A 56,692-nucleotide genomic window follows, 5' to 3' on the forward strand; every position below is an offset into this window, starting at 1 on the left:
CTCGCGCGCTCTACCGTCTCTCAGACGACCGCCACGGGAAGGCGGGTGATCCCGAGGATGCCAGTGCCTCCTCGCGCTCGGCGGGCGCGGGCTCGGCGGCGGCCGGGGCGTTCGTGGCCGGGACCTTCCTGAGCATCGTCAGCGACAGGACGATCGCCACGGCCACCAAAGCGGCCGCGATGCCGCCCGCCACGTTGAGCCCGTCGGTGTAGGCGGCCCGCGCCGCCGCCACCAAGGCCTCGCCGGTCTGGCCCGGCAGGCTCTCGGCCGCCGTCAGCGCCCCTGAGAGCGTGTCTGGGGCGCCTGCGGGCATCGCCGCACGGTAGACGGCCGTGCCCACGCTGCCGAGGACCGCGACGCCCAGAGAGGTGCCCAGGTCGCTGGCGGTGGTGTTCACCGCGGAGGCGGCCCCGGCCTTCTCCGGCGGCGCCGAGCCGATCACCAGAGCGGTGTTCAGCGCCATCGCCGGGGCGATGCCCGGGTAGAGCACGAAGAAGCCGGTGAGCAGCATCGGCAGACCGGCGACGCTGCCGACCTGGGTCATCAGCAGGTAGCCGATCACCGAGAGGAACGCGCCGCCGCTGATCACGTACGCCGGCCGTACCCGGCGGGCGATGACCGGCGACAACGTCGAGACGGCCACCAGCGCGAGCGCCGCGGGAAGGATCCACAGACCCGCCTCCAGCGGCGAGAGCCCCGCCACGAGCTGCAGGTACTGCGTGAACAGCAGGTACACGCCGCCCAGCGCGACCGCGCTCAGCATGAACACGCTCAGGGCGCCGCTGAACACCTTGTCGGCGAACAGCCGCACGTCCAGGAGCGGGTTCTCCAGCCGCAGCTGCCTGCGGACGAAGATCACGCCGAACAGCAGGCCGACCGCGAGCGTGCCCAGCGAGATCACGCCGGGACCCGCCTTGGCCAGCTCCTTCACCCCGTACACGATCGGCAGCAGCGTCGCCATCGACAGCAGCACGCTCAGCGGGTCCAGCCCGCCGCTCTTCGGCGCGCGGTACTCGGGGATCAGGAACGGCGCGCCCACCAGCACGAGCACCATCACCGGCACGCCCGCCAGCAGGGCCGCGCCCCACCAGAACGCCTCCAGCAGCAACCCGCCCACCAGCGGGCCGATCGCCACGCCGACGGAGATCGAGGCCGCCCACAGCCCGATGGCGGTGCCGCGCTGCCTGTCGTCCTTGAACATGTTGCTGATCAGCGACAACGTCGACGGCATCACCGCCGCCGCGCCCACGCCCATCACCGCGCGGGCCGCGATCAGCAGCTCCGCATTAGGCGCCAGCGCCGCCAGCAACGAGGCCACGCCGAAGGCCGCGGCGCCGAACAACAGCACCTTCCTGCGTCCTATCCGGTCGCCCACGGTGCCCATCGCCACGAGCAGGCCCGCCATCATGAAGCCATAGATGTCATTGATCCACAACAGCTGCGCGCCGCTCGGGTCCAGGTCCGCCGCGATCTGCGGCGTGGCCAGGAAGAGCACCGTCATCGCCAGGAAGAGCAGCACGGTGGGCAGCAGAAGTATCGAGAGCCCGAACCACTGCCGGGGTCCAGCCTTGTTCATGAGAATTCCTGTCTGAGAAGTCTGAGGAGCATGCGATCGACGGCCGACGGGATCAGCAGCGCCGGGTCGCTCACGAGCGCGACCGGCTTGCCCCGCCACGCCTCGGCGCACCAGAACACCGCCTTGCGCAACGACCAGGTCCGTACCGCGACCACCACGAATCCCTCCGCCGCGGCGAGCCAAGGCATCAGATCGTGTACGGCCGGCGGCACCAACGCCCGGCCGGGCGCCGGATCCGGCAGGCACGCGGCCTCGAGATCGATCACGTCGACCTCCAGGCCGTGGCGCGCACAGGCTCGCTCAGCGATCAACATGGCCGCCGAGTGGTCAGAGCCTGTGACCACCGCCAGCCGCGGGTGTCCGTCGTTCATGTCCTGGACTGTGCCTGCGGGCGCTCCAGGTTTTCTCCAGCTCCACTACCGTGAGGCTCATGCGTTTCGGGGTACTTGGTCCGCTCGCGGTGTGGGGACCGGAAGGTGCGCAGGTCAGAGTGCCTGAGGTGAAGGTCCGCGCCCTGCTGGCCCACCTGCTCATCGACCCGGGGAAGGTGGTGCCCGCCGACCGCCTCATCGACTCGCTCTGGAGCGGCGCGCTGCCCGCCAACCCCGCCGGCGCCCTGCAGACCCGCGTCTCCCAGCTCCGCAGGATCGTCGGCAAGGAGAGCGTGGTGTCCGGCGCCTCCGGGTACCGGCTCCAGGTGGAGCCCGGCGACGTCGACACCGGACGTTTCCAGACGCTGCTGTCCGAAGCCCGCACCGGCGCGCCCGAGGCCAGGGCGGCGTTGCTGGCCGACGCGCTGGCACTGTGGCGCGGGCCCGCGCTGATCGACTTCGCCGACGAGGAGTTCGCCAGGCCCGAGATCGCCCGCCTGGAGGAACTGCGGCTGACCGCGCTGGAAGACCACGCCGAGACGCGGCTCGAACTGGGCGAGCACGCCCTGCTCGCCGACGAACTCGGTGACCTGGTCGGCCGGCACCCTCTCCGGGAACGGCTGCGCGCTTCCCACATGCGGGCCCTCTACCGGTCCGGGCGGCAGAAGGAGGCGCTGGACAGTTACGGCGCGCTTCGGGCTCGGCTTGACGAGGATCTCGGGCTGGAGCCCGGGCCTGAGCTGGCCGGGCTGCACCAGGCCATCCTGCGGCAGGATCCCTCGCTGGACGCGCCGGTGCGGGAGGCCCGCCGTACGAACCTGCCCGTCGCCCTGACCGACCTCGTCGGCCGCGACGACGCGGTGTCCGCCGTCGTCGGGCTGCTGGGCGAGGCCAGGCTGGTGACGCTGACTGGACCGGGCGGTGTGGGGAAGACGCGGCTGGCGATGGAGACGGCGGGCCGGTTGACCTCCTCCGAGCCGGACGGGGTCTGGCTCGTCGAACTGACCGCAGCCACCTCGGCCGTCTCCGGGGCCTCTTCGGCCACCTCGGCCGGCTCCGGCGTCTCTTCGGCCACCTCGGCCGGCTCCGGCGTCTCTTCGGCCACCTCGGCCGGCTCCGGGGTCTCTTCGGCCGCCTCGGTGGCCGGGGCGACTGAGGTGGCCGAGGTTGTCGCGGCGTCCCTCGGCGTCCGTGACGAGGGGCCGGACCTGGCCGGGCGGCTGGCCGAGGCGCTGCGCGGCAAGAGGATGCTGCTCGTGCTGGACAACTGCGAGCACGTGACCGAGCCTGTCGCCCGGCTCGCCGCGCTCCTGCTGCGGACCGCGCCCGAGCTACGCATCCTCGCCACCAGCCAGGAGCCGCTCGGTGTCGCGGGCGAGCAGGTGTGGAGCGTGCCCACGCTGGCCCAGAAGGACGCGGAGCGCCTGTTCGCCGCCCGGGTCGCGGACGCCGCGCCCGGTGTGGAGCTCGATCCCGACGCCGTGGCGGCCATCTGCCGGCGACTCGACGGGATTCCGCTGGCGCTGGAGCTGGCGGCCACCCGCGTCCGGGCACTCGGTGTCCGGGAGCTGGCCGCGCGGCTCGACGACCGGTTCCGGGTGCTGGGGGGCTCCCGGAACGACGTGCCCGCCCGGCAGCGGACGCTCCGGGCAATGATCGACTGGAGCTGGGAGCTGCTCGGGCCTGCCGAGCGGCTGGTGTTGCGGCGGCTGGCCGTACACGCTGACGGGTGCACTTTGGAGGCGGCCGAGGCTGTCTGCGGCGACGACGCGCTGGACGTCCTGCCCCGGCTGGTGGACCGGTCGCTGGTCGTGGTCGGCGACGGGCCCCGATACCGGCTGCTGGAGTCGGTCGCCGCCTACTGCCAGGAGCGGCTGCTGGAGGCCGGGGAGAGCGAGGAGATGCGGCTGCGGCACCGGGACCACTACCTCGCGCTGGCCGAGCGCGCCGAGCCGTACCTGCGTGGGCCCGAGCAGCGCAAATGGTTGCTGCGACTGGACGCCGAAGCCGCCAACTTCCGCGCCGCGCTGACCGCGGACGACAGCGGGAGCTCCGAACGGCTGGTCAACGCGCTCGCCTGGTACTGGGTCCTGCGCGGACGGCTCGGCGAGGGCCGCAGATGGCTGGCCCAGATCACTGCCCCGGGCGACATCACGCGTACATGGCTGGCCGCCTTCACCCTGCGTACCGGCGAGGCGATCACCTCGGTCCCCGTCGCGGCCCCCACCGCCGACGTCGCCGCGCTCACCGGCCTGGCGCGAGCTCAGGCCTTCCTGGCCTCCGCCCAGCTGGGCATCGGCGACTCGGAGCCCGCAGAAGAACTCGCCGACCGCGCCTTGACCTCCTTCGCCGCGATTGGCGACGAATGGGGTACGGCTTTCGCCCGCTCAGTCCAGGCCCGCCAGGCGTTGCTACGCAGCGACCTGGACCGTGCCCGAGCCTACGGCAGGGAAAGCCTGGACCTGTTCGCCCAGCTGGGTGACCGCTGGGGCCAGTCCCACGCCGGGTTCGCCGTCGCCTGGCACGCCGAAATCGTGGGCGACTACGCCGAGTCGGCCCGCGTACACCGCGATGGCCTCCGCATGTCCGAAGAACTCGGCCTATGGACCGAGGTAGCCGACAAAATGTCCCAGCTGGGACGTCTAGCCCTCCTGGCCGGAGCCTTCGACCAGGCCGACTCGCTCCACACGCGAGCCATGGCACTGTCCGCCGAACAGGGCTACACGGTGGGGGAGGAGTTCGCCGCCCTGGGCCTGGCCCTGAGCGCCCGCCGCCAGGGCCGCCTGGATGAGGCGGAGGCGCACCTGCTGGCCTGGATCGACTGGGACCACGCCCTGGACTCCGACGCCGCATTGGCCCTGATCTTCGCCGAACTGGGTTTCATCGAAGAGATGCGCGGCTCGTACTCGGCCGCCGAAGCCCGCCACCAGCAAAGCCTGACCCGAGCCCGAGCCGTAGGCGACCCCCGAGCCATAGCCCTCGCCCTGGAGGGCCTGGCCGGTACCGCCACCTCAGAGACGGACGGCGCCTACCTCCTCGGCCAGGCAGCCGCCCTGCGCCTGTCCGTCGACGCACCCTTGCCGGAGGGCGAGCGTTTCGACGTCGACCGCATCACGGCACGCCTACGCGCAACGCTGGGCCCCAAGTTCACCGTCGCCTACACCGAAGGCCTCACCAACTCACCGAAGTAGCGCCCGGCCGCAACCCCCACGACGACGCCCAGCGTCAACCCGCCACGACGACGCCCGGAGCGTCAACCCGCCGCGACAACCTCGATCTCCACCAGCCATTCGTCGACCAGCGTCTGCGCGACGATCGCCGTCGTCGGCACAGCCCGCCCATGGAGCGCCGCCACCCGAGCCGCCGCATTCGCCGCCGCATAGGCCGGATCGCGCAGATAACTGGTGAGCCGAACGATGTTGTCCACCGTCATACCGGCGCTGGCGAGAATAGCCCGAATATTCGCCCATATAAGCCCCAGCTGCTCCTCCAATGTGGCCCCGGGCTGCCCATCGGCATCCAACCCCATCGTCCCCGCCACAAATAACAACCGCTCAGCCCCACGAACCTCGACCGCATGTACATAGTCCCCAGTGGCCGAGTAAACCCCACGTTCCGGATTAACCGTCTTTATCTCCATAGCCAGCACGCTACCTGCACAACCCCCTCTCCAACCCCCGCCGATTGGCCGCTTAATTGGCCATGGCCAGGTGGAGATTTCCATAACCGGTTGCGACGAAATTTATACAGAGAGTAGTCTCTGTCATGCGAGGCAGCGCCCAAGTCGGGGGACAGGCGCAACCATCCGCGGTTGCCGCAACCAGAAGTAGCCCTCGCCAGGCGCTCTACCGAGCACCTGGCGAGGCGCTCCCAGAGACGCCCGCCACACGCCGCAGTCCCGGACCCCGAAAGACTGCCCCGGAAAGTCGCATGCGGTGTCTGAGTCGATCGTCGGCCCCTGCGCCTTCGTCTGGCTGGACGCGCTCACGCAGAAGGTGCGCAAGGGCTGCCGCACGATCAAGGTGCACGCCCTGGTCGCCACTGCCGTGAACGCCAACGACCAGCGGGAGACCCTCGGCCTGGACACCGTCCTCGGAAGAGGACGATGCTGGCTGGCCAGCCTTCCTGCGTGATCTGGTCGGTCGTGGCCTACCTGGGATGCGGCTGATGATCTTCGACACCCACCGCGGGCTGGCCGGGGCTTCCGGCGCGGCGCTGCTGGGCACGCCCTGGCAGACGGTGCCGCACCCACTACGTGCGCAACTGCTCACCACTGTCCTGAGGGCCGGCACAGCCGCGGGTGGCCACGCTGTTGCGCACTATCTTCGATCAGTCCACCAGCGACCAGGTGCGGGCCCAGCACGCCTGGGTGGCGCAGTGCTGGCCCAGCAGACCGGCGAATAGACCGAAGCTCGTCGCTACATGGGCCTGGGCCTGGTGGCCAAAGCTCACATGCGAGTGATCCCAGGCGACACGCCTGGACAGAATCTCCTTCCGCAGACAATCACCACTTTCCGTACAGAACAGGACCACGCGAAGATCGATTCATAAACCGCGTTCGTGGACATGACCCCCCGAGCTTTCCTCGAACCCTTCTTCATAGTCCGGCAAATCACGCGATAGCCATCTTCGCCACCCACGGATTATGAGTCCGATTCTCTGAGGGAGAACTGTTACCCGCGGAAACTTGGCGCTCCACCCCATGAGCTGGCATGTTCCCCTCCCACAACGCCCTCCGGCAGCGGAGAATGATGGATGTGACCCAGAGCGTGATCCCCCAGCCGGGCATGTGGTTCGAGCATGCCTTGAACTCCCAGAACGACCGCCCGGCACTGTACGTGATCACTAAGATCGCCGACCCCGGCCCCACGGCCCTCCCTCAGATCCACTATCAACGTCTCGGCGCCACACCCGACGACAGAGCCGAAAGCATCGACGCCGACCTGTTCGACGACATAGTCCTGCGCTGGCTGACCCCCGAGGAAGCCGTACGGGCAGAGATCCATGCCCGCTACCACCCTGGCACCTATTGAGCCCTGCGCCGAGTGAGCGACGGCGAGCGAGGACAGGCCCCCTCTGTCCTCGCTCGCCCTCGAAGATGATCGCCTTCCGCGGCCTCGTTGTCGTCACACCACAATGACCGCAGCGGGCGTTGATACAGCCTGGGACAAGGGATGCCACCGCCTGGCAACTGGGGCGACCTTCTCGTCGAAAGGTTGGTCGAGAATTTGTCATGCTCGAGAAAGAGGCTGATGCGGTCTGGGGGGGGGTCACCACTTGAGGCGCGATCCCCTCCTTCGTGCCCGCGAAGCAGTACACCTTGGAGACGAACCAGAACGCCTGGCTGACCATGTCCGCGTGACCGTTTCGAACTCGCTGCCCACCTCCTCGGACTCGGCTTCCAGGATGTTAATTCTTTGGTCGCGGTGTGGGCCAGTACATAAGGGCGGCCAAGTTCGCGGCCGTCCGGTCTCGATCCGCGCAAATCCTCAGCACGATCGCCTTTCCTAGTCGGCCTGAGCGCCTTGGTGAGGGAGCGCGCCAATCGAGCTTGCGCGTCGATCCGGCGACCTTGGCGTCAATTGATCTCGGTGCGGAGGCCGATGAATCGCGGCCGAGGCCCGTTGCCTCTTGGCACGTTGCTCAGCTGAAGAACCCAAGCTTCGGCTCCTTCAGGGAGCCGACGACCAGTCCCCGATCCAGGAACCGGTTGAACTCCTCGCAGGCTGTTTCCGGGAGCAGAGCGCACGCATGACAAGCTGCGAGATTGCAGGAATCCGGTCCCTGGCCCCCTTCGCCGGCTTCCATGCAGATCGGGTCGGTCGAGCACCATTCGGCGTTCGCTAGCGCCGTTGCCCAGGTGCGCTCCAGGTAACGCGGCTTGCCCATCCGGACCAAGCCGCCCATGGTGCCTTCGGCGTCTCCGGCAGCTGTGTAGATCAGCATGCCCGCCATCGGCGCGTCGTGCTCATTGGAGACGTATAGGCGTTCCCGGAGCGAGGCGGTGCTGTAACCACACTCGAAAACCAGTTGGTTGATGAGGAGGTGAGCGACGGTGTGGATCAGGAAAAAGCGTGGGGTGATCTCTTTGGGTGCGAGCAGGCGATCGGGGGGCAGATCGGAGTAACGCAGCGCGATGCGGTTCGCCCTGTCCTGGACCTCATCCCGCCCTTCCCAGTCGCGTAGGCGTTCTTCGTCGAGTTCAAGGTAAATGCCCTCACCGGAGACGGTGTAGGCCGGGAGCCAGTCCCGCTCGGGAGCGGGCTGGTTCTTCCAGAGCTTGCTCTTGCCTTCCTTGAGTTTGAGACCGGAAGAGGCCAAGCGAGTGAAGCCCCAGAGGGCGCGGGTCTCTCGCAGGGACTCCACCAGCCGTACTCGGGAGAAGGCCTCCGTGATGACGTGTTCGTACGGCGTTCCCGCGGAGCTCACTACGAGGTTCGGGTGATCGATCTCATTGCGGAGCATGGCGTACTCGGGACGCCGCCAGCCGGTCAGGGTGAGCTCGTCAAGGTCATAGACCTCTTCTGCCTTTTCGCCGCCATATGCCTCATCAAGGGCATGTTGGATCTGGGCATCTGTGTACGGCTTGAGCACATCGTGCTCGTCGATCGTGCGGACGGTCTCCACGGTTACCTCCCCAGTCTTTCGCGCGAATTGCATCGCAGTCACAAAGGTCGGCCGGTTGAGGATCTCCAGGAGTTTGGGCGGGACTGTGCTCGCGCTCTGCGGAAGATAGATGGAGCTTTCTACCAGCGGAAAGTAGACATTGGACGCGCCACGTAGGCTGCCACGCAGGGGATGGCCACATGGCTGGGACGCTCCGCCGAGCCACGGGCGCCACCCACCGCAGGAGTAGTCGGCGTCTTTGTCGAGCTTGCTGCTGAGGATGGTTGATGCCTCACCGTCCACCTTGGTCGCTGTCGTGACACCTTCCAAGGTGCGGACCTTGCCGCATCCCTCGCACACCACGAGTTGCCCGGAGAGGGAACCGGTACCCACGGCCTTGAGCCGGAGGACCCCGCGGCATGTTGGCTGGATGCTGCGATGCACCCACTCGCGCCAGGGGAAGTCACCGACGTGTCCCTTCTCGCAGATCACGACGAAGGGCACCTGGGACATCGCAGGTCCCTTACCCGCAGGCTTGCCGACCGCCTGGTGCTGCTTGTCAGGGCAGCGAGCCTTTCCGTGATAGGCGAGTGGCTGCTGCTCCAGCCGCTTGCAGTACGGGCAGAAGCTCCAGCTTGGGAATCGGAGGAAGGGGATGGTGAGCAGGAGATTGGGGGTGTTGGGCATCCCCTTGACGCGGGGCCGGTAGTCCGGTGGCAGACGGAAGTGGCTGACCCGCAATCGCTTCTGTAGCCGCCACTCGTCGATTCGGAATTCACTTGCCTCAACGTCCTCGCCTTCGAACCAGTGGTCGAGCCCGGCGGTGATGACGGAGCTGCCATCGACCATCACCGTCATCGCGCCCACGCCGAATGGGGAGATGAGCTGAGCTCTGCGAATGTTGCCGCTGGTCACGAAATCCCCCCAGAGGTGTTGAAGGCGTCTGTGATCGCGGCACGGCACTCTGCATCCACGTTGCGCATGGAAGCGGGCACAGGCCAGGTGGGCTTACCATTACTCTCAGCCGTCCCGGCATACCGCATCAGTCCGTTTAGAGGGTCGCCTGTCACGGGGTTTGCCTCCCATTCCGCCCGGTCCCAGTCGTCCCACTCCTGGAGTGCCTGAGAAACCTCGCGTTCGACGGCGTCGATTTCCTCCGGATCGACGAGCTCAGCCCGGGCAAGCAAAATGTCCGCCGCGGCATCAGCCTCGTCGTGAGGGAGCGGCCACGGTGGCAGATCCAGGGATCCTGTCATCCGGACGTGTGCGACCAGGGCTCCGCGAAGCGCTCGCCGGAGAACCGGGCGTGCAAAGGGCGTGACACTGGTCGGCTCTACTTGGGCGTAGAGACGCTCGTGGTAGCTACGGAAACGTTCGTAGTGGGAGCGGTCGCGTGGTTTGGCGGCGCCGTACAGGGTGACCACCAGACCGGGACGTTCCTGCCATCGGCGACCGACACGGCCGGTGACTTGGATGTACTGAGAGGTGGTCTTGGGCTGTCCGACGACGGCCATGAGGGAGAGCCGGTCGATGTCGACGCCAACTTCGATGATGTTGGATGCCAGGCAGATGTCGATGGCCTTCCCGGTGGCGAAGTCAGCGGCCAGGTCGTCGATCGCACGTGGGATTTCGTCGTTCCGGCGGCGGCTGGTGAGCTCCATGGTGGTCCGCGGGAACCGCGTCTGCTCGACGCCCTCGCGGCGCCGGATGCCGACAAGGTAGTCAGGGATGTCCGCCTGGATGAGGGACAAGGTGTTTCCCAGCTCGCGGAGACTGTTGAAGAACCATAGAGACGTCCACCACGGATCCTTCTGCTCGTCGGGCAGGGATCCGGCGGACTGGAGGAGCGCGGCGGCTGTCCGGACCTGAACACTCTGGATCGAGCCCAAACCCGGTGAGTGGACACCGACATAGAGCCGGCCCGGAAATAGTTGCTTGGTCTCCTCGTCCCGCGCCCATACGGCGAAGAAGGAGTCCTCCGCGGTTAGGCCGGATGGCGGGAAGAGAGCCACCCGATCTCGGCCGTACACCGCCTTCGCCTGTTCCCCATAGCGGCGGATGGTGGCAGTGGAAGCGATGATCTTAGGCTTGGCAGGCGATGCTCCGCGCCGATCGGTGCAGAGTTCTTCGATAACCCCCTCGTACATGCCCACCATTGAGCCGAGCGGGCCGGAGATCAGGTGGAACTCGTCCTGGATGATCAAGCCCGGCGGCGAGGTGACCTGCTGTCCCGACTGGTCTCGCCCGAAGAGCGCCCGGGATAGAGGCCTCCATGGAATCATGGCGAACTTGTCAACCGTGCCGATCACCATCGAGGGCGGCTTTTCGTAGATATCGTCGTCGACGACGAGAAGCGGCAATCCCTGGTGGAAGGGGCATCGGTAATCGGGGCATTCCAGTAGGATTCGATCTGGGTTTCGGTAGTAGCGGTATCCAGGGATTATCGAATGCCTGATCCGTCTGCCTCGCGCTTTCATCTGCTCGGCAGTTGGGCCGAGCTTCGCTGAGCACCATGGACAGCGCAGCAACAAGAACTTGTTGGCGGCGTGGGCCGGCTCCTTGGCCATGTCCTTCCACGCCTCTACGGCCTTCTCACGCTTGTTCGGCGTCGTCGCACCGCCCAGCCAGATGCCGATGGTGTAAGGCTCGTTCCCCAGATCGCTCCGGCCGGCGCGGAGTTGTTCCATAGCGCAGATCAAAGCTGCTGCCCGGAGGAACTGCTGAGCGGTCAGAAGCCGGAGCGTGTAGCGCATGATGACTTCGGTGCCGACGTCACCAGGATCTCTCAGCCTTCTCAAGAACATCGCGAAGGCCGCTACGGCCAGGTAGGCCTCAGTCTTGCCGCCTCCTGTAGGGAAGAAGATCAGCTCAACATTGTCCCGGTCGTCGCTGTGGGGGTTAGCGATCGACTCGACAACGGCAAGGAAGAAGGCGATCTGGAAGGGCCGCCAATCTCCGCGTCCCGGTGGTAGGTCACCCGCAGGGGGAGCACCATCAACGCTGACGAACCCTTGCTCATCGAGCATGGTCTCTCTGGGCGGGACGCCTGACCTCGCCTGCTGGTCGACCATCGCCTGGTTAGCTAGGTGGAAGGCGGTGGCGATCTGCGGGTCCGTGCAGATGAGCTCCCAACCGCGGCGCATACGGCGGAGCGCAGCCTCGCATTGGCGAAGATGGGCCTCGGCCGCCGAGCGGTGCCGCTCTGGAATCTCTTCCCAACGGGCTGCGATCCACTGCTCGTAGCGCCGGATGATCTCTTCCACTTGGGACGCTGCCTTGTCTCGCCGCCCTGGCTCGGCGAGCACCTTCATACCGACAGCGAGTGCGGTGCGGTCCTCGCGGCGGATCACCGGGGTGACACTCGGCGTTTCGAAGGTCGGCAGGCAAACGGCATCGATCCGGGTTGTCGACTCGCCTGGCTCGCGGGCCCAGTCCGCCGCGCAGCCATGGCCAAGCGCGAAGGTCTGGTGGTGCCGGTAGAGCAGTGCAATCGATTGCTCTTCGGCGTCCAGGGGGCGGCTGCCACGCTCCTCAGGGTAGGGAAGGAACATGCCTCCGGCTTTAGCTTCGGCGGCGAACTCCGCCTGAAAGAGTGAGAATTGGTCCCCTCGGCCTGAAGAGCGGTTGGTAACTGTGATGGTGATCAGGTGATTGCCGTCAATGTGGCGGCTGTAGGCGCGCACCGCGATTTCCAGGCTGTCGGCGCCCTTGACGGTTACCTCGTCGGGATACACCTTGCGGCGGACACCCGTTGGCGCCAGGCTCTTAGCGCTGAACACCGCACACACAGTGACGGGGCTACGGACCCACCATGGATCCACTGCCGCACCGGCGATGGCAACCTGGAAGGACTTGTAGCGGCCGAATGACGCAGTTACGACGATTTTGGCGTCATCGGGGAGGTGGCAGCGCACCGAGATGCCGATGGTGCTCTGCTTTCGGGCGTTAGCCAAGGAAAGATCCAGATCGTCGTCCAGCTCATCCTTGATCTTGGATATGTCCGACTGGCGCTTCTCAACGAGCTGATCGCTGATTAGTGGTTCGAGTACTTCGTCGGAGAGGGTGCCGATCTCCGGTAGCGAGTCCTCTGGCGCTTCCTCCTCGCCTGCTGGAGCGAGTACGGCCGTGCCGTACCGGCGAAGTGGTCTGAAGTCATGAAGGATTTCTTCGCTCGTGGCGGCATCTCGCCAGGGGCCGCGAGCTTCTTCCTTCGAGGCGAACGCTATGGTCTTCGAGATGTCCAGAGGTTTTCCGAGCGGTTTGGGGCCAACAAGCTCGGCCTTGAGGTCTTCGAGGACGTTCTTTCGTGAGCTGAGGAATTCTGCCATCACACGTACCCCCTGCCAAGATTGCGCGCCATCTGACGCATCGCCTGATCCTTGGCGAGCACGATCAGCCGATCGGAAGCCCTGCTAAGGGCCACGTACAGCAGAGCCTCCGCTTCTGGCCCCTCCGCAGACTCCACATCGGTCACGATGACGGCCGGCGCGTCGAGTCCCTTGAACGCGTGGGTGGTCGAGTATCCGATCTTGCCAGTCTTGGCCGAGGCGTAAGGACTCAGCCGCTGGCGAAGGGCCAACGAGGTGCTTATGTAGGCGGCACCTCGAGAGCGGGCTGAGAGCACAACAATCTGCTCGGGCGGGTAATGATCCTTGCGTAGTGAATCAAGCGCCTGGGCGAGCTTGGTCTCTTGTTCAGGAGGCGAGCCATACTTGTAATACTCGACGTCAATACCGTCGTCAGGACGCCGGAACTTACGGTAGACGTTCCCTAGGCCGGTTAGCTGAGCTGCAGCCTGGCCGATGCGGGGGGTGTTGCGGCAGTTGTGATGCAGGACCGGCTGGAAGAATGACGGAGCACGCGAGGCCAGCTCCGCGCGACCGTCACCTTGGCCATAGATCGCCTGCCGCTGGAAATCCCCGAACATGAGCCATCGCCCGGCTGCCAGACCACCGTTGACCATCAGGTCGAGTGCGTCCAGATATCCGGGGACGCAGAGGTCTTGGGCCTCGTCGACGATCAGGACATCAACAGGATCGGATCGCTCGAACAGCGCTTCAAGCGCGAGGTCGGGCAGTTCCTTCTGCCACCAGTCAGCATCCGGATTCTCCCCCGGCACCTCGGCTTGGGCCAGGTCCAGCATCGCACGATGAAGGGTGCTCGCAGTGACGCCCGGGAAATCTTCAAGCTGGTCGGCCATCCATTTACCCAGCAGCTGATTGAAGCAGAGGACCCTGGCCGACTGCCCCTGGAGGCTGGCTCGCCTAGCAGCTTCCAGCGCTAGGAAAGTCTTGCCTGTCCCAGCTGCACCGGCGAACAGCACTCGTGGCTCGGACTCGATGAGGTCAAGGGCCTCGTACTGTTCCTGCAGAAACGTCAGCCGATCGTCATCACGCAGGCGCCGTACGTCAGTCGGCGAAATCGCCAGCTCGAAGCGCGGGCGCAGCATTGCCGCAAGTTCCTCGCACTGCGCTTCTGCAGGTTCGCTCCGTGCGGCGTCGAAGCTGGGTCGGGTGGCCGACAGGTGGCGACGTGCCTGGACCAGGACAGCGGTTAGCGATCGGGAGACAGGATGGCGAACAAAACCGCCCCGATCAAGAAGTTGCCAAGGGTGCCATTCGGGCGAGGGTGGCACGGCTGTCGCGTTCGCGTTTGTGAACCAGACCGCTGACCAGAACGGAATGTGGGTAAGATCGCGCCTGCTCCTTCCAAGGAATGCCCGCAGGCTATGCATGGCCTCGGCAGCTTGCGTGAACGGGCTGCGGCTGGTCGGTTGCTGAACTCCCAGGTGCCATGTCCCCGAGCTGTCCCGGCTGACGGTGCGATGAGACTTGACCTCCACGCACAAGACTCCCAGACGGGGAACGATTATGACGAAATCGGCCTCGCCCTCCACCTGCCTACGGTGCTGGGCGATGTGCAGTGAATGCAGCACGATCCAGCCGGCCGTCCCAGGATCACTCCGGAGTCGCTCGAAGAGGCGCCGTTCACCGGGCGGCGCGCCTCGGTCAATTACCGGGGGGATCATTCGAGCCATTCCACTCCTCGTGTCGCGAAAGGCCGACGGCAATCGTGGAGGGCGACAGCGGTTGTTTCTTCCCGAAGTGCCAGCACCTGGCAGGCCGTCATAGGGGCGGCGCCGGGAACGTCGTCCAAGTGGAGTTCGATCACACCGCCGATTTCTAACTGATGGAGATCACAGCTGTTCGCTTTGCTCTCCAGCGCGTCCATGAGGCGGTGCCCGGCCGAGACAACGGCTCGGCGCAGCATCTGGCCTGCCTCGATGTACGGCGTGGCGTCCCCGATCCCGAGCATGCGCAGAAGGATCTTGAAGTCCTCAACCTTTCGCGGCTGGATGAGATCCTCCTGGGCCCAGTGCGCGATGTTGTGAACCTTGACTCCGAACCCTGCGAGCCGCCGCGCTACCGCCGTAGGTCCTTGATCGTCCAGTAACAGCCGAAGCCGGCTCTTCCAGTCTTCCTGCAGGCGCCTAACCTCAGCGCTCTTGGTCTTGCCGAATAGCTCGTAGGCGACTCCGCGAGTGGTTGCGGCTTCGCTAACCCCCGCGCGGAGGATGAGAATCGTGCCTTGAGTCACGGAGGACATTGGCAGGGAGATCACTCGTTCGCCCAAGGGTGCGGTGGGATCCAAGCCTCGGATGCGTTCCCCGTCACTCGGAAGCCAGATCGCGTGATTTCCGCTGAGTACGGCCAGGCGGGCGGGCACCTTCTCAGTATCCGTGACCGCAGTCCGAGGGGCGGAGGCCAGAACGGCTTCCCAGTCGGGCGTGACCTGAAGATCGGCGGCAGGCGTTCCGCTCCACGGTTGCCAGCTCACGGCCGGGCGTACAGGCTCTTGAACCCGCGTTGTTAGTGATATCGCGGCGAACTGGCCGAAAAGTCCTGGGATCTTCTCTTCGTCGCGAACCCAGTGATGGTGAACAACTCGGACCGCCATGGCTCGCGGTGTGGTGAGTAGTTGCGCAGGGAAGGCGAAACTCGGTCCGCAGACTATGGCGAGATGGAATGGTTCGTGGCGGGCATACTCACCAGGCATCAGGACCGGCGGTACCCAGTCGCCCCAGTCTCGGAGCCAGGATGCGATCGCGAGGGCAGTGCGCCGGTTCCGGGCGATCAGGTAGGCACTGTGGGTATTCATCTCTTCCAGCGTGCTCATCACTGTAGACGCAAACGGCTCATTGCCTCCGGATTCGTATGCTTCCGCTGCCGCACCCAAGGCGTTGATCAGCGGTAGCAGGTGGGCAGGTGAGCCACCGCGCAAGGCCTCGGCAGTGCCCATGAGCTCCCTGAGCAGGGGAGCGGTGGTCGATGTTGAACTGGTGAAAGGTACGGGGTCGTACAGCCCGCGCCATCTGGTCGCGTTGGCGAGACGTGACAGGGAGTCCCAAGCTGGCGAGTCGGGTTCGTCCTGGAGTGCCTTGAGCAGAGATCGGACTTCACGGGAGAAGCGGTGAGCGCCAGCGTCATCGACATGCACACGCTGGGGGGCTGACTCACTGCTGCGATAGTAGCGATCAGCGACGGCGATGCGACTCACACCGCCCTCCTGAATGCCAGGACCTCGCAGCCTGAGGGCGGGTTCCAGCCGAGTTCATGGTTGCCGATAGGCGAGGCGTACGCACGCTCCTGCATCAGTGTCGACAATGCTGCGTCCACACCTGGCTCCGTACGCTCCAAAATCGAGATGACTAGGGGGGCGGTGCACTCAGGGAGCCAGCGGCTCGTAGCCGAGGCTCCGTCGAGGATTACCAGATGCGGCGGAGCGGGGAACATTTCCCAGGTGGGAACATCCGCCCGGGCGGACATGACCGAACTGCGCCAGCCCACGGGAGCTGTGAGCTCGATAGGCCTGACGATCGTGCTTAGTGGCCCGAACTGGAGACCACTTGGCGCGGAGACGTCCTCAGCCAGGTCGCTATAGATTCTCTCAGGCGAGCCAACAAGGATGAGGCCCCAATCCCAGGACGAGAGAAACTCCTCTGGATCTCCTCCGGGCAACAAGGATTTCACGAAGGTGGTCTCCGCATCGGAATAGGTCGCCGTGCCGATTGCCGATATGCCAGGGGGAGGTGTTCTGACCTCCCGTACCAGCCGTGTTTGGAACGCTCCCGTCCTGGGGGTGTTCAAGTAGAGACGGTCCGGAAGGCCTGTGAGGTAGTCACCAACGACAACGCGCTTCGGAGTCCTTACCCAGAGCCTCGTGCCAGGGGTGACATCTCCAAGTGGCAGGGACCAGGCGGTACGGGGTTCGCGACTGCGCTGGGTGTAGCGCTGGCAGACGTATCCGACCGCGATGGCCGACGCGCCTATGAGACGCGTGGGCGCTGAGACAGCAATGACAGTTTGCTGCGAGGCGGTATCGAGCGTTCCCTTGGCCGTGGCGATGCCCAGGCGGATCCATGCCGTGAACCAATCAGGGATAGCCCGGGACTGACCGTTGACCGAGTGTAGGAAGATGGGTCGCTTGCCCTCCTCAGGGGGTGTTCGAACCACCACCACATCCCCCTTCGCGTCAGGACAGAGGGTTGTGCGCCCGCAACGTCTTACCCTGCCTGCTGGTATTTAACAGCAGCGGTGGTCGCGGTTACCAGAGAGGGATGTGGCGTTATGAAATTGTTTTCAATTCTCCGGACCGCACACTTTCAGGGTTAAAGGAGACAAGCGTGGTTATTTGTCACCAGTCGTGCCATAAATAGCTGGCCGGAAAGTCAGGGTGCTGTCAGCTAGAGCATCACTGCACGCGAGTCAATCCGCTGTCACCTCTGCGCGCTTTCAGCTGATCTTGGATCTGTTCCTGCTGAACAGGTCGTTTCGCTGGTGGTCTTCCTGTCCGAGGAACGCCTTGAACTCGCCCAGACTGTATGTGAGATCACCGTTGGATCGCTCAGTCGTAAGCAGCTCGAAGTCGTGACCGAGATGGTTCAGGCGACGCTCGACTTCCGGCTGCTCCATCGGCGCACCCTCCTGGGCTAGCCGCTCAACGATCTGTTCCGCCGTCAACGGCCGGGCACTGCGAAGCAAGACCTTGTAGACCGGGTCTAGCACAATATCGGTGTTCTCAACCAGAGTCCGGCGCTTGCCGGTCTTCTGCAGGGCTTTCCTGATCGCCATGCCGATTGCCTTAGCGACGGGGGGAGGGAAGGCATTGCCGATTTGCCGGTACCTAGACGTCTTCCCACCGAGGAACTCCCACTCCTCGAATTCTTCGCCATACCAACCCTGGATGCGCGCGACCATCTCCACAGTCAACATCGGGTTCACGACGCCCTTCACACGTGGATTGTTTGGTCCGGGAGGGCCATCGGCCACGCCCTTGGCATCAACCCCCATCGCTTCCCACGCGGCCTTCGCCCGGGTTGGTCCAAGGTCGGCCCCACCGTGCTTTTTCGAGCCACCCACGATGGTCGGGGCAATCTTGTCAGCTTGCTGGACCCACTCCTCCAGCTGCTCTTCGGACCAATCGCCGCGGGCCATCAGGTCCCTGAGCAGCTGGCCGACCGTAGGTGGACGTTCTGCGCTCGACTGAGGCCACTCGAAGTACTCCGCGTACTCGGCCTGCAGTGCGATCAGCACGAATCGCGGCCGCAGCTGGGAAACGCCATACTTGTCGGCTTCCAGTAGCTGCCACTCGGCTATGTAGCCGTGTTCCTTCAGACGATCGAGGACACGTTGCCGGTAGGCGGTGAACCGGCTTCCGCTCAGGCCTTTGACGTTTTCCAGCAGGAGCGCTTTCGGTTTGATTCGGCCGCACAGCTCGACAGCCCATGCGAAAAGGTCCCGCTCATCTGTGGCACCCAACTGCTTGCCAGCGATGCTGAACGGAGGGCACGGCACACCGCCGGCCAGGAGATCAACGCCTTTGACCTCGTCCGGGTCCCAGACCTCGGGGTCGGCAACATCACCTACTCTGACGGTCTCGTGCGCTTCCTTCTCGTCGTAACCGAGCACCTTGACGAGGTTATGGCGCAACGTCTCTGCGGCTCGTTCGTCGAGTTCGACAGCAAGCCAGTGGCGGAAACCCGCCCGTTCCAGCCCAAGTGACTGCCCGCCGGCGCCTGCACAGATCTCGACGACTCTGAGCACATCTTCCTGGTCCGCCGTCGGTACCGGTGATTCGCGCCCGCTAGCCTCTGTGTCGCCATCGACAACGCGAGGGTGCTTCTCGGTCACAAGGACCCCTTTCGTAGTCCGGATGCGGCAAGAGACAGGTGAGCAGCTGTATCTTCGCGGAGGAGACCGCTAGCCGTACTCCCAATAGGACGAATGTGGGAAAGAGCAAGAAGGTTCAAGCTAGGACGCAGGCCCACGAGCGCGGGCTCTACCCGGCACCGCTGAACGAGGGCCGATCGCGCAACATGCAGGCCAATCGGCGCTCGGGCACCAAGCCGGAGGTGGCACTCCGGAGCGCGCTGCACCGGATGGGCTTCCGCTACCGGAAGGACTTCCGTCTCGACCTTGGTGAACTGAAGGTCCGTCCGGACATCGTCTTCACGGCTAAGCGCATCGCCGTCTTCGTAGACGGCTGCTTCTGGCATGTCTGTCCTGAGCACGGTCGTCTGCCGACCACCAACGAGTGGTACTGGACGCCGAAGCTTCGCAGGAACATGGAGCGCGATGAACGTGTCAACTCGGCGCTGGAGACCGCCGGCTGGCGGGTGGTCCGGCTGTGGGAACACGAAGACTTGACCGCGGCCATTGCGGCAGTGGTGACAGCGGTGAGTCCTGGTACCGAACATGCGAGCGAGACTAGCGCGGACAACTGACACTTCCGAATCCTGGAGTGCCCACTGACTGCCCGCCGAAGGCAAAGAATCCAGGTCTCGCCGCGTCTGACGTTGCGTTTAGACCGGGATGCGCTGGTAGGCGATCCTATCGGAACGTCCGCTTCCTCGAGACGTACGCATGCGCCGTACCTCCACCCAGTTCGCCAGTATGAACAGTGTGACGATGGCGGGCGCACTGGAGAAGGTGACCATAAGCACGAGAGCCAGCGTGTAGCCCAGTGCCATCATCTACAGCGGTTGAAGTCTGGGGTGTCATGTCGATCTCGGGTCCGTGATCAGGCCAGTGTGAGCCAGGAAGGCACTCAAGAGGTCGGGGCGGTATTGCATCTGCTTGAGCCGGCTGCGGATGATCGCGGCCAGGTCGTCGAGCGTGCAGGGAGCCAGATTGCCCAAGCCACGCTTGAGGTGTGACCACACGCTCTCCACCGGATTGAGTTCCGGCGCATAGGTCGGCAACTGGAACACCGTCAGCCACGGACGCGCCTGGATCAGGCCGCGCATCAGGGCATCGATGTGGGTGTTGACGTTGTCCCAGATCAGCACGATCGGGCCGCCGAGCTGCTGGTGAGCGGCGTCCAGCAGGCGGGCGAAGTCTGTCTCGTTGAACCCTTTGCGCTCGTTCTTGCGGCGCCGGTAGACCATCATCCGGAAGATCAGCCGGGTCCGCTGCCCCGGCTTGAAGCAGAGCAGCCCGGTCAGGTTGATACGGCCGGAGCCCTCGCTCGTGACGGTGACGGTGGGGGTGTGTCCGCAGCGGACCAGGTACGGGCCTTGGGCGGCCTCAAGGATTGTCCTGCTTCGTCGGCGAAGCAGATCCACGCACCCTGGTCCCGCGCTGTTGTTCCACCTGAGGCCAGGTGCCCTTCACCCAGGTGGCGATCGCGGCCTCATCGCGTTCGGCGGCGCGCCGCTGGGGAACCTGCGGGCTCCAGCCGAGGCGATGCAGCAGGTACGAGATCCCGCGCGGGGTGTAGGAGGTGTGGAAGAAGCGGCCGACCAGGATCGCGACGCGCGCCAGCGTCCACCGCTGATCTTCACTCCAGCCCCACACGGCCGGACCGGTGTCCAAGGCCGCCTCCAACCGCTGCACCTGGGCAGCGTTCAGCCGGTAGTGCTGCCCACCCGGTCCCTTCGACGCCAACCCCTCGGCCCCGAGCGTCCGCCAGATCTTCTGTCACAGATAGGCCGGCTTACGAGAGATCCGCAGCTTCCCGCCCACCTCAGGCGGAGACATACCCGCGGAGAAGAGCCCGGCCGCCTCCAAGCGCACCTGTTCACGCTTGGCTCGCGCCGCCGGGCTCAGACCACCACTATCCGGATAATGCATCTCACCGGGATGCTCCCGAACGTCGACGTGAGCACGCAACCACGCCGTGTCACCTCATACTTCAACCGCTGTAGGTTCTGGTCGAGCGTCGGCGCTTGGCCGCAAACCAATGACGAAACGGCGTGCCGAATCCCAACGTCAGAAGTGGGAAATGCACTCAGTGTCGGAGACGGTGCTCGATACCATAGGTTTCGGGCTTGCGGGCGCGACGACATCCACGAAGCGTTCATGACACGTGCCGCTGCGATCATCTGCTGGCGACGGCTCGTCCGCTGATCTTTCTGTTAGGACTTCTAAGTCGAGAGCTCTCTCAGCACTGTTCCGTCGGCACGCATCCGGTCAGCGCCGACCTCGATGACCCGCCCTGGCTTGAGCCCGGTTGTCTCGAAGTCGATGACGGTGAACTCGTTGTCTGGCGCATGGCAGGTGCCGGACGAGAGCTTGAGCGGGGCGATGAGAGCCATGGTGCGGAGCGTGTGAACTATCTCCCGCCGGGGACCGAATGACTGCATCGGATTTGGGCTTCGATTACCTAGAAAGTGGCCCGATGTCGGGGAGTAAAGGCGCAATTTCCGGTGTATCGGCAGGTTTGGCTACGACCCAGTGTGTCCCATCCAGTTCGATCGACGGAGCTCTCGTGTGATGCGGGCGTCGCCGCACGAGCCGCACGCTCATTGATTCGCCGGGACCAAGATGAGGCATGGCGAGAGCTCTCGCCGCCTCCACGTGGTTCCGATATTGGCCGAAGATGACGATCCCTTCGGGACGGAGGGCACTGCGAGCTCCGCCGTTCTTCCGGATGCGCTTCATGTAGTCCTCTTGCATGGCCACCGTGGCCACGACGCTACGGCTGATGGGGCGCTGCTGTGCTCGGCGGAAGAGCTCGTTGACCCGCTTCTGGCCGCTCGTGGAGCGGAAGATCGCGTCTATGTCCTCGTCGGGTAGACGGAGCAGGACATTGTCTTGTAGCGGGGCGTTCTTGAAAAGCCATCGGATGTTTGCTCGGCCATAGCGGCTTAGGGTTCGCTTTGCATCCCTGTTCACACCTGGATTCAGGTTCTCCTCGCTGGCCCTGACCAGGCCGGCACTCCATTCTCCGTCCTTGTCGCTCGCCCAGAGGCCGAGTAGGAGTCGGCCCACCGCCTCCGGGGGAATCATCCAGTTGGCCAGCTTCTGGGAGTACTTGCAGTCGACCTCCGCGGACTCGATGGAGTAGTCGAGAATCTCGCCGTCCGCGAAGCCGAACTCCCGCTGGAGGTTGATCTCGATCAGGGTGCCGCAGTGCGTCTTCTCGGTCTTGTAAAGCTGATCCCAGCAGAATCTGCCCGTGTGCTGGCCATCCAGCAGCATGTCGAAGCTCCTCCGGATCGCCTTGCCGATTCGGATGCCGTCGCCGTCAAGCGCAATGAGGTGAGCGAAGACCGCTTCAAGCTCGGAGTCAACGGTGGTCACTGGCTCTCCTCCCCCAGCACGGTGCCGAGCCGGGCCTTGACGGTGCCCCTGCGCGCTGCGGGGAGCTGGCGATAGTGCGACCAGATCTTCTCTGTGTCCGACACGGCCCGTCTGTCCGCTGCCATCCAGCTAAGGAGCTTCACCTTTTCCTTCCGCGGGAGTTCCTGGATCCGGTCCCAGACCTGCTCGGAGGAGAACTGGACGCCGGTCAGATGCTTGGCGGTCTCGTTACATCGCGCGCACTCGGTGACGAGGTCTTCTGGCTGCGCCGTGGAGCCGTACTTGTGCGGGGTGACATGGCCCATCGTGAGCCTCGCGTGGCTGCCAGGATCGTCCGGGTACTCCTCACCCGCGCCGATGCCACAGCGCACGCAGCGGTGGCCGTCTCGATCCATGACTTCCCTCCGGACCTTTCCACTGATCGCGCGCAGCCCAGCCGAGCGTTGGCCAGGCTCCCAGATGTGAGCGCCGATCTTCTCCAGAAGAAGTTCATCCGGACTCAGGTTGGCCAAGTCGCGGTAGGTCCTGATGATCCAGCCGGCTGGCCGAAGATCCCTCATGCGCCGGTCAACCTGCTCGATGTCGGGAATAGCGTTCCTCAACTGCTGCTTCCGGAAGCGCTCTCCCTCACCGATCTCGTGGTACAGCCACAGGGCAACACGGATGCGGGTGCCCAGCTTGGCGTTGGTCCAGACGACATCCGTCAAGTGATCCTCGCTCTCTCGGGCCTTGGGGGTCGGCGCCCGCCAAGATCGTTCGACGAGACTACGATGTCGCGGCAGGATTCGGCAAGTAGTGGCAGAAATCGGCTTAACGGGGTCTTGATCCTGAAACTGTCAGTCCTGCTCGTTAGCGTGTTGACTAGATCGTGCGACGTTTCCGCAGGCCAACACCCTCCATGGATGGCGCTTATGATCTTTCGGACCACCGCCCAGGACGTTCTCGCTCTGTTCAATGTTACGAGCCACGCGGAGATCGCGTTCCAGCGCTGGCTTGATGACGCAACAAAGCAAGCGGTCAGGCCACACGTGCTAGCTCACCAGGCCTCAGCGATCTACCGGCTGGCTCCCAAGGATGTCGAGCGGGTCTGCGCCACCACCGAGCACGCCCTTGGTGAGGTCAGGCGCGCGACAGCCGAGAACGTCAGTGAGATTGTCGACTGGCACCCCGACTTCGCCTTCACCCATACCTTCCACTACGTGGTGGAGTCCATGGGTGCGTTGCCGACATGGCAGCAGTTTCGCGACTTCATCGGCGAGGATTCCCAAGGCAGGACGATGCTGTGGCATCCAGCACAACAGATGGTTGCCCGCGTCGCCGCAAGGCCGTCTGGTCCCAGCCGGGCGGTGGCCAGGGACGCGATGCAATGGCGCGTTGGGAACGCCTACTACTCCTTCATCCGGGAGATTTATGTGGTCGCTCACCTGCGTGAAGCAGGGCTTGATGTGCGGATGCACCCGCTGGCTGACGCGCTATTCCGGGTGGATTTCTGGTGCGGCCGTACGGCATGCAGCCTCTTGGTGAAGAACGCCAAGTTCCACAAGGACGGCAGGGGAAGGAAGCGGCCGACGAGCGAGATCCTTTCCGGCGCGAAGCCCTCATTCCAGTTCCACAAGATTCAATTAGAGCGGGCGTCTCAGTTCGGTGTGGTCCACCTCCCCAGCACGGATCAGATTCGTCTCGCGGCTGACGAACTCCGCGCCGCCATTCAGACCTCCAAGATGTGAGATTCCGTACTCCAGATATCTACACAACGATGGCGGTTGCCGTAGTTGGGCCCAGGCATATGGTCCGAGCGGTTCCCTGCCTGCGGGGTCACAGGGCGGGTCGGGCTACCCGCTGGTGCGGTTTGCCGCCGATGGTGGTCTGCGACAACCGCGCCCTGCCCGCGGTGGCGTTCGGGCCGTTCAAGTCCAGTGAGACCAGCCACGCGCCCCGGCCTGTTCTGCTGCCTGCGCCCGGGCATGGCGCTGCTCGGCGACCGCAACTTCGCGGGTACGGGACTTGGCCACCGGTATCGCCGCTGCGCCCGTACCCCCACAAGGCGTCGACCAGAAGATCTACACCCCTGCTGGCCAGCTACCAGGCATTACGGCTGGCAATGACCGCCGCCACCATCACCACTCCAACCGCCGGAGCCGACCGGGCCCGCTTCACCATCGCTCTGCATATCCCCGCAACCAGCCCATTCACGCAGCCGGCATCGCAGCCGACAGCACGATCGACCTCATCGGCACGATCAGCCGAGCCGTACTGGCCGACCCCTGCCACCCAGCTGAGACCGCACCTGCCCGGATCGTCAATCGCGCGATCTCGAACACCGGACGAAAGGCCAAGCCGACCTAACCAACCACCGGGCAAATATCACGATCGAGAGCCTCATCCAACCCGAATTGACCACTCAACTGCCCTAACTACCCGGCATTGCTTGTAGCGGAGGGTTGACCAGCAGAATCCGCCCCAGGTTCACAGAGCGCTCTCGGACCGCAGCGTCCAGGACGTGCCTGGCGTCTTGCGGAGTGAGCTCTTGCACCGTATCCCGACGATCACATCAGCACGAACCCGGCGTCGGCGCGCTCCGGTTTGACGGATGAACCGCTCCGGGTCTGATGGAGGCTCTGGGATACCCCGCTTGCTGTCCATCCCCACATCGCGATGCGGACCCTGCGTCATTGCGACATCAAGGTCACGATGGAGGCGTGTACCGAGGCGACGGGACCAGAGTACTGAAGAAGCTTGGCAGCTTCCTCAGTGAGAAAGAACGACTCCCGAAAGAAGGAGCTCCAAAGAGCGGTAGCCGTATTTCGAGCTGTAGGGAGATCAAAAAGGCCGTCTCCCATATAGGAAACGGCCTTCTAGCTGGGTCGGGGTGGCGGGATTTGAACCCACGGCCTCTTCGTCCCGAACGAAGCGCGCTGCCAAGCTGCGCTACACCCCGGTCGCACGCCGGTCTTGCGCGTGCTTGGGAAAGTCTAGCGGACTTCGCGGGTGCTTGTGACCGCATAATCCGTCAGCGGCGCGGTACCAGGGTGAGCAGGGTCGCCTCCGGGAAGCAGGCGAAGCGGACCGGGGCGTACGGGGAGGTGCCCAGGCCGGCGGAGACGTGGAGCCAGGCGGAGTCGTGGGTGCTCAGGCCCTTGACGCGGGCCCGGTCGATGCCGCAGTTGGTGACCAGGGCGCCGTAGAAGGGGATGCAGAGCTGGCCGCCGTGGGTGTGGCCGGCGAGCAGGAGCTGGTAGCCGTCGGCGGCGAAGCGGGTCATGTTGCGCGGCTCGGGGGAGTGCATGACGCCCAGGCGCAGGTCGGCGTCGGCGGGGGCGGGGCCGGCTACCAGGTCGTAGCGGTCGCGGTCGATGTGGGAGTCGTGGATGCCGGCCACGGCCACGTCCAGGTCTGCGACCTTCAGGCGGGCGGTCGTGTTGTTCATGTCGAGCCAGCCTTCTGCGGCCATGCCTTCGCCCAGTTCTCGCCACGGGAGCGACGGCACGTGCTGGCGGCGCTCGTTGCGGGAGGTGCGCCACAGGTAGCGGGCGGGGTTTTTGAACACGGGCGCGTACAGGTCGTTGGAGCCGTACACGAACAGGCCGGGGCGGGACATGAGCGGCTCCAGGGCGTGGAGCAGCGAGGGGACGGCGTCCGGGTGGGCGATCGAGTCGCCGGTGTTGACCACCAGGTCGGGTTCGAGCGAGCCGAGCGAGCGTACCCAGTTGATGAGCTTTTTGCGGCCGGGCGTCAGGTGCAGGTCGGACAGGTGGAGGATGCGCACCGGGCGCTGCCCCCGGGCCAGGACCGGAACGTCGAATCGGCGCAGCCGGAACCAGTTGCGCTCGACGACCGAGGCGTACCCGAGCCCGGCGATGCCGAGACCCAGCAGGGACAGTGGTATGGCGGCGGCTTTCCTCACGTACTTATGATGCCCGACATCCGGCACGAGAGGTGCCGCTCAAGCGGCAAGATGGACCGCATGAGCGCATTGAAGGACAAGCTGAAGGCCGATCTGACGGCCTCCATGAAGGCCAAGGACGAGGTCCGCCTCCGCACGATCAGGATGGTTCTGTCGGCCGTCAACGTCGAGGAGGTTTCGGGCAAGCAGGCCAGGGAGCTCAGCGACGACGAGATCGTCAAGGTGCTGACCAAGGAGGCCAAGAAGCGCCGCGAGGCGGCCGAGGCGTTCGGCAACGCAGGGCGCGCCGCGCAGGCCCAGGCGGAGCTGGACGAGCAGGCGGTGCTGGAGGAGTACCTACCGGCGCAGCTCTCGGACGAGGAGCTGAACGCGCTGGTCGACGCCGCGATCGCGGAGAGCGGCGCGACCGACCCGAAGGCGATGGGCGCGGTCATGAAGGTGCTCAACCCGAAGGTCGCCGGCCGCGCCGAGGGCGGGCGTGTCGCCGCCGCCGTGCGCGCGCGCCTGTCCGGGTGATCGACGTCGTGTGATCGGAGCCATCCGTTACGGCGAAGCCGCCGCCACCCACCACCCGCCGCCGCCCCGCGGGTCCGCGCTTCCACGCCCGGCAGTCTGACGGGCGGGCCGCCGTGACGTCGCCTCCTTGACCAGGCGCCCCGGAAAAGGCGAGGCGAGGCCGTACCGGAAAGGCCCCTGAAACGCGTTGAGAGGCCTCCCAGAGGCCTCTCAACGGTTCGGAGGGCTAGTTGCCCGGGGTGATGGGCCCGAAGTCGCCGTCGTCCGGGTCGAACAGGTCGAACGGATCGCCGCCCCGGTCGTCGGGTTCGCCGTCCCCGCCCCGGTCCTTGTCCTTCTTGACCGGCTTGGGCGCGCAGATGTCGCCGCAGCCGCCGAAGCGCTCCATGTTCACCGGCGTGAACTCCGCCGCCTCGATCCCCTTCAGCGCCTGCATCATCGACTGCTTCCAGATGGGGCCGGAGATGGAGGCGCCGTAGACGTAGCTGTAGCCGCGTCCGCCGATGGTGACGCCCATGAGGCGGTTGTCGAACGCGCCGCGGGGGTCGCCGATGCTGACGGCGGAGGAGAGGTTCGGGGTGTAACCGGCGAACCAGGCGGCCGTGTAGCCGTCGGTGGTGCCCGTCTTGCCTGCCGCGTCCCTGCCGATGCCGCCGACGCCGCTCATGGTGCCCTTGGTGAACACGCCGGACAGGATGCCGCTGACGGCGTCGGCGACCTCCTCGTCCATGACCCGCGTGCACTTGGGCTTGAACCGCTTGGCCTTGCCGTAGCGGTCGACGATCTCGGTGATGGCCAGCGGCTTGCAGGACTGGCCGCGCGAGGCGAAGACGGCGTAGGTGCTGGCGACGGTGACCGGGTCGGTCTCGTTGATGCCGAGCGTGAAGGTCTCGAACTCGCGCAGCGGCTGCCCGTCGGCGCGCTTGAGCCCGAGCTTCTTGGCCATCTTGACGGTCTTGCAGAGGCCGACGCGCTCTTCGAGCTTCATGAAGAACGTGTTGACCGAGCCCCACGTGCCGGACTGCAGCGTCTTGAAGCCGCCGCCGCCCTCGCTGGAGTTGCGCACCTGGTGGGACGGCTCGCCGACGCGGTTGCCCTTGCAGTCGCGGAAGGCGCCGTAGCTGGGCGCGTTGTAACCGGCCGGAGAGGGGAAGCCGTCGCCGTACTTGTAGCCCTCTTCGAGGGCCGCGGCCAGCGTGTACGGCTTCGCCGTCGACCCCTGCTGGAACCCGCCGCCGCCGCCGTGCTTGGCGTCGGCCACGACGTTGTAGCTGATCTCGTTCTTCTTCTTGTTGTTGCCGAACTTACGGCTGGCGGCCATCGCCTTGATCTCACCCGTGCCCGGGACGATCATGGCCTGCGAGGCGACCGGCTTGTCCTTGGTGCTGACCCAGTTCTTGATCGCCTTCTCGGCGGCCTTCTGCATCTGCGGGTCGATCGTGGTCTTGATCGTCAGCCCGCCGCGCTGCAGGAGCTTCTTGCGTTCCTCGGGGGTCTTGCCGAAGTCCTCGTTGTTGAGGATCTCGTACTGCACGTAGAGGCAGAAGTACGGATACGGGCTGGTCTCACAGCCACCCGGGAACTTCGTGTCCTTGTAGCCGAGCTTGGTGGCCTTGGCCGCGTCGCGCTCGGCGGGAGTGATCTTGCCGAGCTGCGCCATCCGGTCCAGGACGATGTTGCGCCGCTCCAGGAGCGCCGCGCGCGACTCCTTGCTGACGTTGGGGTCGGTCCTGTTCGGATTCTGTACGGCTCCCGCCAGCGTGGCCGCCTCGGAGAGGTTGAGCTCGGCGGCCGACTTGCCGAAAAAGCGCTTGGAGGCCGCCTGGACGCCGTAGGCTCCTGCACCGAAGTAGGCGATGTTGAAGTACTTCTCCAGGACCTCGTCCTTGGTGTACTTCTTCTCGATCGCCAAGGCGTAGCGCAGCTCGTTGAGCTTGCGCGAGACCGTGGGCGCGATGGCGGCGGCCCGCTCGGCGTCGGTCTCGGCGGCGTTGAACAGCACCTGCTTCACGTACTGCTGCGTGATCGAGGAACCGCCCTGGGTCACGCCGCCGGACGTCATGTTCTTGAGGAGGGCACGGATGGTGCCCTCGATGTCGATCGGCCCGTGCTCGTAGAAGCGGAAGTCCTCGATGGAGATCAGCGCCGTCTTCATGATCGGAGAGACCTTGTCGAGCGTCACCGACTGCCGGTTCTCGAAGAAGAACTGGGCGATCTGCTTGCCCTTGGCGTCCTTGAGCACGGTGCGCTCGGGCAGCGGAGGTTCGTCCAGTTCCTCCGGCTTGAGGTTGAGATCCTCCATGGCTGACTTGGCCGTCACCCCGGCGCCGCCCACTGCGGGCAGCGCGATGGCGGCCGTCAGCACACCCGCGGCCGCCCCCGCGGCGATGAGCCGGATGACGTTCGTGACTGGTGATGAACGATCTTTGCCCTGAGCTTGCACAGGACCAAGAGTACGTCGAAAGAGTGTCGTTATCGGTAACCGAACCCCATTTCGCCTTGACTGGAAGGGGTGACTAGTCATTCCCGGTCAACACTCGGGCGAGAAATTGGTCCTCTGGGGTCTGTCGGCCCGAACGTCTCGTTGCATACGTTCTCCTCTGCGGCAACTGAATACGGAGGCTCGGCGCCCGCGCCCGTCGGCCCCAAGTGACGACTGACCACCTAAGGGGAGTGGGGTCGAAATGTGGATCACGGATTGGACCTCCCGTGCCGCCTGTCGAGGTGCGGATCCGGACGCGTTGTTCGTCCAGGGAGCCGCGCAGAACAGGGCTAAGCTGATCTGCCGAGGATGCCCGGTCCGTACCGAGTGCCTCGCCGATGCGCTCGACAACCGCATCGAGTTCGGGGTGTGGGGCGGTATGACGGAGCGGGAACGGCGGGCGCTGCTGAGGCGACGGCCAGACGTGGACTCGTGGCGGGAGCTGCTCGAGTCTGCGAAAGAAGAGTACGAACGGACAAACGAGCTGATAGCGGGCTAACCCCGCCTGGAAAGCACGGCCGGCGAGCGTCGGCCGTGCTTTCATGCTCCCGAAGCCAGGAGTTCCCCGATCTGGTGCAGACCCGCCAGGTCGTGGACGTCCTCCGACATGGCGCGGACCTGGACGACAGGCACCGTGGGGTGCGCGGAGACGAAGTGCTCCTGCTCCCGGTGCTCACGGGCCGCGAGCTGCATCCGCCCGGTGTGGAGCCGCAACACGGCGGCGGTCAGCTCGTGCTCGCCCTTGGACTCCAGGTCCTCCGCCGCGGCCGCGCTGCGCGCCGCCGAGATGCCAGACGCGGGCGAGAAGTGCACCCGGTTGACCACGAGCCCGGCCAGCGGCATGCGTTCCTCCGCGAGCCGTTCGACGAAGTACGAGGCCTCCCGCATCGCGTCGCGCTCGGGCGCGGCCACCACCACGAAGGCGGTGCCGGGCGCCTGCAGGAGCCGGTAGGTCATCTCCGCCCGCTGCCTGAACCCGCCGAAGACGGCGTCCAGCGCGGAGACGAACGTCTGCAGGTCCTTGAGCACCTGCGCGCCCAGCAGCTTGGTCATCGCGCCGGCCACGAGCCCGAACCCGGCGTTCAGCAGCCGGAAGGCGCTGCGGCCCCCGGCCTTGGCGGGCGCGGTGAGCAGCTTGATGAAACGCCCGTCGAGGAAGCGGCCGAGCCGTTCCGGGGCGTCGAGGAAGTCCAGCGCGGAGCGCGAGGGCGGGGTGTCGACGATGATCAGGTCCCACTCGTCCGAGCGGCGAAGCTGCCCGAGCTTCTCCATCGCCATGTACTCCTGCGTGCCGGAGAAGCTGGACGACAGCGACTGGTAGAAGGGGTTCGACAGGATCTGCCTGGCCCGCTCGGGGTCGGCGTGGGCCTCGATGATCTCGTCGAAGGTCCGCTTCATGTCGAGCATCATCGCGAACAGTTGGCCACCGCCCTCCTCGGCGGTGTGCACCAGTCTGGGGGTGTTGTCCAGCTCCGAGAGGCCCATCGACTGCGCGAGCCGCCTGGCCGGGTCCACGGTCAGCACGACCGCTCCCCGGCCCCGCTCCGCGGCCCGCAGGCCGAGCGCGGCGGCGGTCGTGGTCTTGCCCACACCGCCGGCGCCGCAGCAGACGATGATGCGGGTCCCGCGGTCGTCGAGGATGGCGTCGACGTCGAGGGGGGCGGGCTTCTTCACGCGGCTCCCTGGTTTCGGATGCTTGCGGCCAGCTCATAAAGGCCGGCCAGATCTACACCGTCGGCCAGCAGGGGGAGCTCGTATCGGGGCAGATCAGCCTGGTCGAGAGAGGCCCGCTCGGCGCGCTCGATCGCGGTACGGCGGGCGTGCTCCACCACCTCTCCCACGAGGGATTCGGCCACCGCCGCCGCGTCGGCCCCGTCGGCGAGACCGGCCGCCTTGAGGCCCAGTGTGAGTTCCCCCACGTCGAATCGGCCCTTGACAGCCGAGTCAAGTATGGCCCGCGGAAGCAGTGATTCACGGACCATATTGATGAAAATTCCGCCAGGCGGAAGGCCGGCAGAACGCAATTCGGCGAGGCCGTCCAGCGTCTCCTGAACCGGCATCTCCTCCAAAAGCGTGACAAAGTGCACAGCCGTCTCGGGGGACTTCACCACCCCGCTCACCAGGTCGGAGTGGTTCTTGATCGGCCCGACCTTGGCCAGCCCTGCCACCTCCTGGGTGACGTTCAGGAAGCGGGTGATCCGGCCGGTCGGCGGCGCGTCGAGCACCACGGCGTCGTAGACGCGCCTGCCGTTCTTGGCCCGCCGGCGCACGGCCTCGGTGGTCTTGCCCGTGACCAGGACGTCACGGAAGCCCGGCGCCACCGTGGTGGCGAAGTCGACGATGCCCATCCGGGTCAGCGCGCGGCCGGCGCGGCGCATGCCGTAGAACATCTCCATGTAGTCGAGCATGGCCTCTTCCGGGTCGATGGCCAGCGCGTACACGTCACCGCCGTCGGGGGCCACCGCGATCTTGCGCTCCTCGTAGGGGAGAGGTGGCAGGTCGAAGATCTGCGCGATGCCCTGCCTGCCCTCCACCTCCACGAGCAGCACCTTGCGCCCGCCCGCGGCCAGCGCGAGTGCCAGCGCCGCGGCCACCGTCGTCTTGCCGGTGCCGCCCTTGCCGGTGACGACGTGCAGTCGCACGCCGTCCCAATCGGTGTCCCGAGAGTCCACGATTCGAGGCTACCTGGCGGTCACTTACGGAAACCTCCTGCGGGGCCTTTGAGCTCCGTCACACTACGCTGAGCCGCATGAAGAAATGGGAGTACCTCACAGCCCCGCTGCTGATCCACAACACCAAGATGATCCTGGACAACTTCGGCTCCGACGGCTGGGAACTGGTCCAGATCGTGCCGGGCCCCAACGCCGAGAACCTGGTCGCCTACTTCAAGCGGGAGAAGGCATGACCCCCGAGGAGAAAATCGCCGATCTCGGGCTGACGCTGCCCGAGGTCGTACCTCCGCTGGCCGCCTACATCCCCGCCGTACGCACCGGCGACCTCGTCTACACCTCGGGCCAGGTGCCCATGGTGGAGGGCAAGCTGGTCGGCTCCGGCAGGGTCGGCGCCGACCTCACGGCCGAGGAGGCCGCCGGCCACGCCCGCATCTGCGCGCTGAACGCGATCGCCGCGCTGAAGTCGCAGGTCGGTGACCTGGCGAAGGTCGTGCGGATCGTCAAGGTCGTGGTCTTCGTGGCCAGCGCCCCCGACTTCACCGGCCAGCCGAGCGTCGGCAACGGCGCCAGCGAGCTGCTGCGCGACGTCTTCGGCGACGCCGGGGTGCACGCCCGCAGCGCCGTGGGGGTGGCCGCGCTCCCGCTGGGGGCGTCGGTCGAGGTGGAGCTGATCGCCGAGGTTTCCTGACGGACCGGATATGTCACCATGACCGAGTGATGTTCTAGTTGGAGGTCATTGTGACTGGTATCCCCCTGCCGAAGGATCTGGCCGGCCGCGCTCGCGACATCAACGCAGGACGCATCGAACCGGTCCCCGCCCGGGACGCCGCCACCGTGGTGATCCTCAGGGAGGGACCGTTCGGGGAAGGGCCGTTCAGGGAAGGGCCGTTCAGGGAAGGGCTGGAGGTGTATCTGCTGCGCCGCAAGACCACCATGGCCTTCGCCGCGGGCGCCTACGTCTTCCCCGGCGGCTCCGTCGACCCGCGTGACACCGACCACGCGGTGGCCTGGGCGGGGCCGTCCCCCCGGCAGTGGGGTGAGGTCTTCAACGCCGACGAGCGCACCGCCCGCGGACTGGTCTGCGCGGCGGTCCGCGAGACGTTCGAGGAGTCAGGGGTACTGCTGGCCGGTCCCGGCACCGATTCCGTGGTCGCCGACACCACCGGCGCCGACTGGGAAGCCGACCGCCTGGCGCTGATCGACAGGAGCCTGGCCTTCGCCGACTTCCTGGCCAAGCGCGGCCTGGTGCTCCGCTCCGACCTGCTGAAGCCGTGGGCGCACTGGATCACTCCCGAGATGGAGGAGCGCCGGTTCGACACCCGTTTCTTCGCCGCCGTGCTGCCTCCCGGCCAGCGCACCCGCGACGTGGGCGGCGAGGCCGACCAGGTCGCCTGGAAACGCCCGTCCGAGGCGCTCGAACTGGCGGCCAACGGCGAGATCTTCCTCATGCCCCCGACCTACCACACGCTCAACGAGCTGGCCGGCTTCGCGTCGGTGGGGGATGCGCTGGCCGTACAGCGAAAAATCATTACGATTCTCCCGCGAGCGGTAGAAATCGAGGGAGAGATGCGGTTGATGGTGTCATGAGCGGTCTCTACATCCCGATCGACACCCCCGACGGATCCCGTACGGCTCACGCCGAGAACCTCCTCGCCCCCAACCCGGGCATGATGACGCTCGACGGCACCAACACGTGGGTCATCGGCACCAACGAGGTGATCGTCGTCGACCCCGGCCCGTCGGACGAGGCCCACCTCCTCCGCGTGGTCGCCCACCTGGGCGAACGCCGGGTCCGCCACATTCTGCTCACCCACGGCCACCACGACCACAGCGGCGGCGCCAGGCGCTTCGCCGAACTCGTCGGCGCCCCCGTCCACGCCCTGGACCCGCTGCACCGCCTGGGCTCGGAGGGCCTGACCGACGGCGACGTGGTCCGGGCCGGAGGCGTGGAGCTCCACGTGTACGCCACGCCCGGCCACTCCTTCGACTCCCTGTGCTTCTGGCTGCCGGTGGATCGCGCGATGCTGACCGGCGACACCGTCCTGGGCCGCGGCACCACCGTCATCGCCCAGGACGGCGGCCTGACCGACTACCTCCACAGCCTGGACCGCCTCAGGAAGACCGCCGAGGACCTGGAGGCCGACGCCCTCCTGCCCGGCCACGGCCCCGTCCTGGCGAACCCGCTGGCGGCTCTGGACGGCTATCTCACGCACCGCCGCGAACGCCTCGACCAGATCCGCCAGGCCAGGAAGAACGGTGCCAGGACCCCCCGCGAGGTCGTCGAAGTGGTGTACGCGGACGTGGACCGCTCGCTGTGGCCGGTCGCCGAGATCTCCGTCCGAGCCCAGCTGGACTACCTGGACGGCGAGTGAACGCTCAGGGCTGGATGAGGCCCACGGCGAACGCGTAGTCGTCCAGGGTGAACTGGGTGATGCCGGTCATGCGCAGGGCCTGTACCCGGACGGTGTAGGCCCCGGGGCCGAGGGGAGGGGAGAAGCGCTCCAAGGCGTGCGCCTCTTCGGCGTCACCGGGGCTGTCGAACCTGTAGTCCGTGCCCACGACCGGGTGCAGCTCGGTGGTCGTGCCCGCGGAGTTGACCACGACGACGCGCACGGAGCACCACCCGGTGGCGGCGCCGACGCAGACGGACTCGGCGGTGAAGCGGGCGTCGACGAATCGCGTCGTCCCCGCGGGCACGGTGACGTTGACCGACGCGGTCGGGATGTTCCCCCAGGCTCCGATCGTCTGGGCGGTCCAGGGGCTGTTCTCGCCGGTGAAGGACTGCGCGCTGGTCTGCGTGCCGTTCTGGGAGCTGGGTACGGCGCCGGCCGACGTGGCCAGAAGCGCGAGCGCGCCGGACAGCGCCACCGAGGTGATCGCGGACTTGATGAGTCTGGACAACGGGATTCCTCTCTGCCGTCGCGGAGCCGTGTGCCCCGCGACCGGTCGTTTCTGGAATCACGCTGACAAGAACGTTGTGCCTGGTGAACCCGTCACCGAATTATCCGGACAAGTCCGTACGGGTCTCCGGCACGGGACGGGTACGCGGGGTGAAGAGCGCCACCGCCACCACGGCGACGACGGTCAGCGGCACGCAGACCAGAAGGATCCATCGGAAGGAGACGTTATAGGCGATGACGCTGCCGATCACCGGCCCGGCGTTCAGCCCCACCAGGGCCACCACCGCCGGGATCGCGACCGCCGGCCACCACGTGGTGCCACGCAGGTGGGTCCTGGCGAGCTCGAACCCGGCCCGCAGCACGATCGCGGCCGCCAGCCCCTGCCCGACCCGGGAGGCGACGAGCATGCCGCCGTTCACCGCGAAGGCGCCCACGGCCGACACCAGCCCGAACCCGGCCAGCCCCCACAGAAGCACGCTCAGGCGCCCCTTCACGGGGATCAGCACTCCCAGGAGGGCCACGGGATAGGCGTAGGCCAGCATGACCTCGATCGCCGGGGTGAGGGAGAACTCCCAGGTAATGGGCGTTCCGGTGGCGTCCAGCACGGTCCAGTTCACCGAGAAGATCGCCACACATAAGGTCAGGGCCGCGACCATCTGCCATCGTCCAGTCATCGCCGGACAATACTCAGCCGCGATTGACAACCACTTGCAACAACCCGCGCTTCGCTGAGCCGGCCCAGGGCAAAGCTCAGGGTTGGGCAGCGCTCGGGGGCTGGGGGTCGTGGGGGCACGGCGCCCCCACTGAACCCCTCGCGGTGCCGGTTACCGGGAGCGGTTGTGGAGGCGGTCCATGTCGAGGATCACGACCGCCTTGGCCTCGATACGCAGCCAGCCCCGCTGGGCGAAGTCGGCCAGTGCCTTGTTCACCGTCTCCCTGGAGGCGCCCACCAGTTGGGCGAGCTCTTCCTGGGTCAGGTCGTGGTGGACGCGCAGTCCGTCGTCGGTCTTCGCGCCGAAACGTTCCGCCAGGTCCAGCAACTGCTTGGCCACGCGTCCCGGTACGTCGGTGAAGACCAGGTCGGCCAAGACGTCGTTGGTACGCCGCAACCGCTGGGCCAGGGCGCGCAACAGGTGCAGGGCCACCTCGGGGCGGCCGGTCAGCCAGGGGCGCAGGTCGTCGTGGCCCAGCCCGGCCAGCCGTACATCCGTCAGAGCCGTGGCGGTCGCGGTGCGCGGCCGGGGATCGAACAGCGACAGTTCGCCGAACATCTCGCTCGGGCCGAGCACGCTCAGCAGGTTCTCGCGGCCGTCCGGGGACTGGCGGGAAAGTTTGATCTTGCCCTCGAGCACGACGTAGAGACGGTCGCCCGTCTCGTTCTCATGGAAGAGCGTCTGTCCCTTGGACAGCTGGACTTCGGTGATGCTCGTGCGCAGCGCCGCTGCGCTCTCACGGTCGAGCGCGGCGAACAGGGGGGCCTTGCCCAGCACGTCTTCGGTGTTCACTCTGCCTCCTCTGCTGCCATTGTGACGCACCCCACTTCCCGCCACGCACTTAGGCTAGGGAGATGCCCTCTGAGTCGAGACTCGCCCTGGTGCGCAGGGCGCGCCGGATGAATCGCATACTGGCGGAAACCTACCCCGACGCCCACTGCGAGCTCGACTTCGGTAACCCGCTAGAGCTGCTGGTCGCGACGATCCTCTCGGCGCAGTGTACGGACAAAAGGGTCAACATGGTTACTCCAACCCTTTTCGCGAAATATCCGACAGTCCAGGATTACGCGGCCGCCGACCGCGCCGAGATGGAAACGATCATCAAGTCGACCGGCTTCTTCCGGGCCAAGACCAACTCGATCATCGGCATGGCCCAGGCCGTCTGCGACCGCTACCGAGGCGAGGTCCCCGGCAAGCTCAAAGACCTCGTCACCCTGCCCGGCGTGGGCCGCAAGACCGCCAACGTGGTCCTCGGCAACGCGTTCGGCGTCCCGGGCCTGACCGTCGACACCCACTTCCAGCGCCTGGTACGCCGCTTCGGCTGGACCGAGGAGACCGACCCGGTCAAGATCGAGCACGTCGTCGGGGAACTCCTTCCCAAGCGGGAATGGACCATCTTCTCCCACCGGGTCATCTGGCACGGCCGCCGGATCTGCCACGCCCGCAAGCCCGCCTGCGGCGTGTGCCCGCTGGCCGCTCTCTGTCCCGCGTACGGCACCGGCCCCACGGAGGAGAAGGCCGCCCAGAAACTCGTCAGACCCGGCCCGTTCTCCTGATCCCGAACGATCTCGAACGATCCCGGTGGGAAGCTGCGAGGGCTCGATCGCGTTGGAGGTGTTCGTGACGCAGGTGCCCGACTGGCTCGACCAACTGGCGGCGAAAGCCGTACGCACACAACCTCCCCGAGACATGCACCCGCCCGCCAACGGCGCGGGCCGGCGGGCGGCGGTGCTGATGCTGTTCGGCGAGGGCCCCCTGGGGCCCGACGTGCTGCTGATCCAGCGCAGCTCGCGCGGACGCAGGCACGCCGGTCAGCCCGCCTTCCCCGGCGGCGGCGTCGACCCGGAGGACGGCGGCCCGGTGCGGGCGGCGCTCAGGGAGGCCGAGGAGGAGACCGGACTGATGCCCCAAGGGGTGACGGTCGTGTGCACGATGCCCGAGGTGTACATCTGGCGCAGCGACAACCGCGTCACCCCCGTCCTGGGCTGGTGGCACGCGCCGTCGGCGGTGCACGCGGCGGCCCCCGACGAGGTGGAGTCGGTGGAGCGGGTGCCGGTCGCGGAGCTTGTGGACCCGGGCAACCGGGTGACGTTGCGCCATCCGGGCGGCTACGCGGGCCCGGCGTTCAGGGTGCGGGGGATGCTGGTGTGGGGCTTCACCGCGAGCCTGCTGGACGGGGTGCTGGGGATGAGCGGGTTCGCGCGGCCGTGGGATGCGTCAGTGACCGAAGACCTGCCGCCCGAGGCCGTCAAGCTGGCCCGCCGAGGTTAGGGCGGCGTGCCGTACACCGGGATCGTCGTCGCCGACGGCCAGGTAGCGCAGGATCGGCAGCGACCGGAGCCTGAACGCGCTCAGGTCGGCCATGATGTGCACCCCCAGCAGCCGCTCAGCCGCGCTCTCCGCCGCGCACAGGCGTCTGGCCAGGGTGAAGGACTCTGAGTCCCCACGCGCTCGCAGCGCGCTGATCGCGCGCTTTCTGACGGGTCCGGCAGGGTCGGGGTCGGTCAGGGCCGCCTCGACGATCTCGCGCACGCTCACGCCGTCACGCTAGCCCGGAGGGTAAGCCCGTCCTGGCCGAAGGCGTGCACACTTGACCCTGTTGCTGGTTACCTTTGAAGCGTGCGCGGTGATCTGCTTGACCTCATCTTGATCGGCCTCGTGATCGCCTTCGGGATCTCGGGTTACCGGCAGGGCTTCATCATCGGCGTCATGAGCTTCGTGGGGTTCGTGGGCGGGGCGGTGCTCGGGGTGTTCATCGCGCCGCCGATCTCCAAGGCCGTGGTCAGCGGCCCGACCGAGCAGGCGCTGCTCGCCATCGTGATCGTCTTCCTGACGGCGACGATCGGCCAGTTCGCCTCCTCGACGATCGGCGCCGTCGTCCGCTCGCACGTCACCTGGGAGCCGGCGAAGCTGGCCGACGCGGTGGGCGGCACGTTCGCCAGCGCGCTGTCGGTGCTGGTCATCGCGTGGCTGATCGGCTCGCTGATCGTCTCGACCTCGTTCACGCCGCTGGTCACCCAGGTCAAGGACTCGCTGCTGCTGACCACGGTCGACGACGCGATCCCGCAGGCCGCGCGCAACTGGCAGCAGCCGTTCAAGCAGTTCATCGACAACTCCGAGTTCCCGCCGGTGTTCGACGCGATCGGCGGCGACCAGCTGGTCAACGTCGCGCCGCCCGACGTCAGCGTGCTGCAGGGCGGGAAACTCAAGAAGGCCCGCGCGTCGATCGTCAAGGTCCAGGGCAACGCCGAGAGCTGCAACAAGCACATCGAGGGCACCGGCTTCGTCTACGAACCCGAACGGATCATGACCAACGCGCACGTGGTCGCCGGCGTCACCCGCGACCTGGAGGTCATCGACCAGGGCGGCAACAAGCACGTGGCGACCGTGGTCCGCTACAACCCGCAGCGCGACATCGCGATCCTGCATGTGCCCGGCCTCAACCTGCCCAACCTGGAGTTCGACGGCACGGCCAGGAGCGGCGAGAGCGCGATCATCGCCGGCTACCCCAAGGGCAAGGGCTTCACCGCAGAGCCGGCCCGCATCCGCAGCAAGATCCCCGCCAAGGGCCCCGACATCTACCGCAGCATGAACGTCACCCGGCAGGTCTACCAGATCCGCGGCAAGGTGCTGCCCGGCAACTCCGGCGGCCCGCTGCTCACCGTCGACGGCAAGGTCTTCGGCGTGATCTTCGCCGCGGCCATCAGCCAGGAGGAGACCGGGTACGTCCTGACCGCCGACGAGGTCCGCCCCGACGCGTCGGCCGGACGCGCCGACGTCAGCCCGGCCAGCACCCAGCGCTGCGACTAGCGGAGTCAGCGCACGTCGAAGCCCAGCGCGGCGGCCACGACCGTCGCCTGGAAGGAGTCGATGATCGCCTTCTTGACCGTGGTGACCTGCGGGTCGAGCGCGGTCAGGTCACTGCCGCGCAGGTCGCAGGCGGTCAGGTCGGCGCTGTGCAGCCAGGCGCCCGACAGGTCGCTGCGCAGGATCTCGGCCTTCTCCAGCCGCGCCCCCGTCAGGTCGGCCTCGCGCAACCGCACCCCGTGGAAGGCGCTGCCGCGCAGGTCGGCGCCGGGCAGGCCGACGAACGACCAGTCGCCGCCCTCAACCTTGAGCAGCCCGTAGCTGCAGCCGTCGAACATGCTGCCGGTGAACTTGCACGCCCGGAACGTGGCGTCGAAGAACGAGCACCGCCTGAACGTGCAGTTGACGAAGCTGGAGTCGTCGTGCTCGGAGACGTTGAAGCGCACCTGCGAGAACGTGCACTCCTCGAACGCCGAGCCGCGGTTGATCATCTCGGTCATGTCGACGTCGACGAACAGCACGCGGCGGAACGTCTCATGGTCGAGGTCGCGGCCGTCCCACTCGCCTGACCTGATCGCGGACTCGGTGGGCGGGGCGGGCACCCCGTGCTTGCGTTCGGCCATGCCGTCAGGCTAGCCGCGGGCTATGACAGTTCGAGCTCGCGCAGGATCAGGGCGATGGCGGCGCTCGCGTCGCTGTCCTCGCCGAAGCCCGTCGCCGCCCTGCCCACCTGGTCGTACGGCGGGCCGTACCCCTGGATGCGGGCGGCGCCGCGGCTGAAGAGGGTCAGGGCCCCGCGCCCGTTGCCCCGTTGCAGGTGGGTGAGGCCGACGCAGATCTGCGCCAGGCCCTGCCACAGCTCGCGCTCCTCGTCGGGGGCGCACTTCCAGCGGCCCTCGAACACCTCGTGCGCGTGGAAGGGCTTGTCCTCGGCCAGGAACCGGCGGCCGTCGTCGAGCGCCTGCTCGGTGGTGGGCGCGTAGTCGTCGGGGACGCGTGGGACCCCGGCCGTGCCGTACGGCAGGGGACGGCCGAACTCGTCGCGGGGGCGCGCGTTGCGCGGCCTGCCCTCGCTGTCGCGGTCTCTCATCGATCAGGCTCCGGGTCGGCTAGCCACCCGAGCAGCTCTGCGTCGAACTTCTCGGGGGTCTCCTCGTGGGGGAAGTGCCCCGCACCCTCGATCAGCCTCCAGCGGTACGGCGCGGCGACGTAGCGGCCGGAGCCCTGCGCGGTGCGCGGCAGGACACAGGTGTCGAGCAGGCCGTGCAGTTGCAGGGTCGGCGACTCGACTGCGGTGCGCATGGCCCTGGCGTAGCGCATGCCGTCGGGCCGCAGCTGGGAGCGGCCGAACCAGCGGTGGTACTCCAGGGCGAGGTGGGCCACCGCCGGGATGCGGAAGGCCTCGCGGTAGGTGCGGCCGGTCTCCTCGTCGGGCCAGCCGGGCCGCGACCAGGCGTCCAGCAGGTGGCCCACGAGAGCGCCCTCGTGGGCGACGAGCCGCCGCTCGGGCAGGATCGGCAGCTGGAAGCGCAGGGCGTGGCGGTTGGCCCTGAACTGGCCGGGGGTGAGCAGCATGCGGCGCAGGCGGCGCGGGTGCGGCGCGCCCACGGTGACCAGCCTGCTGACGCTCTTGGGGTCCATGACGGCCATGGTCCAGGCCATCAGGCCGCCCCAGTCGTGGCCGACGACGATCGCGCGGGTCTCGCCGAGCGCCCTGATCAGGCCGGTGGCGTCGCCGGCCAGGGTGGGCAGGTCGTAGCCGCGCGGCGGCTTGTCGCTGCCGCCGTAGCCGCGCAGGTCGACCGCGACCGCCCGGTAGCCCGCCTCGGCCAGGGAGACGAGCTGGCGCCGCCAGGTCCACCAGAACTGCGGGAAGCCGTGCAGCAGCAGGACGAGCGGCCCCTCACCGGCCTCCACGACGTGGAAGCGGGTGCCGCCGGCGTGTACGCCGCGGTGTGTCCAGGGTCCCTCGATCTGGACGAACGCCTCGTCAGGTGCCATCTGGCTTCACCGGCTCGCGATGTGCGCCGGCGACGCCCGCGGTCGGCACCAGGTCGTCGCCGGGGTCGGCGATCTCCTTGAGTCCCTTGATCGAGCGCGCGGTGCGCTTCATTCCGGCCAGCCCCTTGAGCCTGCGCATGCCGATGAACACCAGCAGCCCCGCGGCCAGCAGGTAGAAGACGGTCACGATGAGGAAGGCGGCCCACGTCGGCAGCCATTGGTCCAGCACGTACGCGATCGTGAACGAGATCAGGATCAGGCACAGGTGGGCCATGAACGCCGCGGCGGCGAACAGGCCCGCGGCCGTGCCGACGCGTTTGGCGTCGAACCTCAGCTCGGCCTTGGCCAGCTCGATCTCCGAGCGGACCAGCGTGGAGATCTGCTGGCTCGCCTGGGCGACGAGAGAGCCCAGGGATTCCTCTTCCGTGCTCTGCTGCATGAACGTCTCCTATCGGGGCCTGGTGGCCATGTCAAACATCATCCAGCGCCCTGCGGCGATTGCGTACCCGGAGGTGGAGAAGCACCGCGGCCAGAACCGAGGCGATGAGACTGGCCGCGAGGATCCCCGTGGTGACGGCGTCGGCGCGCTGCGGATCGTGTCCGTAGGCGAGGCCGCCGATGAGCAGCGACACCGTGAACCCGATCCCGGCCAGCAGTGACACCGCCGCCATGTCCCGCCAGTGCAGCTCTTCCGACAGTCTCGCCAGGCCGAGCCGTACCGACAGCCAGGCGCCGCCGAAGACCCCGAGGAACTTGCCGAGCACGAGACCCGCCACCACCCCCAGAACTACCCGATCGGAGAAGATACCGCTCATGCTTGCGGAGTTGAGTTGCACCCCCGCCGACAGAAAGGCAAAGACCGGAACGGCGAAGCCCGCAGAAAGCGGCCGGATGTGGTGGTCGGCGGCCTCCGACGGCGAGCGTTCCTCGGAGTCGTCCGCCCACACGCGCGTGAGCAGACCCAGCGCCACGCCGGCGACGGTCGCGTGCACGCCGCTGACCTCGACGAAGTACCACGCCAGCAGGGCCAGCGGCAGGTAGATCCATACCCCCTTGACCCGCTTGTACTGCAGGAACCCGTACAGGCAGATCAGCGCGACCCCGGCCGCCAGCATGATCAGGTCGAGGTTCTCCGTGTAGAAGATCGCGATGATGGAGATCGCGCCGAGGTCGTCGACGACGGCGCTGGTCAGCAGGAACGCCCGCAGGGCCGCGGGCATCGCGCTGGCGGTGACGGCGAGGACGGCCAGGGCGAAGGCGATATCGGTCGCGGTGGGGATCGCCCATCCTCGCCCTGCCTCGGGCGCACCCCAGCTGACCAGCAGGAAGATGGCCGCCGGGACGATCATGCCGGCGATGGCCGCGATGATCGGCAGGGCCGCCTTGCGCAGGTTGCTGAGCTCGCCGTGGACGAACTCCTCCTTGACCTCCAGCCCGGCCACGAAGAAGAAGATGGTCAGCAGGCCGTTCTGGGCCCATTTGACGAGTTCGAGATCGAGGTGGAGCGCCGCCGGTCCGATCTTGGTGTCGCGGAGGGCGGCGTAGCTCTCGTAGGAGACGTTGGCCCAGATCAGCGCGGCCACGGTGGCCACGAGCATGATGATGCCGCCGATCGTCTCTGCGCGCAGCGCTTCGGCGAGCGTGCGGGCGTAGCGGACGGTGGGCCGGAACGGCCAGACCTCGGCGGCGCGGCGCAAGGTGGTTCCCCCTCGGGAGTGGCGGTTTTGGGGTCGGTTCCCCCTGTCGCCGACCAGACTTCCCGGCACACCCGTGATAAATGTACCTGCAAGCATGAGGAAGGCCCCCATCGGGACCGATGGGGGCCTTCCTCTACCTCGGTGCTCAGTCCTCGCTCTTGGCGGAGGGCAGCTTCTCCGAGATGAGGTTCATCACCGTGCTGTCGGCCAGCGTGGTCACGTCGCCTACGCTGCGGTTCTCCGCCACGTCGCGCAGCAGGCGGCGCATGATCTTGCCGGAGCGGGTCTTGGGCAGCTCGGGCACGACCAGGATCTGGCGCGGCTTGGCGATCGGGCCGAGGGTCTTGGCCACGTGGTTGCGCAGTTCGGTGGCGATGTCCGCGCCCTCCTCCGCGGTGCCGCGCAGGATGACGAACGAGACGATCGCCTGGCCGGTCACCGGGTCGGTGGCGCCCACGACCGCCGCCTCGGCCACCTTCGGGTGGCTGACCAGGGCCGACTCCACCTCGGTGGTGGAGATGTTGTGGCCGGACACGAGCATGACGTCGTCGACCCGGCCGAGCAGCCAGATGTCGCCGTCCTCGTCGCGCTTGGCGCCGTCGCCGGCGAAGTACATTCCGGGGAAGCGCGACCAGTAGGTGTCGATGTAGCGCTGGTCGTCACCCCAGATCGTGCGCAGCATCGACGGCCACGGCTCGCGGACGGCCAGGTAGCCGCCGCCTCCGTTGGGCACGCTCTGGCCCTGGTCGTCGACCACGTCGGCGACGATTCCCGGCAGCGGGCGCATCGCCGCGCCCGGCTTCGCGCTGGTCACGCCGGGGAGCGGGCTGATCATGACCGCGCCGGTCTCCGTCTGCCACCACGTGTCCACGACGGGGGTACGGCCGGCGCCGATGTGCTCCCGATACCAGACGTAGGCCTCGGGGTTGATCGGCTCGCCCACGGAGCCGAGGACGCGCAGGGACGACATGTCGAACTTCGCGGGGATGTCGTCGCCCCACTTCATGAACGTCCGGATCGCGGTGGGCGCGGTGTAGAGGATCGTGATCTTGTACTTCTGCACGATCTCCCAGAACCTGCCGCGGTGCGGGGTGTCGGGGGTGCCCTCGTAGATGACGCTGGTGGCGCCGTTGGCCAGCGGGCCGTACACGATGTAGGAGTGCCCGGTCACCCAGCCGATGTCGGCGGTGCACCAGTAGATGTCGGTCTCGGGCTTGAGGTCGAAGACCGCGTTGTGGGTCCAGGACGTCTGGGTGAGGTAGCCGCCGGTGGTGTGCAGGATGCCCTTCGGCTTCCCGGTGGTGCCGCTGGTGTAGAGGATGAACAGCGGGTCCTCGGCGTCGTGCGGCTCGGGGGTGTGCCGGTCGCTCTGGCGCTCGACGATGTCGGCCCAGAAGACATCCCGGTCGTACGTGGAAATTTCTTGATTTGTCCGGCGGACGACGAGCACGTGCTCGATCTGCGGGCACTGGTCCACGGCCTCGTCCACGGTCGGCTTGAGCGCGGACGGCGCGCCCCTGCGGTAGCCGCCGTCGGCGGTGATCACGAGCTTGGCGTCGGCGTCGTCGATGCGGCTCTTGAGCGCGCTGGCCGAGAAGCCGCCGAAGACCACCGAGTGGATCGCGCCGATGCGGGCGCAGGCCAGCATCGCGATCGGCAGCTCGGGGATCATCGGCATGTAGATCGCCACGCGGTCACCCTTGGCGACACCCAGCTCCTGGAGCGCGTTGGCGGTCTTGTTGACCTCCCGCTGCAGGTCCGCATAGGTGAGGGTACGGCTGTCGCCCTCAGGCTCGCCCTCCCAGTGGTAGGCGACCTTGTCACCCCGCCCGGCCTCCACGTGGCGGTCGACGCAGTTGTAGGCGATGTTCAGCCGGCCGCCGGTGAACCATTTCGCGAACGGCGGGTTCCACTCCAACGTGGTGTCCCAGCGCTTGGCCCAGGTCAGACGGTCTGCGGCGCGCTCCCAAAACCCGAGACGGTCGGCCGCCGCCTCGTCGTACGCGTCGGCGGTCACGTTCGCGGCCGCGGCCAGGTCGGCGGGTGGTGCGAACCTGCGGTTCTCCTGCAGCAGGTTCGACAGCGCCTGGGGCTCGGTGCCAGGGGTTTCCGGGGCCACCTGAGTGCTCCTTCTATGGCCAGATTGGTTAGGTCGTGTCCCACTTCACCAGGTGGCGGGCGGCTCAAGCAAGAGGTCTAGACAGGTCCGTACCGGCCGTGGCGCTTATCCCTGGTCATTACAGTCGCTATTGAATCGTTGTCATCTTGAAAGCAGAGAATGATGGAACGGGCCAAATTGTCGGGGTTTATGGGCCCCCTCAGCCGCTCCGCGAGTTACCCACAGGTAAGGTCGGACGCGTGAGTGACCCTCTGGCCGCAGTCGCGAAGCTTCCCGGCGTTCCCGAGGCCGTCGACGAGGCCCGTGAAGCCGTCGACCGGCTTTACCGGCATCGAGTGCTGCGCCGGGCCCGTCCCGCGGTGTCCACCGAGTCGTCCCTCCGTGGCGCGCGGGCCTCGGCCGCCCTGGAGGGCGTGGACGTCACGCTGGACGCGCTGCGCCGCGACGAGGTGTCCGACCCGCTCGTGCAGGGCGCGCTGCGGGCCTCGGTGGAGGTCGGCAGGCTGGGCCCGACCTGGCGCAAGGCTCCCCGGCAGGTCATGGCCCGTCTCCACTCGGTGGCCGCGGCCGGTCTCGTCGGCCCCGACGCGCTCGGGCGGCCGTCGGCGGGAGGACCGCGGCTGGACGCCCTCTTCGGCCTGCTGGAGACGCCCACCAAGGCTCCGGCCCTGGTCCTGGCCGCCATCGTGCACGCGGAGCTGGCGGTCCTGCGGCCGTTCGGCAGCGCGGACGGGATCGTGGCGCGCGCCGCGGAACGGCTCACGCTGGTGGAGTTCGGCCTGGACCCGAAGTCGATCGTCGCCGTCGAGGTGGGGCACCTTGAGCAGGACTACGAGGCCGGGCTGAAGGCGTACGTGGACGGTGGGGTGGCCGAGTGGGTACGCCACTGTGCCGCCGCGGTAAGCCTCGGGGTCCGGGAGACCACGGCGATCTGCGAGGCCATGCAACGCGGCTGAACATAGCTGACGGCGCCTCGCTTGTGAGACGCCGTCTGCCGTGCATCACACCGGGTTACCAAGCGTGCACCTCAATTCGTCGGATCGGGTCAAGCCCGTCTCGACGCGCCTCCCGCGGCTGGTCGCGCGTGGGTACCCGGCTGACGCACCCGGACAAGTGGTCCGTGTCCCCTTTCTACGTCGGATTCGCCCTGATGGGAACCCCTGGGACCAAGACCTTTACTGCGGCGTGGGGCATCGGTCCGATCTCTGCCGGCCGTACGGGCGGGGTCCGCGGGGTGACCTTCCCGTGACGATCACGCTGAGTGATCTCCTTTATGTGATCGTTAGCTTCCGAGGAAAAAACTTAGCGAAAATGCGAGATTGCTCCTCGACGAAACTCGAGTCGATCGGGCAGCATACGGTGGTATCTCCCGAAACTGGAGCGACTGTGCATGGGTTTGCATTGCAAGTCCCTTGCCATGCTCTGGTTAAGTGTTGAAAGCTTTCTTCTGAAACGGGACCGGCTCTACCCCCCCGGAGCCGGACCGATCAGGCGACCCCCGCTCTCCCCCCCGGCGGGGGTCGCCCCTTTTCCACAGTCGGCGGCCCCATCCACAGAACCCCGCTCGGCTCCTCGCGCGGCCCGCGCCTCCCCGCATGGTTGTCCTCCCAACCCGCCCCGGGAGGCATCCGATGCACCGTCCCCTGGTCATCACCGAGGACCAAAACCTCCTCGACGACCTCGTCCGCGTGGCCGCCGCGGCCGGAACGCAGCTCGACGTCGCCCACAACCCGGCCGTCGCCCGGCCGTACTGGGGGATCGCCCCGGTGGTCGTGGTCGGCGACGACCTGGCGGGGAAGGTGGCGGAAACCGCCCCGCCCGCGCGCGAACGCGTCTTCCTGGCCGCCCGCGAACCCGCCGACCCCGGAGCCTGGCGGCGCTGCGTGGAAGTGGGAGCCCAGGCCGTCATGGACCTCCCGGGTGACGAACGCCGCCTGGTGGAGGAGTTCGCCGAGGCCCTGGAGCCCGCCTCCCGCGCGGGCGTGGTGGCCTGCGTGGTCGGGGGCCGCGGCGGCGCCGGCGCCAGCGTCCTGGCCGCCTGCCTGGCCCTGAAGGCCTCGGCCGACCGCCTCGCCACCCTCCTCGTCGACGCCGACCGGCTCGGCGGCGGCATCGACGCGCTGCTGGGCCGCGAGGAGGCCCCGGGCGCCCGCTGGAGCGACCTGCTGGCCAGAGAGGGCCGCATCAACGCCGGCGCCCTCTCCGCCGCCCTGCCCGCCTTCGGTGACCTGGCCCTGCTGAGCTTCGGCAGAGGACGGGCCGCCCCGGTCCCGCCGGCCGCCGTGCGCGCGGTGCTCGAAGCGGGGCGGCGCGGCTTCGACCTCGTCGTGGTCGACCTGCCCCGCCACCTCGACCCCGCCGCCGCGGAAGCCCTGGCCAGGGCCGACACCACGTTCGCCGTCGCCCCGGCCGACGTGCGCGGCGTCCTGGCCACCGCCCAGGTCGTGCACGACGTGGCCGAGCACACCGCCGACATCAGGGCCGTGGTCCGGCCGGGCGCCCTCGACGAGCGGGCCGTGGCCCACAGCCTCGACCTCCCGCTCGCCGGCACCCTCCCCGACCATCCGAGGCTCTCGGCCACGCTCAACCGCGGCGAACTCCCGCGCCTGGGCCCCCGCACCGCCCTGGGCGGCCTGTGCGCCACGCTCGTCCACACGCTCGCCCAGGACCGCTGATGGAGTCACCGCCCGCCGACCTCGTCGAGGCCGTGCGCGCCAGGCTGGCGCGCACGGGTGTCGAGCCGAGCGCCGCCCAGGTCGCGCTCGCGTTGCGCGCCGAGAAGTCCGTGTACGGCGACGCCGAGATCCTGGCCGTCGCCCGCGCCCTGTGCGCCGACCTGATCGGCGCGGGGCCGCTGGAGCCCCTGCTGGCCGCGCCCGACGTCACCGACGTCCTGGTCAACGGGCCCCGCGAGGTCTGGGTCGACGACGGCAGGGGGCTGCGCCGCACCCAAGTGGCCTTCGCCGACGACGCCGCCGTGCGCAGGCTGGCCCAGCGCCTGGCCGCCGCCGCGGGCCGCCGGCTGGACGACGCCTGCCCTTACGTGGACGCCCGGCTGGCGGGCGGCGTACGCCTGCATGCCGTGCTGCCGCCCATCGCCTCCGGCGGCACGTGCGTCTCGCTGCGCCTGCCGCCGCGGCAGACGTACACGATGGACGCCCTGGTCCGCGCGGGCACGCTGGCCCCGGAGGCGGCCGCGATCCTGCGCCGCATGGTCGCCGCCCGGCTGGCCTTCCTGGTCACCGGCGGCACCGGCACCGGCAAGACCACGCTCCTGTCCGCGCTGCTGTCACTCGCCGATCCCGGCGAACGCCTGCTGCTGGTCGAAGACTCCGCCGAACTGCGTCCGGAACACCCGCACGTGGTGCGGCTGGAGTCGCGCCCGGCCAACCTGGAGGGCGCGGGCGGAATAGGCCTGCGCGATCTCGTACGGCAGGCGCTGCGCATGCGGCCGGATCGCGTGGTGGTGGGCGAGGTCAGGGGCGCCGAGGTCGTCGATCTGCTGGCGGCGCTCAACACGGGGCACGAGGGCGGCTGCGGCACGCTCCACGCGAACGCGGCGGCCGACGTGCCCGCGCGGCTGGAGGCGCTGGGGTGCGCGGCCGGACTGAGCAGGGAGGCCGTCCACAGCCAGCTCGCGGCCGCGCTCGACATGGTCGTGCACCTGGCCAGGAGCCGCGCCGACGGGCGGCGGCGGGTGGCGGAGATCTGCCTGCTGGACCGGACGCCGTCCGGACTGGTGGAGGCACGGACGGCCATGACGTTCCACGAGGCCGGGGTCGTGCGGCTCGGACCCGCTTACGGGCGTCTTGAGGAGGCGTTGTGAACGCCCTTGTCGTGGCCGCCATCGCGGTCGGCGGGTTCGTCTGGGTGTGGAGCGGGTTCCGGCACGCCGCCGAGGTCCGGCTGGCGCGGGTTCTGGGGCGGGGGTCCGGGAGCCGGCTTCGGTGGGCGTGGATCACGCGGCTGGTCCGGCGGCGGCGGCCGGTGGCCGACGAGTGGCATCGGGCCTCCATCGAGCTTTGCCACGCCCTGTCGGCCGAGCTGGTGGCGGGCCGTACGGCGGGGGAGGCGCTGGCGCGGGCCATCGCCTCGGTGGACGTCCCCGGCGACCTGCGCGAGGTGACGGCCGCGGCACGGGACGGCGGTGACGTCGCCGCCGCCCTGGTCGCCGCCGCGCCCGAACAGGGCGGTGAGGGGTTGCGGCGGCTGGCGGCCTGCTGGAGCGTCGGGGTCGGCGTGGGCGCCGGGATGGCGGCGCTGGTGGAGCGGGTGGCTCACGCGCTACGCGCCGCTCAGGCGCACCGGCAGGATGTGGCCGCCCAACTGGCCGGGCCGCGGACCACCGCCCGGTTGCTGGCCGGGCTGCCCGTGCTGGGAGTGGGGATGGCGGCCGCGATGGGGATGCGTCCGCTGGACTTCCTGTTCGGCGGGGTGCCGGGGCTGGCCTGCCTGGGGGCGGGGGTCCTGCTCGACCTCGGCGGCCTGTGGTGGACCGGCCGCATGGCCAGGGCCGCGCTCGACTCTTGAGGGAGCTGATCCATGTACGTTCTGGCCGCTGTGTGTGCTGCCCTGGCCGTCTGGGTCTGGGTGCCTCCGGACACGGCCGCTCGCCGGTTGTCGCGCCTGCGCCCGCCCGGCGACGGCGCGGCGCGTGACCCCGCTGAGGAGGTGCCTCGCTGGCTTGGATCCACGGCCACGTGGCCGCCCGATCGGCGCACGCTCGTCTGCGCCGCCTGCGCCGGGCTCGTGACCGGGCTGGCGGTCGGGGGTGTGGTGGGTGTCGTCGCCGGGGTCGTCGCGGGTTTGGGGGCCGGCTGGGCACTGCATCGGCAGGAACCTCCGGCTGCCCGCCTCGAACGCCGGCGGATCGCGGCCGACCTTCCCTTCGCCGTGGATCTGATGGCCGCCTGTCTGCTGGCGGGCCAGCCGGTCAGCGCCGCTACGGAGACCGCGGCCGGGGCCGTACCCGGGCCGTTGGCGGCTCGCCTGCTGTGGGTGAGCACGCAGCTGCGCCTGGGGGCGGACGCGGAGTCCACCTGGGGCCATCTGGCCCGCGATCCTGCCACCGCTCATCTGGCCCGTGCCATGACCCGGGCCGCCCTCAGCGGTGCGCCGGTGGCCGACGTACTCACCCGGCTGGCCGATGATGCCCGGGAGGCGGCTCGCGCCGCGTCGCTGGCCGCCGCGCGCAGGGTGGCGGTGAAGGCGGTGGCGCCGCTGGGGCTGTGCTTCCTGCCCGCCTTCGTCCTGCTGGGCGTCGTGCCGATCATCGCCGGCCTCGCGTCCACGATCGTCCTGCCCTGATCGTTGTCCACAGCTGTGCACATCCTGCGGGCGACAATCCCCAGAACCTCGTTCGGCCGATCGCCGCCCGCCCCCGCTCGGCGACTCTTGGACTCCCGCGCCGGTCAAGCCCCCGGCGCCCAACACCAGGAGGCCCGATGAGCACCACGACCATCCAGCGAGACATCGCAGCCAAGCCCCCCGCCCCACCCCACCCCGAACCTCCAGATCCAGATCACAGCGCCCCCGACACCCCGGAACCCGACGCCGACGCCGCCACCCGGGCGATCCCCGAGCAGGCACCTCCGGCAGACCTCAAGTCCCGTTACGCGGCCACCAGGTCCGACGCCGGTATGTCCACCGCCGAGTACGCGGTGGGCACTCTCGCCGCCGTGGCCTTCGCGCTTCTGCTCATCAAGGTCATCAACAGCCCCGAGATCCTGGACGCCCTCACCGCCCTGGTCGATCGAGCACTCAACTCGGCCGGATGACGATGCGTACCTGGTGGCGTCCAACGCAAGCGCGGGCCGCCACCCCCTCCGCGTCGAGAGGCTCGGTAACCGCCGAGACCGCCGCCATGCTCCCCGCCCTGATCGTGGTCCTGGCGGCAGCCCTGTGGGCCATCCAGGCGGTGGGCGCCCAGCTCGAATGCGTGGACGCCGCCAGGGCCGCGGGCCGAGCAGCGGCCCGGGGAGAACCCCTGGACAAGGTCCAAGAAGCCGCCCGATCAGCCACCCGCCCCGGGGCTCAGGTCCGCGTCACCCGCTCCCGGCAACTGACGAAGGTCGAGATCACCATGGACGTACGCCCCAGCTGGGCCACCCGCCTGCCCGCCGTCACGGTGACGGCCTCCGCGACAGCGGGCACCGAACAATGACCGGCGACCCCGGCGCCACCTATCCGGCAACCAGGAGCAGCCGGCCCCGTGACCAAGGCTCGGCCACGATCTGGGGCGTTGCCCTCATGGCGTTGCTCATGTCGGCGGCCCTGACTCTGGCCGCGGTCGGCTCCATCCGCGTCGCCAGGCACCGGGTGTACGCGGCGGCTGACCTGAGCGCCCTGGAGGCGGCCCGTCTCGCTCTGGCCGCCCCGGATCAGGCCTGCGCCCGGGCCGAGAAGGTGGCCGCGGCCAATGCCGTACGCCTGACCCGCTGCACCATCACCGAAGAGACCGCCGACGTGTGGACATCTCTGGAAATCACCCTCCCAGGCGTGGGCAAACGCATCGTCACCGGCCGGGCTCGCGCGGGCCCTTCCTGGATCACCTCAGAAGGCACAACCGACCCTTGACGCCCACCCCGCCCGGCCCCGTCACCTTCCTGCTCATGCCGGGCGGTGGGGTGGTTGTGGGTGGGGTTGTGGGGGTTGGTGGGAGGTAGGTCGCAATCGAATCACGACTTCTTGGACGCAGTGTCCAAGAGTGAGATATCTGGCGTAAGGTCGCGCTTACCCTCGGTTCATGCCTTCTGGGATTAGGCCTGGGAACGGCGGATCTCAGTCGCTATGGTCGCCGGGGAACTGGCACTTCCGGCCGCCCTGACAGGCGGCACGAGGCTCTCCTGAAGGGATGCGTCGTGACGGTGGTTGGCAGACTGATGACCGCCACGCTGGTCGTGGCCGGGTCCATCGCGCTTGGCGGCGGTACGGCGTCGGCCCAGGGGCAGACGTTCGTACAGGGTCAAGGGTTTGCCCAGAGGCAAGGGATGCTCGGTGCCGTGCGTGGGCAGGACGGGCAGATCACGTCGCCTTCCGATGGCCAGGTCGTCAGTGGTGGGTCGGTGCCGATTTCCGCGCGTACCCGGCTGGCGCAGTTGAGCATGGCGCTCTACGTCGAAGGGCCGTCCACGCCTCGGCAGAAAGTGGCCAGTGGGGGTGCGAACCAGACGTTGTCGGGGACGTTCGACGCCGGGGACGTGCCCAACGGGACCTTCACCGTGACGCTCCGGGGCGAGATCAGCGGCAGCACCTATGAGACGAGCACGTTCAAGCTCCGGCGGGCGGCGGCGGCGCCCAGCGGGGTGGATGCCACGTTGCGGGGGGCGGACAAGGTCGTCGTGACCTGGAACAAGGGCGGGGAGCCCGATCTCCAGTCGTACGAGGTGGCCACCACCCAGTCCGGGATCGTCGGGCGGATGTCGGCCGACGAGGCGTGCGGCGGGGGCACCTGCAAGGCGACGCTGTCCGTGCCGCCCAAGGCCGCTGGGCAGCGGGTGGGGTTCACGGTGAAGGCGTACCGGGGCGACGGTGACGGCGGCTCGATCGGATCGGGCAACTCGGGCGCGGCGTATGTGAACGTGCCCGCGCCGCCCGCCGCCAAGCCGACCACGAAGAAGGCGACCACCGCCCCCACCACCAAGCCGCAGACCAACAAGAACGGCGTCGACGAACTCCCCACGATCCCGAACAACAAGAAGAAGACCGAGCCCAAGACCACCAGTAGGGTCACCACACCCAAGAACGACACCAAGCTCCCGGCGATGCCGGAGACCGACAAGAACGGCAACCTGCCGCTGCCCACCGCCGACGAACAGGCCAAGGACGACGGGCTCGCCCCGGCCGCCGAAGAGAGCCAGGCGCCTGCCGACAGCAAGGTGACGGCGCAGTCGTCGGAGTCGCCGCTGGGCAGCGTGGGGCAGTACGGGCTCTATGTCGCCGGTGGCCTCGTTCTGCTGCTGGTCGCCGTTCACTTCGGCGCTTGGGCGCGGCGGCGGTCGCTGGCGAACGCGGGCGGTCCGAGTGGTGGGCCCGGCGTGGCGGTCGGTGGGGGCGGGTACGACGGGCCGCCGCCGCCCGGCGACAGCGTTCCGTCCGCCACGGCCGCGCCCCGCCGTCCGGCTGTGGTTCTGGCGGTGGCCAAGACCCGTCCGAAGCGTGATCAGCCGGACGTTCCCCCGCCTGGGAGCGCCCCATCGCGGGTGTCGCCGAAGGTCTCCGGCCAGACAAGGACGTCCGGCGCGACGTCGGACCCGGCCCCGGCGCCCGGTCCGGCGGGCGGGGCGGAGCCGCCCGCTGCCTTACCGCTGTACCTGAGCGCCGATGACATTCGCACCGCACAGAACCAGGCCGACGCCGCCCGGCACGAGCCGGTCCGTATCGCCCTGCCCAGTTCGGCGGTGACCGTGATGCCGGAGTCGTCGGTGCCCGCGCCTGCCGTACGGCTGGAGGATCGTTGGGATGACTACCTCCCGCCGACTCCCCGGGCGATGGAGGACAGCGGGTTCTGGGAGCGCCCCCAGCCGGGCGACTTCTGGACCCCCGACGAGCGCGTGGAAAGCTGACCACCGTCTCGTTGCTCCGCCGCTCTTGTTGCCGCTGCTCTTTAAGGCCTCTTTCTCTTACGGCCGGCCAACTTGCCCCACCCACCGCACGGGGCTGGTGACGTTCCAGGGAGACGGTCGTCGGCCGCGCCCGGCCAGCCGCCGCAACGACCGCACCGCAGGCCAGCCACCGTGGCCCCGAATACCCAGCTTGCCCTGCCTTTGATCGCCAACTGGTCCGTACCAGAGCACCCTCTGGGCCGACTCCCGAATGCACCCCGACTCGCCCAGCAACTCTCGACCCGGCTCACCTGAGCAGCCGCCAAGCCGCCAAGCCGGCAAGCCGCCAAGCCGCCAAGCCGCCGGACCGCCAAGCCGGCCGGACCGCCAAGCCGCCGGACCTAAAGCGTCAGGCCGTCAGGCCGCCAAGCCCGCTGGGCGGCCAAGCCGCTGGGTTGTCAGGCCGCTGGGTCGTCAGGCCGCTAACCCGCCGAGTTGCCAAGCCGCAGAGTCGCCGGGCGCTAAAACCGCCGGACCGGCCTGGCAGCCGGGTCGCCAGTGCCAGACCGTCGGGCCGCTGGGGTGCCAAGGTCCCTGATAGTTGGGCTCGGAGCGGTTGGTCGCTCGTGTCTCGGCGCGACTCTGACGGCTGGGCTTGGACCACCTGGGCAGGCTGGCTACCCGGTCAGGCGGTTGTCCTAGGTGGGCCGTCGTTGCGGGTGTCTGGGGTGGCCAGGTGTTGGGTGGGTTGTTGGCTTGCCGTACTGGATGTGGAGGTTTGTGGGTTAGGGGTCTAGGAGGGTGTCCAGGAGGCGGAGGGCGCCGGGTTTGCTTAGGGGTTCGTTGCCGTTTCCGCATTTGGGGGACTGGATGCAGGATGGGCAGCCGCGTTCGCACTCGCAGGAGCGGATGGCTTCTCTTGTGGCGGTTAGCCAGTCTGTCGCTCGGGAGTAGCCGCGTTCGGCGAAGCCGGCGCCGCCCTCGTGGCCGTCGTAGACGAAGACGGTCAGGAGGCCGGTGTCGAAGTGGAGTTCGGTGGATACGCCGCCGATGTCCCAGCGGTCGCAGGTGGCGAACAGCGGGAGTAGGCCGATTGAGGCGTGTTCGGCGGCGTGGGCGGCGCCGGCCAGGTCGAAGCCTTCCTCTGAGAGGGTGGCGATCGTGTCCGCCGGGAGGGTCCACCAGACGGCGCGGGTGCGGAGGGTGCGCGGGGGGAGTTCCAGGGGCTCGTCGCCCAGCAGCTCGCCGGAATGGAGGCGGCGCTTCAGGTAGGAGACGACCTGCCGGGTGACCTCTACCTCGCCGAACGTCAGGGTGCCCGGGCCGATGGGGGTGGTGCGGAGGGATTTGAGTACGCGGATCTCGGTGATGTCGCGGGCGAACGTCGAGTAGTCGGGCTCGGCGGCGCCCACCAGGGCTACTCCGGCTTCCAGGTCCAGTTCTTCTACCAGGAAGGTTTCGCCCTGGTGGAGGTAGACGGCGCCGGTGTGGACGGTGGTGTGGGCCGAGGGCTCGTCCACCGTGCCCAGCAAGCGGCCGGTTGTGGACTCCACGACCTGGACGGGGGCTCCGCCGGCGCCTCTGATGTCGGCCAGGTCGGTGGCGCGTTCGCGTCTGGTCCAGAACCAGCCGGCGGACCTTCTGCGGAGCAGGCCCTGCTCTACGAGGTCGTCCAGGACCGTCGCGGTGGTGTCGCCGAATGTCGCCAAATCCTCCTCCGCCAGCGGGATCTCGGCGGCGGCGGCGCAGAGGTGGGGGCCGAGGACGTACGGGTTGTCCGGGTCCAGGACTATGGCCTCCACCGGGCGGCCGAACAGGGCTTCCGGGTGGTGGACCAGGTAGGTGTCCAGGGGGTCGTCGCGGGCGATCAGTACGGCCAGCGCGTCCTGACCGTCACGGCCCGCCCGGCCTGCCTGCTGCCACAGGGACGCGCGGGTGCCCGGCCAACCGGCGATCAGCACGGCGTCCAGGCCGGAGACGTCCACGCCGAGTTCGAGGGCGTTGGTGGTGGCCAGGCCGATCAGGGTGCCGGCGCGCAGGGCCTTCTCCAGGAGGCGGCGATCCTCCGAGAGGTAACCGGCGCGGTAGGCGGCCACCTTGTCGGGCAGCCCGGCCAGATCTGCCCACACGTCGGCGTGGACGGCATGGGCTGAGGCTTGGGCGTCTTCGGCCGGGAGGCTGCGGGGGGAGCGGTCTGCGTGGGCCTCGGCGTGGGCGGGGTGGCGGGGGGACACGTGGAGCGGGTTGGCGCTCGCGGTGGTCTGCGGAGCAGAGTCGGCTGGGGGTGAGGGGAGGGGGATGTCGTGGAGGTTGGGGAGAGGGGTGCCGGGGAGGGGGCCCAGGTGGGCGCCGTGGGGGAGGGTGGCGGCTACGTCGGCCAGCTTTGCGCGGGCCGACAGGGCGACCGTTTCCGCTCCTCGGCGGCTGCGGACGAAGGCGAGGGTTCGGATGTCGGCCAGAACCAGGTCGGCGAGCAGGTCGGCGGTCTCCGCTGTGGCGGTGCGGCGGACGGGGGCGCCGCCCTCGCCTCGTAGATCCGTCAGAGGCGGTTCCCACAGCGCGAACGTGGTTGACCCCTTGGGCGAGGCGTCCAAGGTCACCTCGTCCATCTCAAGCCCCGTCAGCCGCCTCCCGAACACCGCCGGCTCGCTCGCCGTCGCGGAGGCGAGCATGAAGACGGGGGCGGAGCCGTAGCGGCCGCACACGCGGCGCAGCCGCCGCAGGATCTGGGCCACGTGGGAGCCGAAGACGCCGCGGTAGCCGTGGCACTCGTCGACGACGATCATGCGCAGGCGGCGGAAGAAGGCGGACCACTGGGCGTGGCGGGGCAGGATGCCGCGGTGGAGCATGTCGGGGTTTGTCAGTACGTAGTTGGCGTGCTGGCGGACCCACGTACGTTCCTCGAAAGGGGTGTCGCCGTCGAAGGTGGCCGGCCGTACCGCGGAGATGCGTAGTTCGCGCACCGAGCGGAGCTGGTCGGCGGCGAGCGCCTTCGTGGGCGTGAGGTAGAGGACGGTGCCGCCGCCGAGGCAGGCGGCGAGCGCGGGCGTGAGGTACGCGAGCGACTTCCCGGACGCCGTTCCTGTGGAAATGATCACGTTTCGGCCACGGTGCGCCAGGTCAGCCGCCTCGTACTGGTGAGGCCACAACCCCGTTACGCCCTGGTTCGCCAAGCGCGTAACCAGGAGTTCCGGTGCCCATT

At 67.9% G+C, this 56,692-nt stretch carries 52 protein-coding genes and 1 tRNA gene; 24 read left to right on the forward strand and 29 right to left on the reverse strand.

What is annotated here, in order from left to right; genetic code table 11:
* Positions 1-10: 10 nt before the first annotated feature.
* Together ACFWYW_RS36285 and ACFWYW_RS36290 are read right to left on the reverse strand one after the other, a co-directional pair.
* A complete protein-coding gene (locus tag ACFWYW_RS36285) occupies positions 11-1,576 on the reverse strand; it encodes an MFS transporter (RefSeq protein WP_379641178.1) in 1,566 nt (521 codons plus the stop codon).
* Complete coding sequence (locus ACFWYW_RS36290; protein WP_379611284.1) at positions 1,573-1,947, reverse strand: NADPH-dependent FMN reductase; 375 nt, start codon at positions 1,945-1,947, stop codon at positions 1,573-1,575. Before ACFWYW_RS36290 ends, ACFWYW_RS36285 begins: the two co-directional genes overlap by 4 nt.
* Before the next feature lie 119 nt (positions 1,948-2,066).
* On the opposite strand from ACFWYW_RS36290, the gene ACFWYW_RS36295 reads away from it, so the two are divergent.
* The gene (locus tag ACFWYW_RS36295; protein ID WP_379611285.1) at positions 2,067-5,138 is read left to right on the forward strand and encodes a BTAD domain-containing putative transcriptional regulator; all 3,072 of its coding nucleotides are present in this window, start codon (positions 2,067-2,069) and stop codon (positions 5,136-5,138) included.
* A 62-nt stretch (positions 5,139-5,200) separates the two neighbouring features.
* Here ACFWYW_RS36295 and ACFWYW_RS36300 read toward each other — a convergent pair whose 3' ends face one another.
* The gene (locus ACFWYW_RS36300) at positions 5,201-5,587 is read right to left on the reverse strand and encodes a RidA family protein (protein WP_379611286.1); all 387 of its coding nucleotides are present in this window, start codon (positions 5,585-5,587) and stop codon (positions 5,201-5,203) included.
* A gap of 295 nt (positions 5,588-5,882) precedes the next feature.
* Here ACFWYW_RS36300 and ACFWYW_RS36305 point away from each other — a divergent pair, with 295 nt between their 5' ends.
* The 3 genes from ACFWYW_RS36305 (at position 5,883) to ACFWYW_RS36315 (ending at position 6,980) form a co-directional block, all read left to right on the forward strand.
* The gene (locus ACFWYW_RS36305; protein ID WP_379611288.1) at positions 5,883-6,080 is read left to right on the forward strand and encodes a transposase; all 198 of its coding nucleotides are present in this window, start codon (positions 5,883-5,885) and stop codon (positions 6,078-6,080) included.
* 1 nt (position 6,081) lies between these two features.
* Complete coding sequence (locus tag ACFWYW_RS36310) at positions 6,082-6,351, forward strand: hypothetical protein (RefSeq protein ID WP_379611436.1); 270 nt, start codon at positions 6,082-6,084, stop codon at positions 6,349-6,351.
* A gap of 344 nt (positions 6,352-6,695) precedes the next feature.
* Positions 6,696-6,980: a hypothetical protein gene (locus ACFWYW_RS36315; protein ID WP_379641180.1), complete on the forward strand. Its 285-nt coding sequence runs from the start codon at positions 6,696-6,698 to the stop codon at positions 6,978-6,980.
* A 610-nt stretch (positions 6,981-7,590) separates the two neighbouring features.
* Here ACFWYW_RS36315 and drmB read toward each other — a convergent pair.
* From drmB to ACFWYW_RS36340, 5 genes are all read right to left on the reverse strand, one after another.
* Positions 7,591-9,468, reverse strand: coding sequence for a DrmB family protein (gene drmB, locus ACFWYW_RS36320; RefSeq protein WP_379611290.1), 1,878 nt, complete (start codon positions 9,466-9,468; stop codon positions 7,591-7,593).
* On the reverse strand, positions 9,465-12,881 hold the full coding sequence (locus ACFWYW_RS36325) for a helicase-related protein (protein ID WP_379611292.1): 3,417 nt from the start codon (positions 12,879-12,881) through the stop codon (positions 9,465-9,467). The genes drmB and ACFWYW_RS36325 overlap by 4 nt, the downstream gene beginning before the upstream one ends.
* On the reverse strand, positions 12,881-14,590 hold the full coding sequence (locus tag ACFWYW_RS36330) for an NERD domain-containing protein (RefSeq protein WP_379611293.1): 1,710 nt from the start codon (positions 14,588-14,590) through the stop codon (positions 12,881-12,883). Before ACFWYW_RS36330 ends, ACFWYW_RS36325 begins: the two co-directional genes overlap by 1 nt.
* Positions 14,578-16,110 carry a hypothetical protein gene (locus ACFWYW_RS36335; protein WP_379611294.1) on the reverse strand — a complete coding sequence of 511 codons (1,533 nt, stop codon included), beginning with the start codon at positions 16,108-16,110 and terminating at the stop codon, positions 14,578-14,580. Before ACFWYW_RS36335 ends, ACFWYW_RS36330 begins: the two co-directional genes overlap by 13 nt.
* Positions 16,111-17,345: 1,235 nt before the next feature.
* Positions 17,346-18,743 (reverse strand): DNA cytosine methyltransferase, encoded by a 1,398-nt coding sequence (locus ACFWYW_RS36340; protein ID WP_379611295.1) that lies wholly within the window; start codon positions 18,741-18,743, stop codon positions 17,346-17,348.
* A gap of 95 nt (positions 18,744-18,838) precedes the next feature.
* Here ACFWYW_RS36340 and ACFWYW_RS36345 point away from each other — a divergent pair, with 95 nt between their 5' ends.
* The gene (locus tag ACFWYW_RS36345; protein ID WP_379611296.1) at positions 18,839-19,336 is read left to right on the forward strand and encodes a very short patch repair endonuclease; all 498 of its coding nucleotides are present in this window, start codon (positions 18,839-18,841) and stop codon (positions 19,334-19,336) included.
* Positions 19,337-19,609: 273 nt separating this feature from the next.
* Here ACFWYW_RS36345 and ACFWYW_RS36350 read toward each other — a convergent pair whose 3' ends face one another.
* The 5 genes from ACFWYW_RS36350 to ACFWYW_RS36370 all read right to left on the reverse strand — a co-directional run bounded on the left by ACFWYW_RS36350 (position 19,610) and on the right by ACFWYW_RS36370 (position 22,843).
* Entirely contained in the window at positions 19,610-20,176 is a 567-nt protein-coding gene (locus ACFWYW_RS36350; protein ID WP_379611297.1) for a transposase, read from the reverse strand.
* Complete coding sequence (locus ACFWYW_RS36355) at positions 20,139-20,426, reverse strand: winged helix-turn-helix domain-containing protein (RefSeq protein WP_379611298.1); 288 nt, start codon at positions 20,424-20,426, stop codon at positions 20,139-20,141. The genes ACFWYW_RS36350 and ACFWYW_RS36355 overlap by 38 nt, the downstream gene beginning before the upstream one ends.
* A gap of 551 nt (positions 20,427-20,977) precedes the next feature.
* Positions 20,978-21,148 carry a hypothetical protein gene (locus ACFWYW_RS36360; RefSeq protein WP_379611299.1) on the reverse strand — a complete coding sequence of 57 codons (171 nt, stop codon included), beginning with the start codon at positions 21,146-21,148 and terminating at the stop codon, positions 20,978-20,980.
* Between the two features lie 64 nt (positions 21,149-21,212).
* Positions 21,213-22,136, reverse strand: a complete 924-nt coding sequence (locus ACFWYW_RS36365) for a NaeI family type II restriction endonuclease (RefSeq protein ID WP_379611300.1) — start codon at positions 22,134-22,136, stop codon at positions 21,213-21,215.
* Complete coding sequence (locus ACFWYW_RS36370; protein ID WP_379611301.1) at positions 22,133-22,843, reverse strand: HNH endonuclease; 711 nt, start codon at positions 22,841-22,843, stop codon at positions 22,133-22,135. The genes ACFWYW_RS36365 and ACFWYW_RS36370 overlap by 4 nt, the downstream gene beginning before the upstream one ends.
* Positions 22,844-23,038: 195 nt before the next feature.
* Between ACFWYW_RS36370 and ACFWYW_RS36375 the strand changes: the two genes are divergently transcribed.
* Positions 23,039-23,863 (forward strand): hypothetical protein, encoded by an 825-nt coding sequence (locus tag ACFWYW_RS36375; RefSeq protein WP_379611302.1) that lies wholly within the window; start codon positions 23,039-23,041, stop codon positions 23,861-23,863.
* Between the two features lie 1,137 nt (positions 23,864-25,000).
* Here the strand turns inward: ACFWYW_RS36375 and ACFWYW_RS36380 are convergent.
* Positions 25,001-25,074, reverse strand: a tRNA-Pro gene (locus ACFWYW_RS36380).
* 72 nt (positions 25,075-25,146) lie between these two features.
* A complete protein-coding gene (locus ACFWYW_RS36385; protein WP_379611303.1) occupies positions 25,147-26,040 on the reverse strand; it encodes a metallophosphoesterase in 894 nt (297 codons plus the stop codon).
* 60 nt (positions 26,041-26,100) lie between these two features.
* On the opposite strand from ACFWYW_RS36385, the gene ACFWYW_RS36390 reads away from it, so the two are divergent.
* A complete protein-coding gene (locus ACFWYW_RS36390; RefSeq protein ID WP_379611304.1) occupies positions 26,101-26,556 on the forward strand; it encodes a GatB/YqeY domain-containing protein in 456 nt (151 codons plus the stop codon).
* A gap of 226 nt (positions 26,557-26,782) precedes the next feature.
* Here ACFWYW_RS36390 and ACFWYW_RS36395 read toward each other — a convergent pair whose 3' ends face one another.
* A complete protein-coding gene (locus tag ACFWYW_RS36395; protein ID WP_379611305.1) occupies positions 26,783-28,999 on the reverse strand; it encodes a transglycosylase domain-containing protein in 2,217 nt (738 codons plus the stop codon).
* Between the two features lie 241 nt (positions 29,000-29,240).
* On the opposite strand from ACFWYW_RS36395, the gene ACFWYW_RS36400 reads away from it, so the two are divergent.
* Positions 29,241-29,537 carry a WhiB family transcriptional regulator gene (locus ACFWYW_RS36400; RefSeq protein ID WP_148036282.1) on the forward strand — a complete coding sequence of 99 codons (297 nt, stop codon included), beginning with the start codon at positions 29,241-29,243 and terminating at the stop codon, positions 29,535-29,537.
* A gap of 41 nt (positions 29,538-29,578) precedes the next feature.
* On the opposite strand, the gene ACFWYW_RS36405 is transcribed toward ACFWYW_RS36400, so the two are convergent.
* Together ACFWYW_RS36405 and ACFWYW_RS36410 are read right to left on the reverse strand one after the other, a co-directional pair.
* On the reverse strand, positions 29,579-30,712 hold the full coding sequence (locus tag ACFWYW_RS36405; protein WP_379611306.1) for an ArsA family ATPase: 1,134 nt from the start codon (positions 30,710-30,712) through the stop codon (positions 29,579-29,581).
* Positions 30,709-31,710: an ArsA-related P-loop ATPase gene (locus ACFWYW_RS36410; RefSeq protein WP_379611307.1), complete on the reverse strand. Its 1,002-nt coding sequence runs from the start codon at positions 31,708-31,710 to the stop codon at positions 30,709-30,711. The genes ACFWYW_RS36405 and ACFWYW_RS36410 overlap by 4 nt, the downstream gene beginning before the upstream one ends.
* Positions 31,711-31,787: 77 nt before the next feature.
* Here ACFWYW_RS36410 and ACFWYW_RS36415 point away from each other — a divergent pair, with 77 nt between their 5' ends.
* From ACFWYW_RS36415 to ACFWYW_RS36430, 4 genes are read left to right on the forward strand one after another with little or no spacing between them, the layout of a single operon-like run.
* Positions 31,788-31,943 (forward strand): DUF4177 domain-containing protein, encoded by a 156-nt coding sequence (locus tag ACFWYW_RS36415; RefSeq protein ID WP_181019660.1) that lies wholly within the window; start codon positions 31,788-31,790, stop codon positions 31,941-31,943.
* The gene (locus tag ACFWYW_RS36420) at positions 31,940-32,398 is read left to right on the forward strand and encodes a RidA family protein (RefSeq protein WP_379611309.1); all 459 of its coding nucleotides are present in this window, start codon (positions 31,940-31,942) and stop codon (positions 32,396-32,398) included. Before ACFWYW_RS36415 ends, ACFWYW_RS36420 begins: the two co-directional genes overlap by 4 nt.
* Before the next feature lie 59 nt (positions 32,399-32,457).
* Entirely contained in the window at positions 32,458-33,297 is an 840-nt protein-coding gene (locus tag ACFWYW_RS36425; protein ID WP_379611437.1) for an NUDIX hydrolase, read from the forward strand.
* Positions 33,294-34,082: an MBL fold metallo-hydrolase gene (locus ACFWYW_RS36430; RefSeq protein ID WP_379611310.1), complete on the forward strand. Its 789-nt coding sequence runs from the start codon at positions 33,294-33,296 to the stop codon at positions 34,080-34,082. Before ACFWYW_RS36425 ends, ACFWYW_RS36430 begins: the two co-directional genes overlap by 4 nt.
* A 4-nt stretch (positions 34,083-34,086) precedes the next feature.
* Here the strand turns inward: ACFWYW_RS36430 and ACFWYW_RS36435 are convergent, their stop codons facing one another.
* From ACFWYW_RS36435 to ACFWYW_RS36445, 3 genes are all read right to left on the reverse strand, one after another.
* Positions 34,087-34,611, reverse strand: a complete 525-nt coding sequence (locus ACFWYW_RS36435; protein ID WP_379611312.1) for a hypothetical protein — start codon at positions 34,609-34,611, stop codon at positions 34,087-34,089.
* A 100-nt stretch (positions 34,612-34,711) separates the two neighbouring features.
* Positions 34,712-35,284, reverse strand: coding sequence for an MFS transporter (locus ACFWYW_RS36440; protein WP_379611313.1), 573 nt, complete (start codon positions 35,282-35,284; stop codon positions 34,712-34,714).
* Positions 35,285-35,434: 150 nt separating this feature from the next.
* On the reverse strand, positions 35,435-36,115 hold the full coding sequence (locus ACFWYW_RS36445; RefSeq protein WP_184958766.1) for a Crp/Fnr family transcriptional regulator: 681 nt from the start codon (positions 36,113-36,115) through the stop codon (positions 35,435-35,437).
* Between the two features lie 107 nt (positions 36,116-36,222).
* Here ACFWYW_RS36445 and nth point away from each other — a divergent pair, with 107 nt between their 5' ends.
* Both nth and ACFWYW_RS36455 read left to right on the forward strand, forming a co-directional pair.
* The gene (nth, locus tag ACFWYW_RS36450) at positions 36,223-36,879 is read left to right on the forward strand and encodes an endonuclease III (protein WP_379611315.1); all 657 of its coding nucleotides are present in this window, start codon (positions 36,223-36,225) and stop codon (positions 36,877-36,879) included.
* Positions 36,880-36,943: 64 nt separating this feature from the next.
* Positions 36,944-37,594, forward strand: coding sequence for an NUDIX hydrolase (locus ACFWYW_RS36455; protein WP_379611316.1), 651 nt, complete (start codon positions 36,944-36,946; stop codon positions 37,592-37,594).
* On the opposite strand, the gene ACFWYW_RS36460 is transcribed toward ACFWYW_RS36455, so the two are convergent.
* Positions 37,541-37,861 carry a hypothetical protein gene (locus ACFWYW_RS36460; protein WP_379611317.1) on the reverse strand — a complete coding sequence of 107 codons (321 nt, stop codon included), beginning with the start codon at positions 37,859-37,861 and terminating at the stop codon, positions 37,541-37,543. The two genes, ACFWYW_RS36455 and ACFWYW_RS36460, sit on opposite strands and share 54 nt — an antisense overlap.
* Before the next feature lie 81 nt (positions 37,862-37,942).
* Here ACFWYW_RS36460 and ACFWYW_RS36465 point away from each other — a divergent pair, with 81 nt between their 5' ends.
* Positions 37,943-39,133, forward strand: a complete 1,191-nt coding sequence (locus ACFWYW_RS36465) for a MarP family serine protease (RefSeq protein WP_379611318.1) — start codon at positions 37,943-37,945, stop codon at positions 39,131-39,133.
* 5 nt (positions 39,134-39,138) lie between these two features.
* Here the strand turns inward: ACFWYW_RS36465 and ACFWYW_RS36470 are convergent, their stop codons facing one another.
* The 6 genes from ACFWYW_RS36470 to acs form a co-directional block, all read right to left on the reverse strand.
* On the reverse strand, positions 39,139-39,753 hold the full coding sequence (locus ACFWYW_RS36470) for a pentapeptide repeat-containing protein (RefSeq protein ID WP_379611319.1): 615 nt from the start codon (positions 39,751-39,753) through the stop codon (positions 39,139-39,141).
* 20 nt (positions 39,754-39,773) lie between these two features.
* Entirely contained in the window at positions 39,774-40,220 is a 447-nt protein-coding gene (locus ACFWYW_RS36475) for a DUF309 domain-containing protein (RefSeq protein WP_379611321.1), read from the reverse strand.
* Positions 40,217-41,131: an alpha/beta fold hydrolase gene (locus tag ACFWYW_RS36480; protein WP_379611322.1), complete on the reverse strand. Its 915-nt coding sequence runs from the start codon at positions 41,129-41,131 to the stop codon at positions 40,217-40,219. The genes ACFWYW_RS36475 and ACFWYW_RS36480 overlap by 4 nt, the downstream gene beginning before the upstream one ends.
* Positions 41,121-41,570, reverse strand: coding sequence for a phage holin family protein (locus tag ACFWYW_RS36485; protein WP_379611323.1), 450 nt, complete (start codon positions 41,568-41,570; stop codon positions 41,121-41,123). Before ACFWYW_RS36485 ends, ACFWYW_RS36480 begins: the two co-directional genes overlap by 11 nt.
* A gap of 31 nt (positions 41,571-41,601) precedes the next feature.
* A complete protein-coding gene (gene nhaA / locus ACFWYW_RS36490; RefSeq protein WP_379611324.1) occupies positions 41,602-42,828 on the reverse strand; it encodes a Na+/H+ antiporter NhaA in 1,227 nt (408 codons plus the stop codon).
* A 145-nt stretch (positions 42,829-42,973) separates the two neighbouring features.
* Positions 42,974-44,947, reverse strand: a complete 1,974-nt coding sequence (gene acs, locus ACFWYW_RS36495; RefSeq protein ID WP_379611325.1) for an acetate--CoA ligase — start codon at positions 44,945-44,947, stop codon at positions 42,974-42,976.
* A 239-nt stretch (positions 44,948-45,186) separates the two neighbouring features.
* Between acs and ACFWYW_RS36500 the strand changes: the two genes are divergently transcribed.
* The 9 genes from ACFWYW_RS36500 to ACFWYW_RS36540 all read left to right on the forward strand — a co-directional run bounded on the left by ACFWYW_RS36500 (position 45,187) and on the right by ACFWYW_RS36540 (position 53,511).
* A complete protein-coding gene (locus ACFWYW_RS36500) occupies positions 45,187-45,903 on the forward strand; it encodes an oxidoreductase (RefSeq protein WP_379611326.1) in 717 nt (238 codons plus the stop codon).
* Between the two features lie 675 nt (positions 45,904-46,578).
* Positions 46,579-47,622, forward strand: a complete 1,044-nt coding sequence (gene ssd / locus ACFWYW_RS36505) for a septum site-determining protein Ssd (protein ID WP_379611327.1) — start codon at positions 46,579-46,581, stop codon at positions 47,620-47,622.
* Positions 47,622-48,773 (forward strand): TadA family conjugal transfer-associated ATPase, encoded by a 1,152-nt coding sequence (locus tag ACFWYW_RS36510; RefSeq protein WP_379611329.1) that lies wholly within the window; start codon positions 47,622-47,624, stop codon positions 48,771-48,773. The genes ssd and ACFWYW_RS36510 overlap by 1 nt, the downstream gene beginning before the upstream one ends.
* Positions 48,770-49,477, forward strand: coding sequence for a type II secretion system F family protein (locus tag ACFWYW_RS36515; RefSeq protein ID WP_379611330.1), 708 nt, complete (start codon positions 48,770-48,772; stop codon positions 49,475-49,477). Before ACFWYW_RS36510 ends, ACFWYW_RS36515 begins: the two co-directional genes overlap by 4 nt.
* A 12-nt stretch (positions 49,478-49,489) precedes the next feature.
* A complete protein-coding gene (locus ACFWYW_RS36520; protein ID WP_379611331.1) occupies positions 49,490-50,254 on the forward strand; it encodes a type II secretion system F family protein in 765 nt (254 codons plus the stop codon).
* Between the two features lie 137 nt (positions 50,255-50,391).
* Entirely contained in the window at positions 50,392-50,724 is a 333-nt protein-coding gene (locus tag ACFWYW_RS36525; protein ID WP_379611332.1) for a DUF4244 domain-containing protein, read from the forward strand.
* Positions 50,721-51,110 (forward strand): TadE family type IV pilus minor pilin, encoded by a 390-nt coding sequence (locus ACFWYW_RS36530; protein ID WP_379611333.1) that lies wholly within the window; start codon positions 50,721-50,723, stop codon positions 51,108-51,110. Before ACFWYW_RS36525 ends, ACFWYW_RS36530 begins: the two co-directional genes overlap by 4 nt.
* Positions 51,107-51,523: an Rv3654c family TadE-like protein gene (locus ACFWYW_RS36535; protein WP_379611334.1), complete on the forward strand. Its 417-nt coding sequence runs from the start codon at positions 51,107-51,109 to the stop codon at positions 51,521-51,523. Before ACFWYW_RS36530 ends, ACFWYW_RS36535 begins: the two co-directional genes overlap by 4 nt.
* A gap of 488 nt (positions 51,524-52,011) precedes the next feature.
* Positions 52,012-53,511 carry a hypothetical protein gene (locus ACFWYW_RS36540; RefSeq protein ID WP_379611335.1) on the forward strand — a complete coding sequence of 500 codons (1,500 nt, stop codon included), beginning with the start codon at positions 52,012-52,014 and terminating at the stop codon, positions 53,509-53,511.
* Positions 53,512-54,275: 764 nt separating this feature from the next.
* Here ACFWYW_RS36540 and ACFWYW_RS36545 read toward each other — a convergent pair.
* Positions 54,276-56,588, reverse strand: coding sequence for a DEAD/DEAH box helicase (locus ACFWYW_RS36545; protein WP_379611336.1), 2,313 nt, complete (start codon positions 56,586-56,588; stop codon positions 54,276-54,278).
* Between the last annotated feature and the right edge of the window lie 104 nt (positions 56,589-56,692).

The sequence above is a fragment of the Nonomuraea sp. NPDC059023 genome (assembly GCF_042740095.1).
In the GTDB taxonomy this organism is placed as follows: Bacteria; Actinomycetota; Actinomycetes; order Streptosporangiales; family Streptosporangiaceae; genus Nonomuraea.

What these genes read in the sequence shown, in the direction of transcription:
- ACFWYW_RS36285 (WP_379641178.1), bottom strand. Translation starts at nt 1,576, where the DNA reads ATGAACAAGGCTGGACCCCGGCAGTGGTTCGGGCTCTCGATACTTCTG.
- ACFWYW_RS36290 (WP_379611284.1), bottom strand. Translation starts at nt 1,947, where the DNA reads ATGAACGACGGACACCCGCGGCTGGCGGTGGTCACAGGCTCTGACCAC.
- ACFWYW_RS36300 (WP_379611286.1), bottom strand. Translation starts at nt 5,587, where the DNA reads ATGGAGATAAAGACGGTTAATCCGGAACGTGGGGTTTACTCGGCCACT.
- ACFWYW_RS36315 (WP_379641180.1), top strand. Translation starts at nt 6,696, where the DNA reads ATGATGGATGTGACCCAGAGCGTGATCCCCCAGCCGGGCATGTGGTTC.
- ACFWYW_RS36325 (WP_379611292.1), bottom strand. Translation starts at nt 12,881, where the DNA reads ATGGCAGAATTCCTCAGCTCACGAAAGAACGTCCTCGAAGACCTCAAG.
- ACFWYW_RS36330 (WP_379611293.1), bottom strand. Translation starts at nt 14,590, where the DNA reads ATGGCTCGAATGATCCCCCCGGTAATTGACCGAGGCGCGCCGCCCGGT.
- ACFWYW_RS36360 (WP_379611299.1), bottom strand. Translation starts at nt 21,148, where the DNA reads ATGGCTCTCATCGCCCCGCTCAAGCTCTCGTCCGGCACCTGCCATGCG.
- ACFWYW_RS36375 (WP_379611302.1), top strand. Translation starts at nt 23,039, where the DNA reads ATGGCGCTTATGATCTTTCGGACCACCGCCCAGGACGTTCTCGCTCTG.
- ACFWYW_RS36390 (WP_379611304.1), top strand. Translation starts at nt 26,101, where the DNA reads ATGAGCGCATTGAAGGACAAGCTGAAGGCCGATCTGACGGCCTCCATG.
- ACFWYW_RS36400 (WP_148036282.1), top strand. Translation starts at nt 29,241, where the DNA reads ATGTGGATCACGGATTGGACCTCCCGTGCCGCCTGTCGAGGTGCGGAT.
- ACFWYW_RS36415 (WP_181019660.1), top strand. Translation starts at nt 31,788, where the DNA reads ATGAAGAAATGGGAGTACCTCACAGCCCCGCTGCTGATCCACAACACC.
- ACFWYW_RS36420 (WP_379611309.1), top strand. Translation starts at nt 31,940, where the DNA reads ATGACCCCCGAGGAGAAAATCGCCGATCTCGGGCTGACGCTGCCCGAG.
- ACFWYW_RS36430 (WP_379611310.1), top strand. Translation starts at nt 33,294, where the DNA reads ATGAGCGGTCTCTACATCCCGATCGACACCCCCGACGGATCCCGTACG.
- ACFWYW_RS36440 (WP_379611313.1), bottom strand. Translation starts at nt 35,284, where the DNA reads ATGACTGGACGATGGCAGATGGTCGCGGCCCTGACCTTATGTGTGGCG.
- nth (WP_379611315.1), top strand. Translation starts at nt 36,223, where the DNA reads ATGAATCGCATACTGGCGGAAACCTACCCCGACGCCCACTGCGAGCTC.
- ACFWYW_RS36470 (WP_379611319.1), bottom strand. Translation starts at nt 39,753, where the DNA reads ATGGCCGAACGCAAGCACGGGGTGCCCGCCCCGCCCACCGAGTCCGCG.
- ACFWYW_RS36475 (WP_379611321.1), bottom strand. Translation starts at nt 40,220, where the DNA reads ATGAGAGACCGCGACAGCGAGGGCAGGCCGCGCAACGCGCGCCCCCGC.
- ACFWYW_RS36480 (WP_379611322.1), bottom strand. Translation starts at nt 41,131, where the DNA reads ATGGCACCTGACGAGGCGTTCGTCCAGATCGAGGGACCCTGGACACAC.
- ACFWYW_RS36485 (WP_379611323.1), bottom strand. Translation starts at nt 41,570, where the DNA reads ATGCAGCAGAGCACGGAAGAGGAATCCCTGGGCTCTCTCGTCGCCCAG.
- ssd (WP_379611327.1), top strand. Translation starts at nt 46,579, where the DNA reads ATGCACCGTCCCCTGGTCATCACCGAGGACCAAAACCTCCTCGACGAC.
- ACFWYW_RS36510 (WP_379611329.1), top strand. Translation starts at nt 47,622, where the DNA reads ATGGAGTCACCGCCCGCCGACCTCGTCGAGGCCGTGCGCGCCAGGCTG.
- ACFWYW_RS36520 (WP_379611331.1), top strand. Translation starts at nt 49,490, where the DNA reads ATGTACGTTCTGGCCGCTGTGTGTGCTGCCCTGGCCGTCTGGGTCTGG.
- ACFWYW_RS36525 (WP_379611332.1), top strand. Translation starts at nt 50,392, where the DNA reads ATGAGCACCACGACCATCCAGCGAGACATCGCAGCCAAGCCCCCCGCC.
- ACFWYW_RS36530 (WP_379611333.1), top strand. Translation starts at nt 50,721, where the DNA reads ATGACGATGCGTACCTGGTGGCGTCCAACGCAAGCGCGGGCCGCCACC.
- ACFWYW_RS36535 (WP_379611334.1), top strand. Translation starts at nt 51,107, where the DNA reads ATGACCGGCGACCCCGGCGCCACCTATCCGGCAACCAGGAGCAGCCGG.